This window comes from Streptomyces sp. NPDC107538, assembly GCF_055657445.1.
On the sequence record NZ_JBVKAY010000019.1, the window covers coordinates 109,921 to 152,612 of the forward strand.

44 protein-coding genes, 1 rRNA gene and 1 riboswitch (1 of these 46 running past the window's edge) are annotated in these 42,692 nt (G+C 70.9%); of the genes, 16 read left to right on the forward strand and 29 right to left on the reverse strand.

What is annotated here, in order from left to right; all coding sequences use genetic code 11:
* Window positions 1–500: the final stretch of a serine hydrolase domain-containing protein gene (locus ACZ7MG_RS39390; protein ID WP_471395524.1), read on the forward strand. The gene continues 754 nt to the left of window position 1, outside the view; only the last 500 of its 1,254 coding nucleotides appear in the window; its start codon lies beyond the left edge, outside the window; it ends in the stop codon at window positions 498–500.
* Window positions 501–540: 40 nt separating this feature from the next.
* On the opposite strand, the gene ACZ7MG_RS39395 is transcribed toward ACZ7MG_RS39390, so the two are convergent.
* Window positions 541–1,161 (reverse strand): DUF4291 domain-containing protein, encoded by a 621-nt coding sequence (locus tag ACZ7MG_RS39395; protein WP_471395525.1) that lies wholly within the window; start codon window positions 1,159–1,161, stop codon window positions 541–543.
* A gap of 122 nt (window positions 1,162–1,283) precedes the next feature.
* Here ACZ7MG_RS39395 and ACZ7MG_RS39400 point away from each other — a divergent pair, with 122 nt between their 5' ends.
* Complete coding sequence (locus ACZ7MG_RS39400) at window positions 1,284–1,748, forward strand: nuclear transport factor 2 family protein (protein WP_471395526.1); 465 nt, start codon at window positions 1,284–1,286, stop codon at window positions 1,746–1,748.
* Window positions 1,749–2,135: 387 nt separating this feature from the next.
* Complete coding sequence (gene lnt, locus ACZ7MG_RS39405) at window positions 2,136–3,704, forward strand: apolipoprotein N-acyltransferase (RefSeq protein WP_471395527.1); 1,569 nt, start codon at window positions 2,136–2,138, stop codon at window positions 3,702–3,704.
* Here lnt and ACZ7MG_RS39410 read toward each other — a convergent pair.
* A complete protein-coding gene (locus ACZ7MG_RS39410; RefSeq protein WP_471395569.1) occupies window positions 3,650–4,558 on the reverse strand; it encodes a Gfo/Idh/MocA family protein in 909 nt (302 codons plus the stop codon). The two genes, lnt and ACZ7MG_RS39410, sit on opposite strands and share 55 nt — an antisense overlap.
* Window positions 4,559–4,653: 95 nt before the next feature.
* Between ACZ7MG_RS39410 and ACZ7MG_RS39415 the strand changes: the two genes are divergently transcribed.
* Together ACZ7MG_RS39415 and ACZ7MG_RS39420 are read left to right on the forward strand one after the other, a co-directional pair.
* Window positions 4,654–5,178 carry a DinB family protein gene (locus tag ACZ7MG_RS39415; RefSeq protein WP_471395528.1) on the forward strand — a complete coding sequence of 175 codons (525 nt, stop codon included), beginning with the start codon at window positions 4,654–4,656 and terminating at the stop codon, window positions 5,176–5,178.
* 170 nt (window positions 5,179–5,348) lie between these two features.
* Entirely contained in the window at window positions 5,349–5,861 is a 513-nt protein-coding gene (locus ACZ7MG_RS39420) for a hypothetical protein (RefSeq protein ID WP_471395529.1), read from the forward strand.
* A gap of 129 nt (window positions 5,862–5,990) precedes the next feature.
* Here ACZ7MG_RS39420 and ACZ7MG_RS39425 read toward each other — a convergent pair whose 3' ends face one another.
* The 7 genes from ACZ7MG_RS39425 to ACZ7MG_RS39455 all read right to left on the reverse strand — a co-directional run bounded on the left by ACZ7MG_RS39425 (window position 5,991) and on the right by ACZ7MG_RS39455 (window position 12,387).
* Window positions 5,991–6,644, reverse strand: coding sequence for a hypothetical protein (locus ACZ7MG_RS39425; protein ID WP_471395530.1), 654 nt, complete (start codon window positions 6,642–6,644; stop codon window positions 5,991–5,993).
* A gap of 184 nt (window positions 6,645–6,828) precedes the next feature.
* Entirely contained in the window at window positions 6,829–7,512 is a 684-nt protein-coding gene (locus ACZ7MG_RS39430) for a uracil-DNA glycosylase (RefSeq protein ID WP_471395531.1), read from the reverse strand.
* Between the two features lie 176 nt (window positions 7,513–7,688).
* The gene (locus ACZ7MG_RS39435; protein ID WP_471395532.1) at window positions 7,689–9,269 is read right to left on the reverse strand and encodes an ABC transporter substrate-binding protein; all 1,581 of its coding nucleotides are present in this window, start codon (window positions 9,267–9,269) and stop codon (window positions 7,689–7,691) included.
* A gap of 188 nt (window positions 9,270–9,457) precedes the next feature.
* On the reverse strand, window positions 9,458–10,225 hold the full coding sequence (locus tag ACZ7MG_RS39440; RefSeq protein ID WP_471395533.1) for an SDR family oxidoreductase: 768 nt from the start codon (window positions 10,223–10,225) through the stop codon (window positions 9,458–9,460).
* 13 nt (window positions 10,226–10,238) lie between these two features.
* On the reverse strand, window positions 10,239–11,000 hold the full coding sequence (fabG, locus tag ACZ7MG_RS39445; protein ID WP_471395534.1) for a 3-oxoacyl-ACP reductase FabG: 762 nt from the start codon (window positions 10,998–11,000) through the stop codon (window positions 10,239–10,241).
* A 158-nt stretch (window positions 11,001–11,158) separates the two neighbouring features.
* Window positions 11,159–11,569: a DUF3037 domain-containing protein gene (locus tag ACZ7MG_RS39450; RefSeq protein ID WP_471395535.1), complete on the reverse strand. Its 411-nt coding sequence runs from the start codon at window positions 11,567–11,569 to the stop codon at window positions 11,159–11,161.
* Entirely contained in the window at window positions 11,566–12,387 is an 822-nt protein-coding gene (locus ACZ7MG_RS39455) for a HipA family kinase (RefSeq protein WP_471395536.1), read from the reverse strand. The genes ACZ7MG_RS39450 and ACZ7MG_RS39455 overlap by 4 nt, the downstream gene beginning before the upstream one ends.
* Before the next feature lie 201 nt (window positions 12,388–12,588).
* On the opposite strand from ACZ7MG_RS39455, the gene ACZ7MG_RS39460 reads away from it, so the two are divergent.
* The gene (locus ACZ7MG_RS39460; RefSeq protein WP_471395537.1) at window positions 12,589–13,086 is read left to right on the forward strand and encodes a Rieske (2Fe-2S) protein; all 498 of its coding nucleotides are present in this window, start codon (window positions 12,589–12,591) and stop codon (window positions 13,084–13,086) included.
* Here the strand turns inward: ACZ7MG_RS39460 and ACZ7MG_RS39465 are convergent.
* On the reverse strand, window positions 13,073–13,744 hold the full coding sequence (locus ACZ7MG_RS39465) for a cysteine hydrolase family protein (RefSeq protein WP_471395538.1): 672 nt from the start codon (window positions 13,742–13,744) through the stop codon (window positions 13,073–13,075). The two genes, ACZ7MG_RS39460 and ACZ7MG_RS39465, sit on opposite strands and share 14 nt — an antisense overlap.
* 108 nt (window positions 13,745–13,852) lie before the next feature.
* On the opposite strand from ACZ7MG_RS39465, the gene ACZ7MG_RS39470 reads away from it, so the two are divergent.
* On the forward strand, window positions 13,853–14,314 hold the full coding sequence (locus ACZ7MG_RS39470) for a pyridoxamine 5'-phosphate oxidase family protein (RefSeq protein WP_471395539.1): 462 nt from the start codon (window positions 13,853–13,855) through the stop codon (window positions 14,312–14,314).
* A 39-nt stretch (window positions 14,315–14,353) separates the two neighbouring features.
* Here the strand turns inward: ACZ7MG_RS39470 and ACZ7MG_RS39475 are convergent, their stop codons facing one another.
* The gene (locus ACZ7MG_RS39475; RefSeq protein ID WP_471395540.1) at window positions 14,354–15,262 is read right to left on the reverse strand and encodes a LysR family transcriptional regulator; all 909 of its coding nucleotides are present in this window, start codon (window positions 15,260–15,262) and stop codon (window positions 14,354–14,356) included.
* A 75-nt stretch (window positions 15,263–15,337) separates the two neighbouring features.
* Here ACZ7MG_RS39475 and ACZ7MG_RS39480 point away from each other — a divergent pair, with 75 nt between their 5' ends.
* Window positions 15,338–16,270: a DMT family transporter gene (locus ACZ7MG_RS39480; RefSeq protein WP_471395541.1), complete on the forward strand. Its 933-nt coding sequence runs from the start codon at window positions 15,338–15,340 to the stop codon at window positions 16,268–16,270.
* A gap of 15 nt (window positions 16,271–16,285) precedes the next feature.
* Here the strand turns inward: ACZ7MG_RS39480 and ACZ7MG_RS39485 are convergent, their stop codons facing one another.
* Entirely contained in the window at window positions 16,286–17,632 is a 1,347-nt protein-coding gene (locus tag ACZ7MG_RS39485) for an aminotransferase class I/II-fold pyridoxal phosphate-dependent enzyme (protein WP_471395542.1), read from the reverse strand.
* Window positions 17,633–17,667: 35 nt separating this feature from the next.
* Here ACZ7MG_RS39485 and ACZ7MG_RS39490 point away from each other — a divergent pair, with 35 nt between their 5' ends.
* Window positions 17,668–18,384, forward strand: a complete 717-nt coding sequence (locus ACZ7MG_RS39490; protein ID WP_471395543.1) for a pyridoxamine 5'-phosphate oxidase family protein — start codon at window positions 17,668–17,670, stop codon at window positions 18,382–18,384.
* 100 nt (window positions 18,385–18,484) lie between these two features.
* Here the strand turns inward: ACZ7MG_RS39490 and ACZ7MG_RS39495 are convergent, their stop codons facing one another.
* Both ACZ7MG_RS39495 and ACZ7MG_RS39500 read right to left on the reverse strand, forming a co-directional pair.
* Window positions 18,485–19,492 carry an EamA family transporter gene (locus tag ACZ7MG_RS39495; RefSeq protein WP_471395544.1) on the reverse strand — a complete coding sequence of 336 codons (1,008 nt, stop codon included), beginning with the start codon at window positions 19,490–19,492 and terminating at the stop codon, window positions 18,485–18,487.
* Between the two features lie 75 nt (window positions 19,493–19,567).
* Window positions 19,568–20,155 (reverse strand): peptidase, encoded by a 588-nt coding sequence (locus ACZ7MG_RS39500; RefSeq protein WP_471395545.1) that lies wholly within the window; start codon window positions 20,153–20,155, stop codon window positions 19,568–19,570.
* A gap of 248 nt (window positions 20,156–20,403) precedes the next feature.
* Between ACZ7MG_RS39500 and ACZ7MG_RS39505 the strand changes: the two genes are divergently transcribed.
* A complete protein-coding gene (locus tag ACZ7MG_RS39505) occupies window positions 20,404–20,832 on the forward strand; it encodes a type II toxin-antitoxin system Rv0910 family toxin (RefSeq protein WP_471395546.1) in 429 nt (142 codons plus the stop codon).
* A gap of 115 nt (window positions 20,833–20,947) precedes the next feature.
* Here ACZ7MG_RS39505 and ACZ7MG_RS39510 read toward each other — a convergent pair whose 3' ends face one another.
* Window positions 20,948–21,586, reverse strand: a complete 639-nt coding sequence (locus ACZ7MG_RS39510; protein WP_471395547.1) for a PadR family transcriptional regulator — start codon at window positions 21,584–21,586, stop codon at window positions 20,948–20,950.
* A gap of 121 nt (window positions 21,587–21,707) precedes the next feature.
* Between ACZ7MG_RS39510 and ACZ7MG_RS39515 the strand changes: the two genes are divergently transcribed.
* The 3 genes from ACZ7MG_RS39515 to ACZ7MG_RS39525 all read left to right on the forward strand — a co-directional run bounded on the left by ACZ7MG_RS39515 (window position 21,708) and on the right by ACZ7MG_RS39525 (window position 24,164).
* Window positions 21,708–22,454, forward strand: coding sequence for an HAD family hydrolase (locus ACZ7MG_RS39515; RefSeq protein ID WP_471395548.1), 747 nt, complete (start codon window positions 21,708–21,710; stop codon window positions 22,452–22,454).
* Window positions 22,451–23,230, forward strand: a complete 780-nt coding sequence (locus ACZ7MG_RS39520) for an SDR family NAD(P)-dependent oxidoreductase (RefSeq protein ID WP_471395549.1) — start codon at window positions 22,451–22,453, stop codon at window positions 23,228–23,230. Before ACZ7MG_RS39515 ends, ACZ7MG_RS39520 begins: the two co-directional genes overlap by 4 nt.
* A 124-nt stretch (window positions 23,231–23,354) precedes the next feature.
* Window positions 23,355–24,164, forward strand: coding sequence for a PhzF family phenazine biosynthesis protein (locus tag ACZ7MG_RS39525; RefSeq protein ID WP_471395550.1), 810 nt, complete (start codon window positions 23,355–23,357; stop codon window positions 24,162–24,164).
* A gap of 8 nt (window positions 24,165–24,172) precedes the next feature.
* Here the strand turns inward: ACZ7MG_RS39525 and ACZ7MG_RS39530 are convergent, their stop codons facing one another.
* Both ACZ7MG_RS39530 and ACZ7MG_RS39535 read right to left on the reverse strand, forming a co-directional pair.
* Entirely contained in the window at window positions 24,173–24,973 is an 801-nt protein-coding gene (locus tag ACZ7MG_RS39530; protein WP_471395551.1) for a CPBP family intramembrane glutamic endopeptidase, read from the reverse strand.
* Between the two features lie 88 nt (window positions 24,974–25,061).
* The gene (locus ACZ7MG_RS39535; RefSeq protein ID WP_471395552.1) at window positions 25,062–26,576 is read right to left on the reverse strand and encodes a glutamate-cysteine ligase family protein; all 1,515 of its coding nucleotides are present in this window, start codon (window positions 26,574–26,576) and stop codon (window positions 25,062–25,064) included.
* A 570-nt stretch (window positions 26,577–27,146) separates the two neighbouring features.
* Between ACZ7MG_RS39535 and ACZ7MG_RS39540 the strand changes: the two genes are divergently transcribed.
* Window positions 27,147–27,731 carry a hypothetical protein gene (locus tag ACZ7MG_RS39540; RefSeq protein ID WP_471395553.1) on the forward strand — a complete coding sequence of 195 codons (585 nt, stop codon included), beginning with the start codon at window positions 27,147–27,149 and terminating at the stop codon, window positions 27,729–27,731.
* 398 nt (window positions 27,732–28,129) lie between these two features.
* A complete protein-coding gene (locus ACZ7MG_RS39545) occupies window positions 28,130–28,327 on the forward strand; it encodes a DUF5999 family protein (RefSeq protein WP_471395554.1) in 198 nt (65 codons plus the stop codon).
* 116 nt (window positions 28,328–28,443) lie between these two features.
* Here the strand turns inward: ACZ7MG_RS39545 and gcvP are convergent, their stop codons facing one another.
* Window positions 28,444–31,329, reverse strand: coding sequence for an aminomethyl-transferring glycine dehydrogenase (gene gcvP / locus ACZ7MG_RS39550; protein WP_471395555.1), 2,886 nt, complete (start codon window positions 31,327–31,329; stop codon window positions 28,444–28,446).
* A 172-nt stretch (window positions 31,330–31,501) separates the two neighbouring features.
* Window positions 31,502–31,598, reverse strand: a riboswitch (glycine riboswitch).
* A 124-nt stretch (window positions 31,599–31,722) separates the two neighbouring features.
* Between gcvP and ACZ7MG_RS39555 the strand changes: the two genes are divergently transcribed.
* Window positions 31,723–32,091, forward strand: a complete 369-nt coding sequence (locus ACZ7MG_RS39555) for a PRC-barrel domain-containing protein (protein ID WP_471395556.1) — start codon at window positions 31,723–31,725, stop codon at window positions 32,089–32,091.
* Window positions 32,092–32,233: 142 nt separating this feature from the next.
* Here the strand turns inward: ACZ7MG_RS39555 and ACZ7MG_RS39560 are convergent, their stop codons facing one another.
* The 11 genes from ACZ7MG_RS39560 to rrf all read right to left on the reverse strand — a co-directional run.
* Window positions 32,234–33,571, reverse strand: a complete 1,338-nt coding sequence (locus tag ACZ7MG_RS39560) for a DNA polymerase IV (protein WP_471395557.1) — start codon at window positions 33,569–33,571, stop codon at window positions 32,234–32,236.
* A gap of 111 nt (window positions 33,572–33,682) precedes the next feature.
* Window positions 33,683–34,366: a MerR family transcriptional regulator gene (locus tag ACZ7MG_RS39565; RefSeq protein ID WP_471395558.1), complete on the reverse strand. Its 684-nt coding sequence runs from the start codon at window positions 34,364–34,366 to the stop codon at window positions 33,683–33,685.
* 295 nt (window positions 34,367–34,661) lie between these two features.
* A complete protein-coding gene (locus ACZ7MG_RS39570) occupies window positions 34,662–35,135 on the reverse strand; it encodes a bifunctional nuclease family protein (protein WP_005475662.1) in 474 nt (157 codons plus the stop codon).
* A gap of 84 nt (window positions 35,136–35,219) precedes the next feature.
* A complete protein-coding gene (gene ftsR / locus ACZ7MG_RS39575) occupies window positions 35,220–35,981 on the reverse strand; it encodes a transcriptional regulator FtsR (protein ID WP_471395559.1) in 762 nt (253 codons plus the stop codon).
* A 43-nt stretch (window positions 35,982–36,024) separates the two neighbouring features.
* Window positions 36,025–36,996: an FHA domain-containing protein gene (locus ACZ7MG_RS39580; protein WP_471395560.1), complete on the reverse strand. Its 972-nt coding sequence runs from the start codon at window positions 36,994–36,996 to the stop codon at window positions 36,025–36,027.
* Between the two features lie 61 nt (window positions 36,997–37,057).
* Window positions 37,058–37,933 (reverse strand): DUF881 domain-containing protein, encoded by an 876-nt coding sequence (locus ACZ7MG_RS39585; RefSeq protein ID WP_471395561.1) that lies wholly within the window; start codon window positions 37,931–37,933, stop codon window positions 37,058–37,060.
* 5 nt (window positions 37,934–37,938) lie between these two features.
* Window positions 37,939–38,271: a small basic family protein gene (locus tag ACZ7MG_RS39590; RefSeq protein ID WP_009343209.1), complete on the reverse strand. Its 333-nt coding sequence runs from the start codon at window positions 38,269–38,271 to the stop codon at window positions 37,939–37,941.
* The gene (locus tag ACZ7MG_RS39595; RefSeq protein WP_471395562.1) at window positions 38,268–39,170 is read right to left on the reverse strand and encodes a DUF881 domain-containing protein; all 903 of its coding nucleotides are present in this window, start codon (window positions 39,168–39,170) and stop codon (window positions 38,268–38,270) included. The genes ACZ7MG_RS39590 and ACZ7MG_RS39595 overlap by 4 nt, the downstream gene beginning before the upstream one ends.
* A gap of 98 nt (window positions 39,171–39,268) precedes the next feature.
* Complete coding sequence (locus tag ACZ7MG_RS39600; RefSeq protein ID WP_471395563.1) at window positions 39,269–41,764, reverse strand: sugar phosphate nucleotidyltransferase; 2,496 nt, start codon at window positions 41,762–41,764, stop codon at window positions 39,269–39,271.
* A gap of 115 nt (window positions 41,765–41,879) precedes the next feature.
* Entirely contained in the window at window positions 41,880–42,488 is a 609-nt protein-coding gene (locus ACZ7MG_RS39605) for a CDP-alcohol phosphatidyltransferase family protein (protein WP_471395564.1), read from the reverse strand.
* A 109-nt stretch (window positions 42,489–42,597) separates the two neighbouring features.
* A 5S ribosomal RNA gene (rrf, locus tag ACZ7MG_RS39610) occupies window positions 42,598–42,692 on the reverse strand; the annotation flags it as partial.

The following is a 42,692-nucleotide window of genomic DNA, read 5'->3' on the forward strand; positions in this document are numbered from 1 at the left end:
GCGACACCAGCCTCCCGCTGGGCTACGAGATGCCGGAGCCGTACATGCACGGGTACGCCGTCGAGCCGCCCGCGCCGCCGGAGGACGTCAGCGAGGCGCTCAGCGCGTCCGGGGTGTGGGCCTCGGGCGGGATCGTCTCCACGCCGCGTGACATGACGCGGTTCATCCGCGGCTACGCCTCCGGACAGCTCACGTCGAGAGCGGTGCTGCGTGAGCAGCGCCGCTGGATCGAGGGGGCGTCCGAACCGGCCGGCCCCGGCCGCAACACGGCGGGCCTCGCCATCTTCCGCTACGAGACCCGCTGCGGGGTGGTGCTGGGGCACACCGGGAACTTCCCCGGCTACACCCAGCTGATCGCCGCGACCCCCGACGGCCGGAAGTCCCTCACCTTCTCCCTCACCACCCAGGTGAACCGCACCCTCAACCCCGACCTGTTGGAGAGGCTCCGCGCGATCGAGGAGAACGCGGTCTGCACCCTGCTGGGCCGCCGGCCGGGCTGACAGGGAGCGCCGGCCCGGTGCTCAGGCGCCGGTCCGGTGCTCAGGCGCGCACATGCGCGGGCATGTCGTCCGCGACGGGGTACGGCCGCTCCTCGGGCAGCAGCGCGGTGGCCGCCGCCAGGTCACCCGCCCGTACGAGGCCGTGGATCTCCCTGGCCAGCGGTGTGACGTCCTCGATGCCGACGATCCACTCGTCCGCGTACCGGGCCGCCGCCTCACCCGCCAGCCCCAGCTGCAGCGAGCGGTACGGCAACGGGGTGAACCGCAGATCCCGCTCGGGGTCCCACTGCACCCGAGCGGGCGACCGCCGCAGCTCCCGCTTCCAGTCCGCCTGGCTCTCGTACAGCTCCGGCACATAGTGCGAGAGGCAGGAGTTGCGCAGCGCCCACTCGAAGCCGTCGCGACCGATCTCGACGGCCAGGACCGTCTCCTGGCCCTCCTTCAGGCCCCAGCCGCAGCGGTACATCATCCACAGGAAGGACGGCTTGATCCAGGTCATCCGGTCCCGCTTCCACGAGGCCGGAAAACAACCGTTGCGGGCGGCCGGGACGCCGATCTCCGGGCGGTACGCCTGGTAGACGGTGACCGTGTCGGCGGTCTGGCGGGCACGGACACGGAACCTGGGCTCGGTCGCCACCGAGGGACGCTCACTCTCACTCACCGGACCAGGTTCGATCACGGCGGCCCTTCCGAGCCACTGAATATCGATCGTCCGAATCTCGATCGTCGATATCGGGCGCACACCCCTTGGCTTCGCGCGTCCCCTGCCCCAACACTGAGCCGATGACGCAGCGCGTGGAGCTCGCGACCGTGATGGACCGACTCGCCGTCGACGGCCTGATCACCGAGTACGCGGTGGCGGTGGACGACGGCGACTGGACGGCGTACCGGGACCTGTTCGCACCGGAGGGCCGCGCGGACTACCGCTCGGCCGGCGGCATCGAGGGCGACGCCGCGCAGATCGCCGAGTGGCTGGCCCGCAGCATGGAACTCTTCCCGATGAGGCAGCACCTGATCGTCAACCGCCGGGTGCGCTTCGGACAGCTGGAGCAGGACACCGGCGACACCGCCCGCGTCCAGGCGGACTACATCAACCCGATGCGCCTCTCCGGCCCCGACACCGACCCCACCACCCCCGACTTCATCAGCGGCGGCCGCTACACCTTCACTCTCCTCCGCACCCCCGACGGCTGGCGCGTGAGCACGGTCATGATCCACGAAAAATGGCGCCACACCCCCAAGCCCTGACCCCACCAGACGGGCCACGGGCCCCACAACCACCCCAGCGCCCAAACGACCCGCCCCACGCCGAGAACCCGCCATCCCCCAGCCCCCGACCGACACGCACCCACGGGCCCGCACGCACCACGCCCCGCACGCAACCCACGGCCCGCGCCCACCCACGCCCCGCACGCACCCACGCCCCGCACGCACCACGCCCCGCGCCCACCCACGCCCCGCGGCCGCCGACGGCGAGGCACCCCCACGGGAGACCCGTACTTGTCAGCCCACCCGCACGGGCGGTGCGCGGGTGGGAGAACCCGTCAAAGGCCAGCGGCAGCGAACCCGCCCTCTGTCGGAGATCGTCCCCGACGCGCACACTGGAAGGACTCACACCGGGGAGGGAGCCGCCGTATGAGAACGCCGGACCACACCACCTCCCCGTGGCGCCACCGCACCGCCGTCGCCGCGTCCGGCGCCCTCCCCGTACTCGCCTTCCCGGCCCCCTCCCTGTGGTGGTTCGCCTACGCCGCACTGGTCCCATGGCTGCTGCTGATCCGCCGCGCCCCAACGGCCCGCCGCGCCCTGTACGACGGCTGGCTCGGCGGCTTCGCCTTCATGCTGGCCATGCACCACTGGCTCCTGCCGAACCTCCATGTCTTCACCTTCGTCATAGCCGCCCTCCTGGGCGCACTGTGGGCCCCCTGGGCCTGGCTGGTGCGCCACCTCCTGGCCGGAACACCCGCACCGGCCCGGACCGCCGCCGCCCTGCTGATCGTGCCGTCGGGCTGGCTGACGATCGAACTCGTCCGCTCCTGGCAGGGCCTCGGCGGCCCCTGGGGCCTGCTGGGCTCCAGCCAGTGGCAGGTGGAGCCCACCCTGCGGCTGGCCTCCGTCGGCGGGGTCTGGCTGCTCAGCTTCCTGGTCGTGGCCGTCAACGTCGCGATCACCGTACTGATCGCGGTACGCCGCTCCCGGGCACCGGCGCTGGCCGGTCTCGTCACCGCCGCCCTCGCGACCTCGGCGGTGTGGCTGTGGGCGCCGCGCCCCGACGTCAAGGGCGAGGTACGGGTCGCCGTCGTCCAGCCGGGCGTCACCGACGGCCCCGACAACCGGTTCGCCCGCGAGGAGGCGCTCACCCGGCGGCTGGCCGGGCAGGACCTGGACCTGATCGTGTGGGGCGAGAGCAGCGTCGGCTACGACCTCGCCGACCGCCCCGACCTCTCCGACCGGATCGCCGCGCTGGCCCGGGAGACGGACACGAACATCCTGGTGAACGTGGACGCCCGCCGCTCCGACCGCCCCGGCATCTACAAGAGTTCCGTCCTCGTCGGCCCGGACGGCCCGACCGGCGACCGCTACGACAAGATGCGCCTCGTCCCGTTCGGCGAGTACATCCCGATGCGCTCCCTGCTCGGCTGGGCCACCTCGGTCGGCGAGGCGGCCGGCGAGGACCGCAGACGCGGCACCGAGCAGGTGGTGCTCGACTCCGGGAAGGGTCTGCGGATCGGCCCGATGGTCTGCTTCGAGTCCGCGTTCCCGGACATGAGCCGCCATCTCGCCCGGGACGGCGCCGAGTTGCTGCTCGCGCAGTCGGCGACGTCGACGTTCCAGCAGAGCTGGGCGCCCGAGCAGCACGCCTCGCTGGCCGCGCTGCGGGCCGCCGAGACCGGCCGTCCGATGGTGCACGCGACGCTCACCGGTGTCTCGGCCGTGTACGGCCCGGACGGCGAACGCGTCGGCCCCCGGCTCGGCACGGACGAGAACACGACGGCGGTGTACGAGGTGCCGCTGGCGAGCGGGACGACGGCGTACGTCCGCTTCGGGGACTGGCCGGTGCACGCGGCGCTGCTGATGCTGCTGACGTGGGGTGCCTTCGAGGGCGTACGGGCCGTGCGACGGCGTACGGGCCCTCCCGCCGCGGACACTCAGGCGGCGGACCGTTCCTCCACCGCCCGGACCACCCGCTCGCACAGTTCGTGAGTCGCCAGCGCGTCCCGCGCGTCGGGCACCTTGCCCGCGCGCACGGCGTCGAGGAAGGCCAGGACGGCCTGTTCGATTCCGCGCTGCCGGGCCACCGGCACCCAGTCGCCGCGCCGCCTCAGGGACGGCTGCCCCTTGTGGTCGACGACCTCCGCGAGGTTCACGACCTGCCGCTTGGTGTCCTGCCCCGAGACCTCCAGGATCTCCTCGGCCGAGCCGCTGAGCCGGTTCATGACACCGAGCGCGGTGAACCCGTCGCCGGACAGCTGGAGCACGACGTGGTGCAGCAGCCCGTCCTCGGTCCGGGCGCGCACGGTGACGTCCTCGATCTCGCCCGGCACCAGGAACCGCAGGGTGTCGACGACATGGATGAAGTCGTCCAGGATCATCGTGCGCGGCAGTTCGGGCAGGCCGATGCGGTTCTTCTGCATGAGGATCAGCTCGCGCGGATGGTCGGCGCACTGCGCGTACCCGGGCGCGTACCGCCGGTTGAAGCCCACCGCGAGCCCCACGTTCCGCTCCTCCGCGAGCCGTACGAGCCGTTCCGAGTCGGCGAGTTCGTACGCGAGCGGCTTGTCGACGTACGTCGGTACGCCCGCCTCCAGCAGCCGCGCGACGATCTCGGGGTGGGCCCCGGTCGGCGCGTGCACGAAGGCCGCGTCGAGGTCCTCGGCGAGCAGCGCGTCGAGGTCGGCGTGCCGCTGCCCGGGCGGGAGGTGGAGGGCGTCGGCGACGCGGGCGAGGGTGGCGGGTGTCCGCGTCTGGAGATGGAGTTCGAGCCCCGGCCTGGTGGCGAGCACCGGCAGATACGCCTTCTGCGCGATGTCGCCGAGCCCGATGCAGCCGACCTTCACAGGGGTCTCCCGTCCACGGTGGTCCACGGTGTGCCGTCGTAGTGCCGTTCGAAATGCCTCGTCGGCAGCATACGGCGGCTGCGAGGATGGCCGGCATGACCACCGACGTGCCCGCCCGACGCACCGAACCCTCCGCCACCGCCGACGAACGCACCATGCTCGAAGGCTGGCTCGGCTACCACCGCGAGACGCTCGCGCTCAAGTGCGCGGGCCTGGACGACGCCCGGTTGCGGACGGCGTCGGTGCCGCCCTCGGAGCTGTCCCTGCTCGGGCTCGTCCGGCACATGGCCGAGGTGGAGCGCATCTGGTTCCGCAAGGTGCTGGCGGACGACGACCAGGGGCCGATCTACTTCAGCGAGGCGGACCCGGACGGGGAGTTCCACCTGAGCGAGGCGGACACCTGGGAGGAGGCGTACGGCACCTGGCAGACGGAGATCGCGGTGGCCCGGCGGAACGCCGAGGGGTTCGCCCTGGACGACGTCGCCAAGGCCGAGCACCGGGGGTCGGGCGAGACACCGAGCCTGCGGTGGATCTACACCCACATGATCGAGGAGTACGCGCGGCACAACGGCCACGCCGACCTGATCCGGGAGCGGATCGACGGGGCCACGGGGGACTGAACGGGTCGGACGGATCAGACGGGTCGGACGGGTCGGACGGGTCGGACGGGTACCGAGCGAGGGCGGAGCGGGGGCGCGCGGCGTCGCAGACGGTCCCGGGCGTCACCCGTGTGGGGGCATCTCCGCCCGCTCCCTCCCCAAAGCGGCCCGGACACAGCAGAGTTGCGCGGGTGCATCGACCGACCACCACCGCAACGCTCCTGGTCACCGTGGCCGTCTCGGCCCTCACCGGCTGCGTGACCGCGCAACACCCGCCCCCGCCGGAGGCGTCCCCCGTGCCGTCCCGGCCGTCCGAGCCCCGCCCGGACGGCACCACCCGGACCCAGATCGTGGAGGCCCCGGCCCGCGAGGCCCTAAGGCTGATCGGCCCGCCCCGGGGATCCGCCGCACGCGCGTCCGCGAAGCCGGGACCCGCCGCACCGACGACCTCCGCCGCCCCCGCGCCCACCCCCACACCCACCACGCCCCCACCACCGCCGCCCCGGAACGAGCGCCGGCAACCCCCCGAGCGACACGGCCCACCCCCCGTCTCCCGGCCCGACATCGAGATCCCGCCCCTCCCCAAGTCCGTCCCGCCGCCACCCCCGAAGAACGCCGACGTCTGCGCCCTCGGCCACCGCTACGGCGGCTGGGGCAAAGACACCCCACAGGCCGCCATCTGCAAGGACGTCTACGGCCGTTGAACCACCCGGCGCCCCGGCCGTGGGCGCCCGCTGCCGCCAGGTCGTGTCCGCAAAGTCCCGTCGTCCGCCCGGAGGGCGGGAGAGGACGTGCATGGCGTCGCCCGGCAGGCGGGACTCTGCGGACACGACCTAGGGCCGCTGCCGCGGCGGCCCCGGCGTCTCCCCTCCGGCGGGGCCCGTCTCGTCGAGCCGGGCCTCCAGGCGGGCCAGGGCCACGCGGACGCCGTCGCCGTGGACGTCGGCGCCCAGTGCGGCCAGCGCGCCCCGGGCCAGCCGCAGATGGCTGCGGGCCGCTTCGTGGCGGCCCAGCTTGGCGTAGTCGGCGGCGAGGTTGAGGTGGAGCGAGGGATAGAAGGCCCGCACCGCGAGTCCGTCGTCCTGGTCCGTGGGACGCGGAGCGGAGGGCCGGGTGGGCCGGTCCGCCTCCACCCAGCCCTCGGGCAGGTCCCCGGACCAGCGGTCGGACAGGTCTCCGGACCGGATGGGCTGGTCCGCCGCCCGGCCCTCCGACGGGTCCCCGGACCGGCGGTCGGACAACTCGTCGGCCGCCGACAACGCCCTGAGGTCCCAGGCCAGTTCGCTGTCCGGGTCGTCCTGGGTGTCGGCCAGATAGTGCGCCAGCGTGCAGCGATGGAGCGGGGCGCCGTCGTCACCGATCTCCGCCCACAGCTTCCGGAGCCGGTCCCGGGCCTCCTCGCGGTCACCGCCGTGGTGCAGCATGACCGCCTGCCCGATCCGGGTCATCACGGCGTCCGGTGCCACCTGCTCCTGTCGCTCCACCACCGCGTCCTCCGCACTCGTCGCCCCCTGTCCCGCCTGTCCCTCCCGACGCTAACGGCAGGCACCGGCAATCCCGGTCAGGCCGCTCCGTACGGCCCCCGGGGCGCTCCGGCGGCCGTACGACGGCCGGTGGCCACCATGCGGTGGCCGGAGGGGACGGCCGGCAGCGGGCGACGACGGACGCGGGTCAGCCGAGGTCGGGGATCGTCCAGTCGATCGCCTCGTGGCCCTGGCGGGCGACGGCCTCGTTGATCTGCGTGAACGGCCGCGAACCGAAGAACTTCTTGGCCGACAGCGGCGAGGGGTGCGCGCCCTTCACCACCACATGGCGCTCCTCGTCGATCAGCGGGAGCTTCTTCTGCGCGTAGTTGCCCCACAGCACGAAGACGGCCGGGTCGGGCCGGTCGGCGACCGCGCGGATCACGGCGTCGGTGAACTTCTCCCAGCCCTTGCCCTTGTGCGAGTTGGCCTCGCCGGAGCGGACCGTGAGCACCGCGTTGAGCAGCAGCACGCCCTGCTGGGCCCAGGGCAGCAGATAGCCGTTGTCCGGGATCGGGGTGCCCAGTTCGGCCTGCATCTCCTTGTAGATGTTCCGCAGGGAGGGCGGGGTCTTCACCCCGGGTTGCACGGAGAAGCACAGGCCGTGCCCCTGGCCCTCGCCGTGGTACGGGTCCTGGCCGAGGACGAGGACCTTGACGCTCTCGTACGGGGTGGCGTCCAGCGCGGCGAAGACCTGCTCACGGGGAGGGTAGACGGGACCCTTGGCACGCTCCTCCTCCACGAACTCGGTGAGTTCCTTGAAGTAGGGCTGCTGAAGCTCGTCCCCCAGGACCCCGCGCCAGGACTCGGGCAGCATGGCGATGTCGGTCACGTCAACTTCCTCCGGTGTGCGCTCACTTCACGACCGCGGAGCACGCGGCCATGGGCAGTCGCGCAGAGCGCGACCGCCTTCAGAGCACAGAACCTACAGCCGCCCACTGACAACGGGGCCGGGCCCCCGTGATTACCAGGCCCGGGGCCCCGGAACCACCAGCGCCGGACCCGGAACTACCAGCTGGTCTTCCAGGAGAGCTGCCACATGCTCATCATGGTCGCGGGGTCGATGACGTTCTCCAGGCCGGCGATCTCCTCGTTCGCGGCCGTGTACGCCTTGCCCTGCCACAGCGGGATCAGCCGGGCGTCGTCCACGAGGATCTGCTGGGCCTCCTCGAACTCCTCGGTCACCGCGCCGCGGTCGCTCTCGGCGCGCGACTCGGGGAGCAGCTTCTCCGTGATCTCGGGGCTCTTGTACGGCGTGCCGAGCGCGTTCTGCTCGCCCACGAACGGGGCGATGAAGTTGTCGGCGTCGTTGAAGTCGGGGTTCCAGCCACGCCCGAAGATCGGGTACTCGCCGTTCTGGTAGCCCTCGGAGTAGGTCTTCCAGGGGCGGCTCTTCAGCGTGACCTCGAACAGTCCCGACGCCTCCAGCTGGCGCTTCAGCTCCTCGAAGGCCGGCTTGGTCTGCGAGCCGTAGCGGTCCGAGGTGTACCAGAGCGTGAGAGGAACCGTTTCGGTGATGCCCGCCTCGGTGAGGATGGACTTCGCCTTGGTCGCGCTGGGGTTGCCGTAGTCGTCGAAGAAGCCCGTCGTGTGGCCGACCAGACCCCTGGGGATCATGGAGTACAGCGGCTCGACGGTGTCCTTGTAGATGTTGTGCGCGAGCGCCGGCCGGTCGAGGACCTGGGCGACCGCCTTGCGGACGGCGGGGTTCTTGGCCCAGGGGTCCTTGGGGTTGAACACCAGGTAGCTGATCTCGGTGGTGGGGTTCTCCACGATCTGGAGCCCCTCCTCGTCGTGGTTAGCCTGGATGTCCACGATGTCCGAGGCGCCGAGACCCCGGTAGATGACCGAGATGTCCTTGTCCTTGAGGGCCTTGACCATCTCGTCCGACTGCTGGAAGTACTGGATGGTGACGGCGGAGTTCTTGAGGTCCGCGATGCCCTGGTAGTTGTCGTTGCGGACCAGCTCGGCCTTCTTGCCGTCGTCGTAGGAGGCGAGGTTGTAGGGCCCGGAGCCGGCGATGTCCCCGCCCTCGCGGAGCTTGTCCGCCGGGTACTCCTCGGGGTCCACGATCGACATCGCGGGCGTGGTGAGCACCAGGGGGAAGGTCGCGTCGGGCTGGCTGAGGTGGAAGACGACCTCGCGGTCGCCCTTGATCTGCACCCGGGACAGGGTGGTGAGCAGACCCGCGGGGCCGCCGTTGACGTTGATCTTCTTGATCCGGTCGAACGAGTACTTGACGGCCTTCGCGTCCAGCGTGTGCCCGTTGGAGAACTTCAGGCCCTCGCGCAGGGTGCAGCTGTACACCGTGCTGGAGCTGTCCGTGAACTCGCAGCTCTCGGCGGCGTCCGGCTCGGGATCGGTCCCGCCGGGCGAGTACCCCAGCAGGGGCTGGAACACGTTGCGCATCAGCTCCCAGGAGCTGTCCCAGGCCGCGGCCGGGTCCAGGGTGCTGGGCGCACTGGTGGTCCCCACCACGATGGGGTCCGCGTCGTCGGAGGCGTCCGAGGAGAACACACCACATCCGGTCACCATGGATATGGACGCGATCACCGCGAGTGGCGGCAAGTATCGGTTCCGGTTGAACACGTGCATGCTCCTCGAAATGCCGTACCAAGAGTGGGCGAACGATACCGCAGGCCCCTGCGGCCGCAGGCGCCCGGCTGGAAGTGCCCTTGATCAGTCCGCTTGTGACGGCGTTGTCGAGTCCCGGTGAGGGATGCGGACGGGCGCCGGAGATGTCCGGTGAAGAGAACACCGGCGCCCGCCGTACTCTGTCAGCCCACCCCGGCGTTGAGGAAGATGCCGCCGTCGACCACGAGGGTCTGACCGGTGATCCAGTCGGACTGCTCGGAGGTGAGGAAGGCGGCGGCGCCCCCGATGTCGGAGGGCACACCGAGCCGGGCGAGCGGATACGCCGCCGCGGCCTCGGCCTCCCGGCCCTCGTACAGGGCCTTGGCGAACTGGGTCTTCACCACGGCGGGCGCGATCGTGTTGGCCCGCACCTTCGGCGCGTACTCGTGCGCCAGCTGCAGGGTCAGATTGATCATGGCGGCCTTGCTGATGCCGTACGCGCCGATGAACGGCGACGCGGAGACACCGGCGACGGAGGCGATGTTGACGATCGCGCCGCCGTTGTCCTTCTGCCAGGCGTGCCAGGTCTTCTGGGCGAAGCCGAGGGCCGAGATCACATTGGTCTCGAACACCTTGCGGGCCACGTTCAGGTCGAGGTCGGAGATCGGGCCGAACACCGGGTTGGTCCCGGCGTTGTTGACCAGGAAGTCGACGCGGCCGAAGGCCTCCATCGTGCGCTCGACGGCCTGGGCCTGGTGGGCCTCGTCGTGGGCCTTGCCCGCGACACCGATGACACGGTCGGCGCCGAGCTGCTCGACGGCCTCCTTGAGCGTGTCCTCGTTGCGGCCCGTGATGCACACCCGGTCGCCGCGCGCGACGAGGGCCGCGGCGATGCCGTGGCCGATGCCGCGGCTGGCGCCGGTGATGAGGGCGACCTTGCCCGAAAGCTCGGGGAGTTCCACCGAAGTCATGTTTCCCGATTCCCTAGTTGAGCGGTCCGCCGGCGACGTACAGCACCTGGCCGGAGACGAATCCGGCGTCCTCGCCGGTGAAGTACGCGATCGCCCCGGCGATGTCCTCGGGCCGGCCCACGCGCTGCACGGGGATCTGGGTGGCCGCGGCCGCCTGGAACTCCTCGAAGCCCATGCCGACGCGGGCGGCGGTGGCGGCCGTCATGTCGGTGACGATGAAGCCGGGCGCGACGGCGTTGGCGGTGACGCCGAACTTGCCGAGTTCGATGGCGAGGGTCTTGGTGAAGCCCTGCAGACCGGCCTTGGCGGCGGAGTAGTTGGCCTGGCCGCGGTTGCCCAGCGCGGACGACGAGGACAGGTTGACGATCCGGCCGAACTTCGCCTCGACCATGTACTTCTGGACGGCCTTGGCCATCAGGAAGGCGCCGCGCAGATGCACGTTCATGACCGTGTCCCAGTCGGAGGCGCCCATCTTGAACAGCAGGTTGTCGCGGAGCACGCCCGCGTTGTTCACCAGGATCGTCGGGGCGCCCAGTTCCTCGGCGATCCGGGTGACGGCGGCCTCGACCTGTGCCTCGTCGGAGACGTCGCAGCCGACCGCGAGCGCCCTGCCGCCGGCGGCGGTGATCTTCTCCACGGTGTCCTTGCACGCGGCCTCGTCGAGGTCGATCACCGCGACGGCCCGCCCCTCGGCGGCCAGGCGTACGGCGGTCGCGGCGCCGATGCCGCGCGCGCCACCCGTGACCACGGCAACACGCTGCTCAGTGGTGGACATTGCTGGTTCTCCTCGCCCTTGGATGCGGCTCCTGCGGCGCCACCCAGCTGGTGAGCGACCGCTTAGTACCTTCAGCACACGTGACGCTAGAAGTCCTGGCACCCGGTGTCAACGCTCCACCAGGTGCGATCCCCTGTGTGATCCCTTACGTCGGTGGCTCACTTCACCAGCAGGGCGAGCAGCCGCTCGGCCTCCGCCGCCGGATCCGCGGTGAGCCCAGTGTGCACGGGTCCCGCCTGGACGACCGTGGAACGGGGCGCGACAAGCCACCGGAACCGCCGTCCGGCGTCGTCCCGGGCGGCCTGCCCGGCGGCCTCTCCCCCGGCGCACACACCCTCCACGGCGCGCAGCGCGGCGCGTACGCCGTCCACGTCCGCCCCGGGGTCCAGCACGAGCAGCTTGGCCTCGTCGAGGTGGGTGCGGGCCGCCACGAGCGCCCGGGAGCGGCTGTAGACGAGCACGCCGGCGTTGAAGCACTCCCCGCGCTCGATCCGGGGCACGACCCGCAGCAGCGCGTACTCGTAGACGTCCTGTCCGGAGGCCCCGGTCCCCAGGAAACGGCCGCTCACTTGATCCCCTCGCTGTGATCGATCCCCTCGACGCGTTCGATCCCGACGCGTTCGATCCCGACGCGTTCGATCCCCTCGATGCGTTCGTGAATCCCGTGGGCCCGTGCGAGCAGCGGCTCCGCGTACGCCCGCCGCAGCGCGTCCGGTGTCGCGAAGCCGGGCTCGTCCGCCAGCCAGACGTCCGGGATCTCGGCGGTCACCTCGGCGAGCAGCTCCTCGGTGACCAGCGGGGCGAGATCGGCGGCGGCCGCGGCGACATCGGGGCGGAAGCGGGCGAGGGCGTGGTCGGCGGCGTCGTACGGCTTGGCGGCTGAGGCGCGGGCGCCGGGCCAGTGGTGGTGCCAGATCATGGTGGCGCCGTGGTCGATGAGCCACAGCTCGCCGTGCCACATCAACAGGTTGGGGTTGCGCCAGGAGCGGTCGACGTTGTTGATCAGCGCGTCGAACCAGACGATCCGGCCGGCCTCCTCGGGGCTCACCTCGAAGGCGAGCGGATCGAAGCCGAGGGCCCGGGTCAGGAAATCCATGCCCAGGTTGGTGCCGCCGCTGGACTTGATCAGCTCCTGCACCTGCTCGTCGGGTTCGCCCAGCCCGAGCACGGGGTCGAGGTCGACGGTGACGAGAGAGGGCACCCGCAGTCCGAGCCGCCGGGCCAGCTCCCCGCAGACGACCTCCGCGACAAGCGTCTTGCGGCCCTGCCCGGCGCCGCTGAACTTCAGGACGTACGTGCCGCGGTCGTCCGCCTCGACGAGACCGGGCAGCGAGCCACCTTCCCGCAACGGCGCGATGTACCGGGTCGCGCTGACTTCCTTGAGCATCGCCCCAGGTTACCGGCGTGCCGGACGCCCCCGGAGGCGCCCCGTCCGCGGGCGCCGCGAACCGACAGCTTTCAGACAGCTGCTTTTGACGCAGCCGTGATCCCGGACAGGCCAAGATGTGCACCCTGTCTGAACGTTCAAGCACAGGCCCGCCGTATCCATGGGCGAAAGTGCAAAGCCATCTCGGAAGGAACCGACAGCATGACCAGCGAAACGATCAAACCCTCCTCGATTCCGGGCCGTCGCACCGTCATGGCGGCGGCCGGCGTGGCGGGGCTCGCCGTCGCGCTGACCGCGTGCGGGTCGGACGACGACTCCTCGACCTCGGTCTCGTCCGGCGCCGGCGGTGACACGAGCGGCGACGCCACCGCCGAGGCGAGCAGCGGAACCACGGGCGGCGACAGCGCGGGCGGCACGGAGATCGCCAAGACCTCCGACATCCCCGAGGGCGGCGGCAAGATCTTCGAGAGCGAGGGCGTGGTCGTCACCCAGCCGGAGGCGGGCACCTTCAAGGCCTTCTCCTCCGCCTGCACCCACCAGGGCTGCGCGGTGAAGACGATCGCCGACGGTGTGATCAACTGCCCCTGTCACAACAGCAACTTCTCGATCGCCGACGGCAGCGTGAAGAGCGGCCCGGCGACGAAGGCCCTGCCGGCCAAGGAGGTCAGCGTGTCGGGCGAGTCGATCATGCTGGCCTGACGTCCGCCGGGTTCTCCCAGCATCCCGCCACCTCCTCCGTGGTCGCGACCGTGGCGACCAACGCGAGGGTGTGGCGGATCATCGCGGGGGTGTAGTCGGCAGGCACCCCCGCGATGGCGTCCCCGGGCACGACGACGGTGTAGCCGAGGTTCACCGCGTCGAACACCGCGTTCGGCACGGCCACATTGGCCGAGACACCGGTGACGACCAGCGTGCGGCACCCCAGATTGCGCAGCAGCGCGTCCACGTCGGTGCCCGCGAGCGGCGACAGCCCGTGCAGCCGCCGTACGACCAGATCCTCGTCGGCGACCTCAATGGGCGGCGCGACCCGTACGGCCGCGGTGCCGGTCAACTGCCGTACGGGCAGCCGTTCGGCGGCACGGAACAGCCGGGCGTTGTGATTGGCGCCCCGCCCGTCGGGCCGTCGTTCGGCGACGGCGTGCAGGACCTGCACCCCGCGCGCGTGGGCCGCCGCGACGAGCCGGGCCACGTTGTCGAGCACCCCCGACGACCGTGCCGCGTGGGCGAGTTCGGGCAGCGCGCTCTCCGGTCCGACGACACCGCGCTGGCACTCGACGGTGAGCAGGACGGTCGTGGCGGGATCGAGCAGCCCGCTCACCTCCCGGCGCCGCTTCGGCTCACTCGCGTCGGACGGCATGACGGTCCCCTTGTCGCAGGCGATCGGGCGGGCGAGCGTAACGCCCCTTGCACGGGGACGGAAGACAGCCGATGCTCATCTGACGCCACGTCAGCGAAGGGGATCGGGATGACCGTCACGCAGCGCCGGGGCCGGAGAATCATGATGGAGCCCGCCGAACTGGACGAGTTCCTCGGCACACAGCGCACCTGCAGGGTGGCGACGGTGTCGTCCGACGGAGCCCCGCACATCAGCCCGCTCTGGTTCCTCTGGGACGGCACCTCGCTCTGGCTCTACTCGATCACCCGCAGCCGACGCTGGTCCGCGCTGCGCCGCGATCCGCGGGTCGCCGTCGTGGTCGACGCGGGCGAGGAGTACGGCGAGCTGCGAGGCGTCGAGCTGTCCGGCGCCGTCGAGTTCGTCGGCGAGGCTCCGCGCACGGGCGAGCCGGTGCCCGAACTCGTCGCGGTGGAGCGGCTGTTCGCCCGCAAGAACTTCGGCATCGACGAGATGCCGCACGACGGCAGGCACGCCTGGCTGCGGCTCACCCCGGACGCCATCGCCTCCTGGGACTTCCGCAAGCTGGGCTAGCCACGCCCCGGCCCGCGAGGCCGCGAGGACCGTGAGGGCTCAACCCGCCCCGCACGCCTCGCCCGCCGCCCGCAGCGCCCCGACGGCCGCCCTGATCGACGGCCGCCGGTCGGCGTCCGCGCGCCAGACCGCGTAGACGCTGCGCTGGACCCGGTGGCGCACCGGCACGGTCCGTACCCCGGCCGGCATCGGGTCGCGGCCCAGCCGGGGCGCGATGCAGACGCCCAACCCGGCGGCGACAAGGGCGAGTTGGGTGTGGTGCTCACCGGCGCGGTGGGCGATCCGGGGTTCGATGCCATGGGCGCGCAGCGTGTAGAGCAGCCATTCGTGGCAGAACTCGCCCTCCAGCCAGGCGACCCATGATTCCTCCGCCAGCTCCCGCAGGTCGATCTCGTCCCGCCCGGCGAGCGGATGGTCCTCGGGCAGCGCCACCTCCACCGGGTCGTCGAGGATCGCGGCGCGGGCGAGCCCCTCGGGCACGGGCAGCGGCTTGTTGTACCAGTCGAGGACGACGGCCAGGTCGGTGTCGCCCCGGATCACCGCGTTGACGGCGAGTTCGGGTTCCAGTTCCCGTGAGCGGACGCGCAGCGCCGGGTGGTCGTCGCGCAGCGCGCGGAAGACGGCGGGAAACAGCCCCCGGACGGCCGTCGGGAACGCGGCCAGCCGCAGTTCGCCGACGACCTGCCCCCGCTGCGCCTCCAGATCCGACTGTGCCAGCTCGACCTGCGACAGGATGCGCCCGGCGTGGTCGGCGAGCAGCCGGCCCGCGTCGGTGAGGCGCACGCCCCGCCCGTTCTTGGCGAGGAGCCGCTGCCCCACCTCCCGCTCCAGCTTGGCCATCTGCTGTGAGACGGCCGAGGTGGTCACATGCAGCCCTTCGGCGGCCCCGCTGACCGAGCCGTGCCGGGCGAGGGCGTCGAGGGTGCGGAGGCGCTCCAGATTCAACATATAAGCGATGCTACGAGATTCAGATCATTAATTCTCGCTTGTGCTAAGAGATCCGTCGCGGCCATCGTGGTCGCCATGACCACCGCCGCGCCCACCCGAACATCTGCCGCCGTCTCCGGCCGCCCCCGCCGTGCCACCGTCGACTGGCGGCTGCGGTTCGGCTTCCTCTCCCTCGTCTGGGGGTTCAGCTTCCTCCTGATCAAGGTGGGCACGCAGGCGTACGCGCCCTTCCAGGTCACCTTCGGCCGGCTGCTGTTCGGCACGCTGGTCCTCGCGGCGGCGATGGCGGTGAAGCGGCAGCGCCTGCCGCGCGGCGCCCGCACCTGGGGTCATCTCACGGTGGCGGCCTTCCTCCTCAACGCGCTGCCGTTCTCCCTGTTCGCCTACGCGGAGCTGACCATCCCGTCCACGCTGGCGGGCATCTGCAACGCGACCTCGCCCCTGTGGGGCATGGCCCTCTCCCTGGTCGCGCTCTCGGAGGACCGTCCCACCCGGGTGCGGGTCGCCGGCCTCGGCCTCGGCTTCCTCGGTGTGCTGACGGTGCTCGGCGCCTGGCAGGGCTTCCACGGCCTGGACGCCACGGGCACCGCGCTGGCCCTGCTGGCCTCCCTCAGCTATCCGATCGGCTGGATATACGTCCGCCGCACCCTGGCCGGCACCCCGCACTCCCACCTCTCCCTCACCGGCGCCCAGCTCCTGCTGGCCACCGCCCAACTGGCCTTCGTCACCCCGCTGTTCACGACCCTGCCGAGCAGCTTCCCGGTCCTGCCCCTGCTGGCGGTGATCGCGCTGGGCACCCTCGGGACGGGTGTCGCGATGCTCCTGCAGTACGGCCTGGTCTCCGAGGTCGGCCCCACGACCGCCCAGATGGTCACCTACTTCATCCCTGTCATCGCGACGGCCGCCGGTGTCGCCCTCCTCGGCGAGCCCCTGGCCTGGACGACCCCGGTCGGCGCGGCGATCGTCCTGGCGGGCGCGGCCCTGACCCAGGCCAGGCCGCGCGCCTGAACCGTCGGGGCACGCTCAGACGTACCCGCCGCCCACCGACGCTCCGCCCGCCCCCGGTCCGACCGCCGAGGCCACCGCGTCCGCCACCCTCCCGATCTCCTCCTCGGTGAGGGTGGAGACCGTGATCCGGATCCCCTGCGGGGCGTTCATCCGGAAGCGCGCGCCGGGCGCGACGGCCCAGCCGGCGTGCAGCAGCCGCGCGACCGCGCCGGTCTCGTCGGGGACCCGGATCCACACGTTCATCCCGCTGACGCCGTGCGCCTCGACCCCGCGCCGGGCCAGCGCGCCGATCAGCGCCTCCCGCCGCCGCCCGTACGCCGCCGCCACGGCCGGCGCGTCCACCGCACCGCCGGTCCACAGCCGTACGACGGCCCGCTGCACCAGCCGGCTCACCCAGCCCGGCCCCAGCCGCTGCCGCCCCCGCACCCGGTCGACGGTGACGGCGTCCCCGGTGAGCACCGCGAGCCGCAGGTCGGGGCCGTAGGCCTTGGCGACCGACCGTACGAAGGCCCAGCTGTGGGTGGTCCCGGCCAGCGGATGCAGGGGCTGGTCGACGATGCGGTAGCCGTGGTCGTCCTCGACGAGCAGGGTCTCGGGGTGCTCCCTCAGCACCGACCGCAGGGCACGCGCGCGTGCGGCGCCCACGGCCGCGCCGGTCGGGTTCTGCGCCCGGTCGGTGACGATCAGGGCGCGCGCCCCGGCCGTCAGCGCCTTGCGTACGTCGTCGGGGAGCGGCCCCTCGTCGTCGACGCCGACCGGGACGACGCGCAGCCCGAGCGCCGGGGCGAGGTCGAGGACGCTCCCCCACCCGGGGTCCTCGACGGCGACGGCGTCCCCGGGTCTGAGGTGGACGGCCAGGACCCGTTCGATGGCGTCGAGCGATCCGGAGGTGACGGCGACCGGCCCGTCCGGCACCCCGTCGGCGTCCAGCTCGGCCCGCGCGATCCGCGCCAACTCGGGTTCCACGGCCCCCGATCCGTAGAGCACCGGCTCCCGGTCGGTCTGCTCGGCTGCGCCCGCGAACGCCTCCGCCACACGGGGCAGCAAGGCGGTGTCGGGATTGCCGTCGGCGAGGTCCCGAACTCCTTCCGGCACCTCGACCCGGATGTACTCGCGCCCGGTCGTCGCGGGCCTGGACCGCACGCGGCTCCCCCGCCGCCCGGCCGTCTCGATGACCCCGCGCTCGCGCAGTGTGCGATAGGCGGCCGCGACGGTGTTCGGATTCACTCCGAGACGCTCCGCCAACTCCCGCATGGGCGGCAGCAGTTGACCGGGCTCCAGCTCGCCCGCCCCTACCGCCTGCTCGACGCTCGCCGCGATCTCGGCTGCGCGCCGCCCAGTGATCATGTATTCTCCTAGCACAAACGAGATTATGCACTAGTGCAATGGAGAACGCAATGACGGGGCCCCAGCAGTCGACGACAGCGCGGCAGACGACACCACCGCACACGACACCACCGCCCGCCGCCTACACCCCCACCGACCGCACCGTCCCCACCCGGGGCGCGCAGAAGGCCTCGTACGACAGGGAACTGGTGCACGCGATACTCGACGAGGGATACGTCTGCCATCTCGGCTTCGTCCGCGACGGCGCCCCGGTGGTGCTGCCCACGCTGTACGGCCGGGTCGGCGAGACGCTCTATGTGCACGGCTCGACGGGCTCGCGCCCCCTGCGGATGACAGGCCAGGCCGACCCGGGTCTCCCGGTCTGCCTGACGGTCACGCACGTGGACGCGCTGATCCTGGCCCGCTCCGCCTTCCACCACTCGATCAACTACCGCTCGGTGGTGGTGCACGGCACGGCTTACGAGGTCACCGACCCGGAGGAGCGGCGGATCGCCCTGGACGCCCTGGTCGACCATGTCGTACCGGGCCGCTCACGGGACTCCCGGCCCGCCAACGGCAAGGAGTTCGCGGCCACCGCCGTGATCCGCCTCGACCTGGACGAGGTCTCCGCCAAGACCCGCACCGGCGGCGTCAACGACGAGCCCGACGACCTCACCCTCCCCCACTGGGCCGGCGTCGTCCCCCTCCGCAAGGGCTACGACACCCCCGTCCCGGACCCCGCCCTCGCCCCGAACACCGAACTCCCGGACTACCTAAGGACGCTGTAGGTCAAAGGGACCGAGGGCCCGCGCCCTGCAAGGGGCGCGGGGAACTGCGCGAGCAACCACACTCAACCCGCGGCCCGAAACGCACCCGACCCCGACGGCGTCACCGCCCCCGCCCCACCGACAGCTCGGGCTCGACCTCTTCCCCACCGGACGCCACCTTCCGAGACGCCCCTCCCCGCGGAGCGGACCGCTGCGCGACGAACGCCCCGCCCAGCACCACCACCCCACCCACGATCTGCGGCGCCGACAGATGCTCCCCCAGCAACGCCCACGCCAACATGATCGCGACAACCGCCTCCAAGCACCCCACGACCCCCGCCACCTGCGGAGACAACCGCCGCACAGCCACCACCCCGGTGACATACGCGAGCACCGTGGCGATCAGCACCACCCACCCCAGCAGCAACCAGGCAGGCACATCGGCCCCGCCCATCCGCGCGGTCCCCCCGAGTACCGCCCACTCCATCCCCCACGGCCGGGCCACCACCGTGAGCACCACCGCACCCACCAGCAGCCCGTAGGCGATGACCCCGAGCGGGTCCGGCGCGTCGTCGCCCGCGTCACTCCCCTGGTCGGACAGCACGAAGTACCCGGCCTGGCAGCAGGCGGCCCCGAGCGCGAGCAGCAGCCCCAGCGGGTCGAAGCTGAGCCCCGACCAGATCTCCACGACACAGGCGAGGCCGCCGACCGCGAGCACGACCCCGACGGCGGCGGCCGGCGTCACCGGCCGCCGCTGCACGAACCGCACCCAGCCGAGGACCAGCGCCGGCCCGAGGTACTCCACGAGGAGGGCGACGCCGACGGGGATGCGGGAGATCGACGCGAAGTAGAAGGCCTGCACACCGGCCACGGCGAACAGTCCGAACCCGACGAGCAGCGCGGGCCGCCGGACCACCAGATGCCGGTGGCGCACGGCGAGCGGCAGCATCACCAGCGCGGCGCCGACCACCCGCAGCCACACCACGTGCAGCGGGTCGAGCCCCGCCTCGATGAGTGGCTTGCCCGCGGTCCCCGATCCACCGAAGGCGACCGCGGACCCGAGCGCGAGCACCAGCCCGACACCGCGCCCGCGGTGCCCCTGACTCCCCTGAGACGTATGCACCGGCACATGATGACAGCCAACGACAGGAGCGTCACCCCCAATGACACCTGTCTCACCGGCTGGACTCCAGGTGGGCGCGGCTCAACGCCTCCCGTCCCCGCCCACAGCGCACCCCTCGACCCGCTCCGCTCCCGCCTCCTCCTCGTCCCGCCCCTCTCCGGTTTCCGCGATCCGCCGCGCCACCACCGCGGCATCGACACCCACGCCGCCCAGCACCTCCACGGCCCGCGAACCGCCGGCCGCGACCAGCACCGCGAGCAGATCGAGGCCGCGGGCCGCCCGCTCGCCCCGGCGCACGGCACGGTCGTACGCCTGTGTCATCGCCCGCGCCGCCACGGGCGACCAGCCGGGCGTGCCCGGTGCCCCCGGGACGACACCGGCGTCCTCGACACCGATCTGCCAGCGCAGCCCGTAGCCGATGCTGCGCTGCACCAGATAGCCGAGCAGCCGGGCGACCTGCGTCCCGTCGAAGACGGCGCGAACCTCGGGGTCGGACTCCATGAGCGAGTGCAGCAGATGGGCGGTGTCGATCTGCCGGTCCCCATCGCGCAGGGCCCGTCTGCGCGCACCGGCGACCACCGAGGCCAGCTCGTCCGTGAGCCTGCCCTCGATCTCCACGTGGTCCGGACCATGGTCTACGGCCGACTGCCGGGGAATTCGGGATCGCACCCCTTCACCCCATCAGTCCCACCGCCCCCGGGTCATCCACGACAGGAAGCATCTTCGCGTCCGACACAGGTTGCGTAGGGAGGACCTGCTCCTCCTCCCTACGGATGAGATCCGATCGCCCAGGCCCATTTCTGACACTTCATCAGTATTGAATGTTCAGGCCCTCACGACTACGTTCCGCGACACCACCGTCCACCGTCCACCGTCCACTGCCTACTGCCTACTGTCCGAGACGAAGGGGTTGTCGCATGGCCGATGTCAGCGCGGAGGCACGCATCGAGGCACCCGCCGAGCACGTCTGGGCCCGGCTCGTCGACTGGCCCGCGTACGGCGAGTGGAACACGACCCACACCGGCTTCCCCAAAGGCGGCCCGGAAACCCTCGCGGTGGGCGGCACCTTCCAGGAGAACCTGCGGCTCATGGGCTTCCCGGCGGAGGTCGAGTGGACCATCGCCGAACTGGAACCCGCCCGCACCCTCGCCATCCAGGGCAAGGGCCCGATGGCCGTGGACCTCGCCACCCGCTACACGCTCACCCCCGACGGCGACGCCACCCGGGTCCGTATCGACGGCCGGTTCACCGGCGCCGCCGTCTCCCTGATGGCGGGCAAGCTCAAGGACTCCGCGACGGCCGCACTCGCCGAGTCCCTGCGCAAACTGGGCACCCTCGTCACCTGACCCCACGCCCGCCCGCCCCGCACCACTCACGCGCCCGCGCACACGAAAGCGCCCCGCGGACACCTCCGCGGGGCGCTCCCTCATCGATCACCCACGTACTGCCTCAGCCGTCGCCTCAGTCCTCGTCGGCGAGGATCAGGTACAGCTTCTTGCGGGCCTCGTTGATCACCGTCAGCGCCTTGTCGCGCTGGTCCTTGTCGCCGGTCTTCCAGACCTGGCCGAACGCCTCCATCAGACCGAAGCCGGCCTGCCGGATCTCGCTCAGCGCCTCCCAGTCGACCCCGCGCGAGGCCTCTTCCCAAGGCGCCTCGGGGCCCTCGTCGGCCGCGGTGCGACCGGCGTCGGTGAGCGAGAACAGCTTCTTGCCGCCCTCGGTCGCACTGGCGATCAGCCCCTCGTCCTCCAGCAGTTGGAGGGTGGGGTACACCGAACCGGGGCTGGGCTTCCACGCCCCGCCACTGCGTTCGGCGATCTCCTGGATCATCTCGTAGCCGTGCATGGGCCTGTCCTTGAGGAGGGCCAGGATCGACGCGCGTACGTCGCCCCGCCGCGCCCTGCCCCTCGGTCCGCCTCGGCCGCGCCCACCCCAGGGGCCCCCGCCGAACGGTCCGAACGGCCCGGGACCACCATGGCCCGGCCCGAAGGGCCCGAAGGCGGCGCGCAGCGCCTCGGCGTCACCTCGGCCGTGGGGGTGGTCCCCACCACGGCGTCCATGTCCACGCTCGAATCCGAAGTCCTGTCCACGGGAACGCATCGCAATCACTCCATTCCATCGTTGATCTGTCGCGATGCCTCAACGATATATCGGAACCTGTCGTCCGACAACCCCCGAATACTTCCCCGCCACACATCGCCGCCGTGATCTACTGCCGCCCATGCCCCTGCTGCTGCTCGACCTCGACAACACCCTGGTCGACCGCGACGCGGCCTTCCGCGACGCCGCGGCCGCCTTCCTCGCCGCGCACGGCCTGCCCGACACCGACCTGGCGTGGGTCATGACCGTCGACGCCGGCGGTTACGCGACCCGCCCCGAGGTCGCCGCCGCTCTGACCGACCGCTACGCGCACTCGGTGCCGCCCACCGCCGTCCGCGCCCTGCTCGACACCGGCGCCGCCGACCGCGTGGTCCTCGCCCCCGCCACCCGTGAGGCACTGGGCCGAGCCCGGGCGGCCGACTGGACCTGTGTGATCGTCACCAACGGCCGCACCGCCCAGCAGGAGAAGAAGATCCGCGCCACCGGCCTCGACCGTCTGGTCCGGGGCTGGGTCGTCTCCGAGACCGTCGGCCACAAGAAGCCGGAGCCGGAGATCTTCCACGCCGCGGCCGCCGCCGTCGGCCTCCCCCTGCCCGGCGCCTGGGTCGTCGGCGACTCACCGCACGCCGACATCGCGGGCGCCGCCGCGCTCGGCCTGCACAGCGTGTGGGTGTCCCACGGCCGCACCTGGCCCGAGCACACCCCCCGGCCCACCCACATCACGGCCGACGTGACCTCCGCGATCGACCACGTCATCAGCACCCCGGGCCGACCGGGCCGGATCGGCACGCCCCCGCCGACCGGGCAGGAGTCCAGCACTCCCCCGCACACCCCACCCGTCGACCCGCCCTCTACAGTGCGGGAATGATCTCCGACAGCTACCTCTCCGCACTGTTCTCGCTGGACGGCCGGGTCGCCGTGGTGACGGGCGGCAGCTCCGGCATCGGCAAGGCCATCGCCGGAGCTCTGGCCCGCGCGGGCGCGCGCGTGGTGATCGTCGCGCGCAGGGAGGCGGAGCTGACGGCCACGGTCGACGAACTGACGGCGGACGGCTGCCGGTCGGCCGGGGTCAGCGCCGACCTGAGCACCAGGGCCGGTGTGCGCGCGGCGGCGGAGCAGGCGGCCGAGGCGTTCGGCGAGCCCGACATCCTCGTCAACAGCGCGGGCATCAACCTGCGTCCCCCGCTGAGCGAACTGGGCGAGGACGTCTGGGACACCACCATGGCCGTGAACCTGGACGCGCCCTTCCTGCTGGGCCAGCGCTTCGGCCCCGGCATGGCCGAGCGGGGCTACGGCCGCATCATCCACATCACCTCCCAGCAGGCACACCGGGCGTTCGTCCGCAGCGGCGCATACGGCGTCTCCAAGGGCGCGCTGGAGTCGCTGGCCCGCTCACAGGCCGAGGAGTGGTCGCCCCACGGCGTCACCTGCAACACCCTGGTCCCCGGCTTCGTCCCGACCCCGCTCAACACCCGGCTGTCGTCCGACCCGGAGAAGGTGGCCGCCCTCGCCGCACGCACCCTGGCCGGCCGCAACGGCCTGGCCGACGACTTCGCCGGGGCGGCCGTGTTCCTGGCGGGCCGCTCCGCCGGCTACATCACCGGGCAGTCGATCTGCGTGGACGGCGGCTTCTCCGTCCACTGACCCACCGGCCCGACGCCGTACGAGGTCCCGCCGCACGACCTCGACCGAATGGCCCCCGAAATCCGGTCCACCTTCCCGGAATTGGCCTTGGCCCGCGTCTCCACCGACCGCCTAGCGTCGTCCCATGCGCATTCGTATCGTGGACGCCTTCACCGACCGCCCCTTCTCCGGCAACCCCGCCGGAGTCCTCCTCCTCGACGCCTTCCCCGACGACGCCTGGCTGCAGAACGTGGCCAAGGAGGTCAACCACGCCGAGACCGCGTTCACCCACCCCCTCCCCGAGGGTGGCGAGGCCGACTGGGCGCTGCGCTGGTTCACACCGGTCGCCGAGGTGGCGATGTGCGGTCACGCCACCCTGGCCACCGCGCACGTCCTGGCCGACACGCACACCCACGAGGGCCCGGTCCGGTTCGCCACCCGCAGCGGTGTCCTCGTCGCCACGCCCCGGCCGGACGGCTCCCTCACCCTCGACTTCCCGACCGCGCCCCTCACCCCGGTCGCCGTCCCCGACGGCGTCGCCGAGGCCCTGGGCGCGGAGCCGCTCGGCGCCGTCGACACCGGCCCGAACGTCGGCGACCTGCTGGTGGAACTCGCCGACGAGAAGACGGTCCTGGGCCTCGCCCCCGACCTGCGCTCCCTCGGCCGCTACTCCGCGCGCGGCATCATCGCCACCGCCCGCGCCGCGGACCCCGCCGCCGGCCACGACTACGTCTCGCGCTGCTTCTTCCCGAACCTCGGCATCGACGAGGACCCGGTCACGGGCAGCGCCCACACCGCCCTCGCCCCGTACTGGTCCGAGCGCCTGGGCAGCCCGGACCTCACCGGCCTCCAGGCCTCCGCCCGCTCGGGCCGGGTCCGCACCGAACTCCGCGGCGACCGCACCCTGCTCTCCGGCCGCGCGGTCACGGTCATCGACGGCGAACTCCTCGCCTGACCCGCCCCTCAGGGCGTGGGCAGCCAGGGCACCTTCCCCGCCAGCAGCGCGTACCCCACGAACGCCCCGATGTCGAGCAGCGAGTGGGCCACCACGAGCGGGCCCACTCGCCCCCACCGCCGGTACAGATAGACGAAGACCACGCCCATCACCATGTTGCCGACGAAGCCGCCGATGCCCTGGTAGAGGTGGTAGGACCCGCGCAGCACCGAGCTGGCGGCGAGCGCGCTCCCCGGTGACCAGCCCAACTGCTGGAGCCGGCGCAGCAGATACCCGACCACGATGACCTCTTCGAGGACCGCGTTCTGGATCGCGGAGAGGATCAGCACGGGGTACTTCCACCACGCCTCGGGCAGCGCCTCCGGCACCACCGTGAGGTTGAAGCCGAGTTCGCGGGCCGCCAGATAGAAGGCGATGCCCGTGCTGCCGATCACCGCGGCGATCGCCGCGCCCCGCCCGAGGTCGGGCCACGGCTTCGTCCGGTCGAAGCCGAGGGTGCGCAGCCCGGCGCCCTCGCGCAGCAGGAAGTGCGCGACCAGGGCCACGGGCACCAGGGCGGTCGTGATCCCGAAAAGCTGCCACGCGAGGTCCAGCCAGGGCCGCCCGGGCGCGGCCGAGGCGTTCATGGTGGCCGCCTGGTCCTTCAGTCCGCCCGGTTTGGTGACCGAGCCGATGAAGCTGATCAGCGCGGACACCCCGCTCGCGCCGAGCGAGACCGCGAGGACGAGCAGTGTCTCGTCCCTCAGGATCCGCCGCCCCGGCCGCTCCCCCGGCAGCGCACCCTCCACCGACTCCGCCTGCCCCTGCACCCACGCCTCCAGTTGTCCGGCCCCGCCGAGGGTCCATCATCACCCGCGGCGGTCCCGGACATTCCGGCGGCTTACCTCACAGCGGCCCTCAGCCCAGTAGCACCGGCTCCGGCAGCCCGACCGGCCAACTGTGGACCGGCTCCCCGGAGTGCATCAGCTCGCCGTACCGCCGGGTGGTGGCGGCCAGCGCCGCATCCCTGCCGAGCCCCTTGGCAAGCGCCCGATGGAACGTTTCCACCTGCCAGGACGCCCCGTTGACCCGACGCCGGCAGCGCTCCTCGATCACCCCGAGATAGAAGTCCCGGTCGACCGGCTCGACCCCCCACGCGTCGAGCCCCACCGCCGCGAGCGGCAACAGCTCGTCCCGTACGAGGTTCACCGCGTCCACCGGTCCGACGCCGCCGTAGCGCCCGCGCGGCCACTGCAGTCGGGCGTCGATGCCGTGCCGGCACGCCTCGTCGAAGTTGGCGGCGGCGGCCTCGAACGGCAGCCGCGTCCACACGGGCCGCGACTCCTCGGCGAGGGCGCGGACGACCCCGTAGTAGAAGGCCGCGTTGGCGATGACGTCCGTGATGGTCGGCCCGGCGGGCAGGACCCGGTTCTCGACCCGCAGATGCGGGACCCCGTCGGCGATGCCGTAGACAGGCCGGTTCCAGCGGTAGATCGTGCCGTTGTGCAGGGTGAGTTCGGCGAGCGAGGGGACACCGCCCGCGTCGAGGACGTCCATCGGGTCCTCGTCGTCGCAGATGGGCAGCAGCGCCGGGAAGAAGCGCAGGTTCTCCTCGAAGAGATCGAACGCCGAGGAGATCCACCGCTCCCCGAACCAGGTCCGCGGCCGCACCCCCTGGGCCTGGAGCTCGGGCGGCCGGGTGTCGGTGGACTGCTGGAAGAGCGGCGGGCGCGACTCCCGCCACAGCTCGTGCCCGAACAGGAACGGCGAGTTGGCGCCGATGGCGATCTGCGCGGCGGTGACCGCCTGGGCGGCGTTCCACACATCGGCGAACCGGCCCGGGGTGACCTGGAGATGCAGCTGCACCGAGGTGCAGGCGGCCTCGGGCGCGATGGACTTCGAGGTGCAGACGAGCCGCTCCACCCCGTCGATGTCCAGGGTGAAATCCTCACCGCGGGCGGCGACGATCTGGTCGTTGAGCAGGGTGTAGCGGTCGCCCGCCGAGAGATTCGACGAGACCAGGTCGTCCCGGCCCAGCGTCGGCAGAATGCCGATCATCACGATTCCCGCGCCCACCTCGATCGCCTTGCGGTCGGCATAGGCGAGGGAGGTGCGCAGCTCCTCGGAAAGCTGGTCGAATACCCGGCCGCCCAGCCGGTGTGGAGCAATGTTGACTTCCAGATTGAACATGGCGAGTTCTGTTTGGAAATCTCGGCTCGCAATCCGCTCCAGTACTTGCGCATTCATCATTCTCGGCTGACCGTCGCCGTCGACGAGGTTCAGCTCGATCTCCACACCCATGAGGTTCTTGGGGCGGTCGAACCGCTTCTCCTCCAGCAGCCGCGCCAGCCCCGCCAGGCACTGCCGGAGCTTGTCGCGGTACTGCTGGCGATCAGAGAGGCCAAACGGCCCCGCCACGACCTTCTCCCCCATCGAAGTATCCCTCCTCGGATGGGCAGGCCGACGAACCGGCCACTGCTGTCCCAGGTCCACGGATGATGATGCCCAGGCAGAGCCACCGATAACGTCCTACGCGCGACCTGCACACGCTAGGCTGAGCGCGGTCACCTCCGACCTTATTCACTCGGCGTGCTTCTGGCACATTCAGCGGGCAAGAATGAGCACGCGCTTTCTACCCTGGATGCTTTCGTGAAAAGCGCCGACGAGAACCGGCCGTCCGCTACGCGAGGGTAATCCGAGGTCACCGACGCACCCCCCTGGAAAAGCGGGGTGACGTCCGTGTTCCGGAGACCGGATACCGCCTTGCTCTTCATATTCGGAACGGCTAGACGAAACCTCAGCTGAACACGTGTCGTATAAACTCCGCAAACGAGGCTGAGAGCCGGCACCCGCGGTCCTCGGTCCTGCCGTCAGGCCCAGGGCGGCGGACCCGACCCACGCACCGGACCCCGGGCATCCGTCTCTCCGATCCCCGAGAGCTGACAGCGCCGTCCGCCCCCGCCCTCGCGCCACCGTGCCTGTCGAATTGAGAGGCGACCCACCATGCCGCTGCATGTCCCCCCGGCTCCCGCGCCCGCCCTGCGCACCGTCCTCACGGCACTCGGTTCTCCCACCGCCGTCCACGAGGCGCGAACCCCCGCCCTGAAGAACGCCCAGGGTCCGGCCACACCCGAACTCCCGCTGCCCGTCCATGTGCTCGACCGGATCACCCCGGAGGGCACGGGCGCCACCCGGCTCACCGGATGGCGGTTCCTGATCCGCTGCGGCGACCGCGCCGTGGCCGCCGCCGAGACCCGGCTGACCCCGGACGGCTGGGCGTTCTCGCACTTCTTCGAGGGCCCGTACATCACCTCCACCGAGCGCGCCCTGCGCCAGGCCGAGGTCATGCAGCAGCCCTACCAACCACGCCTGCTGTCGGTGCCCGAGCTGTACATGCTCACGCTCTGGCTGCACGCCGACCCCACCGCCGACGGCGCCACCGGCCACCCGGCACCCACCGACCTGCTGGTCCCGCTGGCGCCCGCACCGCCCGGCATCGCCGCCCACCGCCCACACCCGGTCGCCGATCTCCTCCCGGTGCTGACCACCCGGCTGACACCCGCCCCACTCCTCGGATCGCCCGCCTGAAATCAGGGCCACTCCGCCCCACGTACCGCTCGTGCCCCGCCGCCGATATACCGGCGGCGGGGCCCTTGTTTTCCGTTACCGAGAATTCCCGCTCTTTCGGGCGCCAATACGCTCGTACGAGCTATTCGCTCGCCCTTCCCCCGCCGGACTAGCCCCATCCGACCACGGTGAACCACCCGAAGGGACAGTACGGTTGGGATGAACCGTCCGCGCGAGGGTTGCGTCATCAACCTGTGAAGAAGCCGTGCTGCGAAATGCCTGCGGATTGACGCCCGTGGGGCAACACTGGGACCGGACCGATTTATCAACGGGGGGCGGCCATGAACGGGGCATCAAGCCGCGGGACAGACAAACCAGCCATCTCAGACCACACGACAAACCGAAAGATCCCAACAACCATGTGCCAGCACCAGCCACTGTGCCCGACTGCCGAGTCCGCCGACCGGGAAGGCGCCCGACTCGTGGCGCACCACCCGGAGCAGGGATGGAGCCTGCTCTGCAACGGCGTTCTGCTCTTCGAGGACACCGGTGAGCTCCTGCCGGACGGCCAGATCATCGCACCGCACCGCCCGATGGGCGTGGTGACAGCCGCCTGAGCCGCACTCACGTGCGCACAGGGTGAGCGTCCCCGCACAGGACGTCCGCCCGGACAGAAGAGGGGCCGGCCGGAGAAGCACTCTCCGAACCGGCCCCGACGCGTATCCGCGTCCGACTACTCTTCGTAAGCGTCCAGCGGCGGGCAGGAGCAGACCAGGTTCCGGTCACCGTAGGCCTGGTCGATCCGGCGCACCGGCGGCCAGTACTTGTCGGCGGGCGAGACCCCGGCCGGGAAGACGGCCTCCGCGCGCGTGTAGGCGTGCTCCCAGTCGCCGCCGAGCGCGGCGGCGGTGTGCGGGGCGTTGCGCAGCGGGTTGTCGTCCGCCGGCCACTCGCCCGAGCCGACCTTCTCGATCTCCGCGCGGATCGCGATCATCGCGTCACAGAACCGGTCCAGCTCGCCGAGGTCCTCCGACTCGGTCGGCTCGATCATCAGCGTCCCGGCCACGGGGAACGACATCGTCGGCGCGTGGAAGCCGTAGTCGATCAGCCGCTTGGCGATGTCGTCGACGCTCACCCCGGTCGACTTGGCCAGCGGCCGCAGATCGACGATGCACTCGTGCGCCACGAGCCCGCCGGGGCCGGTGTACAGCACCGGGTAGTGCGGCTCCAGCCGCTTGGCGATGTAGTTGGCGCTGAGCACCGCCACCTGCGTGGCCCGCTTGAGCCCCTCACCGCCCATGAGCCGGACGTACGCCCAGGAGATCGGCAGGATGCCCGCCGACCCCCAGGGCGCCGCCGAGATCGGGCCCACGCCCGTCTCCGGACCGGCCGCGGGCTGCAGCGGGTGGTTGGGCAGGTACGGCGCCAGGTGCTCGCGCACCCCCACCGGACCGACGCCCGGCCCACCCCCGCCGTGCGGGATGCAGAACGTCTTGTGCAGGTTGAGGTGCGAGACGTCACCACCGAAGTGCCCCGGCTTGGCGAGCCCCACCAGCGCGTTGAGGTTGGCGCCGTCGACGTACACCTGACCGCCCGCGTCGTGCACCTGCGCGCAGATGTCGGCCACATGCTCCTCGAACACCCCGTGCGTGGACGGGTAGGTGATCATCAGCACGGACAACTCGTCGCGGTACTGCTCGATCTTCGCCCGCAGATCCTCGACGTCGATCTCACCGTCCTCGGCGGTCTTCACGACGACGACCTTCATGCCTGCCATTACGGCGCTCGCGGCGTTGGTGCCGTGCGCGGAGGACGGGATGAGGCACACGACCCGCTGCTCGTCCCCGTTGGCCCGGTGGTAACCACGTACGGCCAGCAGCCCGGCCAGCTCACCCTGCGAGCCCGCGTTCGGCTGCAACGACACCTTGTCGTACCCGGTGGCCTCCGCGAGCCGCTCCTCCAGCTCCCGGATGAGCGTCAGATACCCCTGCGCCTGCCCGGCGGGCGCGAACGGGTGCAGCTGCCCGAACTCCGGCCAGGTCACCGGCTCCATCTCGGTGGTCGCGTTGAGCTTCATCGTGCAGGAGCCCAGCGGGATCATGCCCCGGTCCAGCGCGTAGTCCCGGTCGGCGAGCCGGCGCAGATAGCGCAGCATCGCGGTCTCGGAGCGGTACTCGTGGAACACCGGGTGCGTGAGGTAGTCGTCCGACCTCAGCAGCCCCTCGGGCAGCGTGTCCTCGGCCGCGGCGTCGAGGGCCTCGACGTCCCCCTCCACCCCGAACGCGGTCCATACGGCGCCCAGCTGGGCCCGGGTGGTGGTCTCGTCGCAGGAGATCGACACCAGGTCGGCGTCCACCAGGTGCAGGTTCACGCCATGTTCGCGGGCGGCGGCCACGACCTCACCGGCCCGTCCCGGCACCCGCACGGTGAGCGTGTCGAAGTACGCCCCGTGTACGACCTCGATCCCACCGGCGGTGAGCCCCGCGGCGAGCACCGTGGCGTAGCGGTGCGTACGCCGGGCGATGGTCCGCAGCCCCTCGGGTCCGTGGTAGACGGCGTACATCCCGGCCATCACGGCGAGCAGCACCTGTGCCGTACAGATGTTGCTGGTCGCCTTCTCCCGGCGGATGTGCTGCTCCCGCGTCTGCAGGGCGAGCCGGTACGCCTTGTGCCCGTCCGCGTCCACGGAGACGCCCACGAGCCGCCCGGGCAGGCTGCGCGCGAACTTCTCCTGTACGGCCATGTAGCCCGCGTGCGGCCCGCCGAAGCCCATCGGCACACCGAACCGCTGCGTCGTCCCCACCGCGATGTCGGCCCCCAGCTCACCGGGCGAGACCAGCAGCGTCAGGGCCAGCAGATCGGCGGCGACGGTGACGAGCGCACCGAGCTCGTGCGCCTGCTCGACGACCGGCTTCAGATCACGTACGACACCGGAGGCGCCCGGGTACTGCAGCAGCACCCCGTTGATCTCACGGGAGGCGATCTCGGCCGGAATCCCCTGGCTGAGGTCGGCCACGACGACCTCGACGCCGGTCGGCTCGGCACGGGTCTCGATCACGGCGATCGTCTGCGGCAGCGCGTCCGCGTCGACGAGGAACAGCCCCTTCTTGTTCTTCCCCATGCGCCGGGACAACGCCATGGCCTCGGCGGCGGCGGTCCCCTCGTCCAGCAGCGAGGCCCCGGAGGTGGGCAGCCCGGTCAGCTCGGCGACGACGGTCTGGAAGTTGAGCAGCGCCTCCAGCCGTCCCTGGGAGATCTCGGGCTGGTACGGCGTGTAGGCGGTGTACCAGGCCGGGTTCTCCATCACGTTGCGCAGGATGACGGGCGGTGTGAACGTCCCGTAGTACCCGAGCCCGATCATGGAACCCAGCACCTGGTTGCGGTCCGCGAGCGAACGCAGCTCGGCGAGGACCTCGGCCTCGGTGCGCGCGCCCGGCAGATCCAGCGCCTCGGCGTTCTTGATCACATCCGGGACCGCGGCCGCCGTCAGCTCGTCGAGCGAGCCGTACCCGACATGCGCGAGCATCTTGGCCCGGGCCTCGACGTCGGGGCCGATGTGGCGCCGCTCGAAGGGGATTCCCTGTTCGAGTTCGGAGAGCGGAATGCGATGGGCGGTCATTACGGAGGCCTCCTGGTCTGACACGACCTTCGAGGGGCACCACGGCACAGGTGCCCGAACGGCCTCCCCCTCTGTCATCTCGACCTGAGAGCTTCACCGGTCCAGGTACGGACCGGCTTTCACCGTCGGTGAGAGCGGAAGCCGTGACACCCGCTCTGCTTTCCAGAGTGACCTCGTCCGTGCGGTACGTGAGCCTGAGAGATTCCGGGGAGGAGTTGCTCCTTCGGCGCCTCCGGATGGTGTCCGGAGGACTCTCCCGCACGGGGTCGACAGCCGCTGCCAGCGTATCAGCGCGGTCGACGCACGGGTCTTCGAGTGGCCGCCGCCCCCGATGTGGCTTTTCGTAGGGATGAGACACGATGCGCCACCCCTTTGCGACCACATGGAGGGCCCGTGCAGACCGACATCGATCCGCGCAATCTGATCGGCCGCAAGGCGTTCGACCGCAAAGGCAGCAAGATCGGCACCGTGGACGAGGTCTACCTCGACGACGCGACCGGCGTCCCCGAGTGGGCCGCGATACGCATGGGCCTCTTCGGCCGCGACGCCTTCGTCCCCCTGGAGCCCAGCGAACTCGTCGAAGGCACCCTCCACGTCCCCTTCGACCGCGCCCTCATCAAGGACGCCCCCGACTTCGGCGTGGGCCGCCACCTCTCCCCCGAACAAGAACTCCAGCTCTACCACCACTACGGCCTCGACATAGCCCCGCCCCCACCCGTGGACCACGACTTCGGCCACGTGGCAGGCCAGGACGACGCCTGACCCGAAAATCGAGGCTGGCCCCGACGCCTCCGGCCCGCAGGACCGTGTTTTTCAGGGGCGCGGGGAACTGCGCGAGAACCCCCACACACCCGCAGCCGACCACCCTCGTCACCCCCACCCCCACCCCCCGACCCCGGCGGCCTCAGCCCCGCACCAACGGCAACGGCTCCGCCGGCTCCAGCCCCGGGTCATCGGTCCGGAAGGTCCGTACACGCCCGGGCCCCAAGTCGTCCGGCCTCTCGAACCGCACGGTCACCCGCCCCAGCCCACTCCCCTGCACCCACCCGTGCCCGTACTCGACATGCCGCACGTCATGCCCGGCCCGCCACTGCCGCTCGGCCCCCGCGCTCATCTCCGCCACAGGCACCTCCGCGGCCACCGCCTCCTCCTCCACGAACTCCGGCTCCCCCGCCGCCTGCGCGAACAGGTCCTCCTGCGTGTAGTCGGCGAGCCCACTGACCCCCACCCCGAGCAACCGCACCCCACCCGTCGTGTCCACGGACTCCAGCAACCGCCCGGCGGCCTCCCGCACCACCGCGGGATCGTCCGTGGGCCCCCGCAGGGTCTCGGACCGGGTCAGCGTCGAGAAGTCGTAGCGCCGCACCTTCAGCACGATCGTCCGCCCCGACAGCCCGGCCTCCCGCAACCTGCGCACACACCGGTCCGCGAGCCGCTGCACCTCCATCCGCACCCGCACCCGGTCGTGGATGTCCACGTCGTACGTGTCCTCCACCGACACCGACTTCGTGTCCCGCTCGGCCACCACCGCCCGGTCGTCCCGCGCCAGCGCCATCGCGTACAGCCCGTGCCCATGGGCCTTCCCCAGCAGCCGTACGGCCTCGTCCTCCCCCGCCTCCACGATCTCCTCGACCGTGGTGATCCCCGCCCGCCGCAGATGATCGCCGGTCGCCGGCCCCACTCCCGGCAGGATCCGCACGGACATCGGCCCCAGCAGCTCCCGCTCGGTCCCCGGCTCGATCAGCACCAGCCCGTCCGGCTTGGCCTGCTCGGAGGCGATCTTCGCGAGCATCTTGGAGGCCGCGAGCCCCACGGACCCGGTCAGCGCGGTCACCGCCCGGATGTCCGCCCGCAACCGCACCCCCACCAGCCGCGCCGACGCCTCGTCCGAGGCCGCGCCCCCGGCCTCCAGGTCCACGAACGCCTCGTCCAGGCTCAGGGGCTCTACGAGCGGCGACAGATCACGCAACAGCCCCATGACCTGATCACTGATCGCCCGGTAGAACGAGAAGCGCGGCGTGAGATACGCGGCGTTGGGCGCGAGCCGGCGCGCCTGCGCCATCGGCATCGCCGAGTGCACCCCGAAGGCCCGCGCCTCGTACGAGGCGGTCGCGACCACCCCACGCGGCCCGAGCCCGCCCACCACAACGGCTTTCCCCCGCAGACTCGGCTTGGAGGCCTGCTCCGCCGAGGCGTAGAAGGCGTCCATGTCGAGATGCAGGATCGTGGGCGCGGTTCTCACATCTCCGATGCTGCCCTACACCACTGACAATGCCCCGTACCGCTCAGCCGCTGCGGGGAGGGGCGCTCCTCTCGGCGCGGTGGGGAGGGAGCTCGACCGCGGCCCGACCGCTCAGACCGCCCGGTTCCGCCGCCGCGCCAGCTCGTCCGACGGGTTGTGGCCCATGAGCGTCTCCCCCGTGTCGACCCGCTCCCCGTGCAGCTGGGAGAGAGCGCTTTCCACGTCACGCCAGACCACCCCGACGGCGATCCCGAAGACCCCCTGGCCGCCCTGAAGCAGGGCATGGACCTCGTCGGGCGAGGTGCACTCGTAGACCGTCGCCCCGTCGCTCATCAGCGTCATCCGCTCCAGATCACTGAAGCCCCGCTCCCGCAGGTGCTGGACGGCGGTGCGGATGTTCTGGAGCGAGACCCCGGTGTCGAGGAACCGTTTCACGATCTTCAGGACGACGACGTCCCGGAAGCTGTAGAGCCGCTGCGTCCCCGACCCCTGGGCGGACCGCACACTCGGCTCCACGAGACCGGTACGGGCCCAGTAGTCGAGCTGGCGGTAGGTGATCCCGGCGGCCGCGCACGCGGTGGGGCCGCGGTAGCCGACGTGCTCGTGCGGCTCGGGCGTCGCTTCCGCGCCGTCCTGCACGGCCGCGGGTCGCTGTGGAACGTGACCGGCCGCGCTGCCGTGATGGGGGTCCCCCCAGCCCGAGCGGAGCCGAGAGCCTGGGGGAGGGTACGGGCCGCCGTCCCCCAGCCTGCGTCCGGGGGCACCCCCAGCCGTACCGTCGCCGCTGCTTCTCACGCCGACCTCCGTCCTTGACCTGCCTTATCGACGGTAGGCAGCCACCAGGGGCGCGTCAACGACCACCGCACTCGCCACGCCGAGTGATAATCACCCTGAGAGTGGTTTCGCGTGCCCTCCCGTGGGGGAAGGCTAGCCGAATGCGCTTCGGCGCAGCTGCCCGACAGCGCACGGGCGCCTGGCATGTGCCGGGCCCCGATCGGGCACCCTGACCGGCCCGAGAGCCCGTCCGACCGCCGCGAACCACCACGGGCGGTGTCAGGGCCCTCGGCCCCGTACGACCGCCCGCCCGGCCTCACTGGCTGTTCGTACCGAAGTCCTCGGGCGAGATCTGGTCGAGGAACTCGCGGAACTTCTCCACCTCGTCCTCCTGCTCGTCCGGGATCGCGATGCCCGCGTCGTCGAGCACCCCGTCACTGCCGAAGATCGGCGTCCCGGTGCGCAGCGCCAGCGCTATGGCGTCGGAAGGCCGCGCACTCACCTCGACCCCACTGGCGAACACCAGCTCCGCGTAGAAGACGCCCTCACGCAGGTCCGTGATGCGCACTTCCGTGAGCTCCTGGCCGACGGCCTCCAGCACGTCCTTGAACAGGTCGTGGGTCAGCGGCCGCGCGGGGGCCATGCCCTGCTGGGCGAAAGCGATCGCCGTCGCCTCCCCCGGCCCGATCCAGATGGGGAGGTAACGGTCGCCTCCCACTTCGCGCAGGAGCACGATCGGTTGGTTGGAGGGCATTTCGACCCGGACACCTACGACATCGAGCTCGTTCACACAGCAACCCTAGGCCGTGCTCGGGATGTTTGGGTAGTCGGGCTCGGATCGGCCCACCGATCCGCCACGGGCGAACACCGCACCTCAGCGGAGCCGCACACCCAGCGCGCTCTGGACGAGCGCGGCGTGCAGCTTGACCGTGAGCCCGGCCAGCTCCCTCGTCCGGTCCTCCGCATGCGCTCTGGTCTGCGGATTACGGTGCAGCCGCAGGGGCGCCACGACCTGGTCGACGAGCCCCGCCTCCCGGTCCGCGGCGGCCCGCATCACCCGCAGATGCCGGGGCTCGATACCGAACCGCCCCAGTTCCACCACAAGCGTGGCGACCGTGAGGCACTCGGCGTCGTACGACCCGTCCGGCAGCGGGGCCACCAGCCCGTACGACTCCCACTCGGCCAGCTGCTCCTCGTCGATCCCGGCGCCGGCCACCAGCTCGCCGCGCCCGATCCGGGCCGCCGTGGGCTCCTCGGGCTCCCCGAAGCCGAAGAACTCGCTCAGGCGCTCTCCGTCACCGACGTCACGCTGACGCCCCACGGACGGCAGCCGTACGTCCTCACCGCGCTCCAGGGCCTCCAGATGCTCGCGGATGACCTTGAGCGGCAGATAGTGGTCCCGCTGCATCCTGAGGACGTGTCCGAGCCGTTCGACGTCCTCGGCGCTGAACTTGCGATACCCCGAGGGGGTCCGCTGCGGCTCGATGAGCCCCTCCGACTCCAGGAAACGGATCTTGGAGATGGTTACCTCGGGGAACTCCTCGCGCAGCGCGTTCAGCACCGTGCCGATGCTCATCAGGCCACTGTCCGCGGCGGCGGTGCCGTGGTCGGCACCACCGCTCGTTGTTCGAAGCATGGACCTTCCCTGGGGTCCCCCCGGACCGGGGTCCGGGGGAGGGTCAGTAGCCCCGCTGGCTCGCGTAGAAGACCAGCCGGTACTTGCCGATCTGCACCTCGTCGCCGTTGTTCAGGGCGACCTGGTCGATCCGCTCACGGTTGACGTACGTGCCGTTCAGGCTGCCCACGTCGGCGACCGTGAACGAACCGTCCTGCCCTCGGCGGAACTCCACGTGGCGACGCGACACCGTCACGTCGTCCAGGAAGATGTCGCTCTGGGGGTGACGGCCCGCCGTGGTCAGATCGCTGTCCAGCAGGAAGCGGCTGCCCGCGTTCGGACCGCGGCGCACCACCAGCAGCGCCGAGCCGAGCGGCAGCGCGTCGACGGCGGCCTGGGCCTCCGGGGAGAGCGCCGGCAGCTGGGTCTGGCCGGTGACCTCGGAGTCATAGGCCTCAAGGCCGGAGATGGAGATCGTCGAGGTCGTCTCGGAGGGACGCTCGGGGGTCGCGCCGGCCCGCAGCGGAGCCCCGCAGTTCGAGCAGAAGCGGCTGTTCTCCGCGTTGCGGTTACCGCACCTCGTACACACCAGGGCCGACATCGACGGATCCTCCTGCCGCGGCTGCCCCGCCGGGGCATGGGACGCATACGGGTCTGAAGTAAACCCTCCACCCGTACCTGAGGTTGACGGTTCCCCGAAACCTATGCGGCCCGACTGGGCAGGGTCAACAGACGGCGCGCCCTGACCTCCGGAAATGTCACCTCCCGGACCAGCGACCTGGTCACGGAACATGGGGCGCTCACCGCCCTGGCCCTCCGCTTCCGAAGGCTGCGCGCGATGGCGGGAGGTCGCGTTGTCGCTGCCCTCTCGCGCGCTCTTGCCGAACAACTTCGCAAACAACTTCACGGGCGATTCCCCTTGACCGAAACAGACCCGCCCGTGGGGCAGGACGAACCCTGACTGAACACACCGGCCGAGCCGGACAACCTCACAACGTCCGTATCCACCAGACAGTTTCCACCACGCACCACCCATTCGGTGCGCCGACCCCCCGCAACCTCATGCCCTCGCCGGACGGGCCCTATGCACCTGCGGTTCACTGGGAGGACGACCGAGCGTAGTCAGGCTGCTTCACCGCTCGCAAGGCGTCCACAACGATCTTGTCCGACCGCCGCACGGTCACAGTGGCCTGCTCCTTCTCCAGTGTCTGCACCACGCCTCCGGGGATGTTCAGTGCGGGTTCGAGGTCCTGCGGGTTGCCGATGACCTTGAAACGAAACGGCTGGGTGATCTTGTTCCCGTCGACACTGATTCCCTCACCGGAATCGGTCAGATAGGTACTCGCCACGACCCGTACGCCGTTCACCTGGATCGCCTCCGCGCCGGCCGCGCGCAGCTCCTGGATCGCGTCGAGCAGCATGTCCGCCTCGACCGTCCCCTTCGTGTCGTCGATCGTCAGTGTGATGCCGGGTCCCTGCGCCGCCACCGTGCCCGCCAGAATGCCGAGTTGCCGTTCCTTCTCGACCGTCTGCTTGCGTGCCTCCTCGGCCTGGTCCGAGCTGTTCTCCAACTCGGTGCGCTGATCCTCGAGACCCTGCTTCTCCTCCTCCAGACGCTGCGTACGGTCATCCAGTTCATCGAGGATGCGTACGAGGTCTTCCTGACGTGCTCCGCGCAGGGCGCTGTCGTCGTTGTTGGACGCCACCTGGATGGCCAGTCCGAATCCGAGGCCGAACAGCAGGAGCGCCACGATGAGTTGGGCCCGGGTGAAGCGCGGCGGCCACAGCCCCTGGGCCAGCCGCTGCCGCCCGGTCGCCTTGTTCTGCTCGTCCCGGGGCGCCTCACCGGGCTCCTCGGCGGCCGTGGAGGGCATTTCCTGGGGAAGTTCCCGGCGCAGCTGCGTGGTCGGGGAGTCGTCGTCTCCCCCGCCCTTGCCCGGGGTCGGCTTCGGCGTCTCGTCCCGCTCGTTCATCGGCCTCACGCCCGGAAGACGTGCCGGCGGATCGCCGCGGCGTTGGAGAAGATACGGATACCGAGGACGACCACGACGCCCGTGGACAGCTGGGCGCCGACGCCCAACTTGTCGCCGAGGAAGACGATCAGGGCGGCCACGACCACGTTCGACAGGAACGACACCACGAAGACCTTGTCGTCGAAGATGCCGTCCAGCATCGCGCGCAGACCGCCGAAGACGGCGTCGAGCGCCGCGACCACGGCGATGGGGAGATACGGCTCGACCACCGCCGGTACCTCGGGCCGGACCAACAGTCCGGCCACGACTCCGAGGACGAGGCCCAGTACGGCGATCACGATGTGCCCTTCTCTGTGCTGGGTTCTGCTGTTCGTACGATCACGCTCGGCGCGGCCGGCACCTTGATGTCGTCCTCCGCGGAGATGCTCGTGCGGATGCCGAAGTTCTCCTGGAGGGCGTGCAGATACAGCCCGTCGGGGCTGTTCTGGAACCGGGTGCTCAGCCGCTGCCCGTCCCCCACCGCGAGGACCGTGTAGGGCGGCGCCAGTGGCTTGTTGTCGACCAGTATCGCGTCACCGGCGGCCCTGATCGCCGACAGCGCGGTGAGCCGCTGCCCGTTGATCGAGATGGCCTCGGCGCCCGACGACCACAGCCCGTTGACGACCCGCTGCATGTCCCGGTCGCGCACCCGGCCGGTGTCCGAGAACCCGGACGTCTCCCGTGGGTCGCCGTCACCGCCCTGGGCGGCGCCCTTGGAGTCGTTGACGACGAGCCGGACGCCGGGGCCGTGCACTTCGACGGCGCCCGACAGGATGCTCACCAGGTCGTTGCCGTCGCCGCCGTCGTCCTTGAGCGCCTTGCGCTGCCGTGCGCCGACGTCGTCACGGAGTCCGTCCACGGAGTCCTCGAGCTTGTCCGCGGCGGCGGTCTCCCGCTGGATGCGGTCGATGAGCTCCTCGCGCTCCTTGGCGACCACGGGAGCGCTGATCCTCGCCTGCGCCGCGCCCACCGTCACCACCAGGGCGGCGAGCACCAGACCGACCGCGAGCCCCAGCTTGGCCCGCACCGTTTTCGGCAGACCCTCGGTGCCCGCGGCCTTCCTGCGGGCGGCGGCCTCGGCGTATCCGTCGTCGAGGCTGTGATCCATGACGTTGGTGAGCAGCGACATGGAGGCATCCGGGCGCGACGGGCGCGCGGGTGTGCTCCGAACGGGGGGCTGCTGCGGCATGCCGCACATCGTCGCACGTCGCGGCCCCTACCTCCGAATGGCCCCACGCACGTGCCGGACAGGCCCCGTTGGGGGCACTTGTCCGGCACGCGCGCGTGCGAGACGGTTCAGCGGCCGGCGCTGTCCACGACCGCCGACCACTCGTCGAGCAGGGCCTGCGCGGAGGCGTCGTCGGGCCCCTCGGCCCACAGATGCGTGACGGCCTCGGCCGGGTCCGGCAGCACCATCACCCACCGCCCGTCGGTCTCCACGACCCGCACACCGTCGGTGGTGTCGACGAACCGGTCCCCGGCCGCCTCCACGACCCGGCGCATCACCAGGCCCTTGACGGCCCACGGGGTGGCGAGGTCGCGCTTCAGGACGTGCGCCCGCGGGATCCGCGCGTCGATCTGGCTGAGCGTGAGCTGCGTCCGCGCCACCAGACCGATGAGCCGTACGAAGGCGGCCGTCCCGTCGAAGACGCTGCTGAACTCGGGCACGATGAACCCGCCGCGCCCGTCACCGCCGAAGATCGTCGTCTCGTCCCCGCCGACGCGGGTGAGGTCGTCCGGCGAGGTGGTCGTCCACTCGACCTGCGTCCCGTGGTACGCCGCGACCTGCTCACCGATCCTCGTCGTGGTCACCGGCAGCGCCACCCGCCCGCTGCGCCGCTCGGCGGCCACCAGGTCGAGCATGACCAGCAGGGCCCGGTCGTCCTCGACGATCCGCCCCTTCTCGTCGACGAGCGACAGCCGTTCGCCGACGGGGTCGAACCGCACACCGAACGCGGCCCGCGACGACGCCACGATCTCGCCGAGGCGCACCAGCCCCGACCGCCGCATGTCGCCGGTCTCCGTCGGCCTGGACTCGTCGAGACCGGGGTTGATCGTCAACGAGTCGACGCCCAGCTTGCCGAGCAGACTCGGCAGTACGAGACCGGCACTGCCGTTGGACGCGTCCACGACGACCTTGAGCCCGGACTCGGCGATCCCGGTCGTGTCGACGTTCCGCAGCAACGAGCCGGTGTACGAGTCGAACACGCTGGCCGGAAAATGCAGATCCCCGATCTCACCGGGGAACGCGCGCCGATACTCCTGCCGTGCGAACACCCGGTCCAGCTTCCGCTGACTGGCCTGCGACAGGTCGGCACCCTGCCCGTCGAAGAACATGATGTCGACGGAGTCCGGAACCCCCGGCGTCGTCCTGATCATGATCCCGCCGGCACTGCCCCGCGCGGTCTGCTGCCGCGCCACCGGCAGCGGTACGTTCTCCAGGTCCCGTACGTCGATGGCGCTGGCCTGCAGTGCCGAGATGACCGCCCGCTTCAGCGCACGGGCGCCTCGGGAGTGGTCTCGGGCGGTGGTGACCGTGGAGCCCTTCTTGAGGGTCGTCGCGTACGCTCCCGCGAGTCGCACGGCCAGTTCGGGGGTGATCTCGACATTCAGAATGCCGGAGACGCCACGGGCGCCGAACAGATGCGCCTGCCCCCGGGATTCCCAGATGACCGAGGTGTTGACGAAGGCGCCGGCCTCGATCGTCTTGAAGGGATAGACCCGCACATTCCCTTGGATGATCGATTCTTCACCGACGAGACACTCATCGCCGATCACGGCGCCGTCCTCGATCCGTGCGGCCCGCATGATGTCGGTGTTCTTGCCGACCACGCATCCGCGCAGATTGCTGTGCTGCCCGATGTAGACGTTGTCGTGGACCACGGCCTTGTGCAGGAAGGCCCCGCTCTTCACGACGACGTTCGAGCCGACGACGGTGTGTTCACGGATTTCCGCGCCGGCCTCGACCTTGGCGTAGTCCCCGACATAAAGGGGTCCGCGGAGAACAGCGTCGGGGTGCACCTCGGCCCCCTCGGCGATCCACACTCCGGGCGAGAGCTCAAACCCGTCGATCTCGACGTCGACCTTGCCCTCCAGGACGTCGGCCTGAGCCTTCACATAGCTCTCGTGCGTACCGACGTCCTCCCAGTAGCCCTCGGCGACATAGCCGTAGACCGGCTTGCCCTCCTTCATCAGCTGCGGGAAGACATCACCGGACCAGTCGACGGGAACATCGGCCTCGACATAGTCGAAGACTTCGGGCTCCATCACATAGATGCCCGTGTTCACGGTGTCCGAGAAGACCTGACCCCAGGTCGGCTTCTCCAGGAACCGCTCGACCTTCCCTTCCTCGTCCACGATCGTGATACCGAATTCCAGAGGATTCGGTACCCGGGTCAGACAGACGGTGACCAGCGCACCCTTTTCCTTGTGGAAATTGATGAGTTCGGTGAGGTCGAAGTCCGTGAGGGCATCGCCGGAGATGACGAGGAACGCATCGTCCTTCAGCGCCTCTTCGGCGTTCTTGACGCTCCCGGCGGTACCGAGTGGCTTCTCCTCATTGGCATAGGTGAGCTCCATCCCGAGCTCCTCGCCATCACCGAAGTAGTTCTTGACGAGTGACGCCAGGAACTGGACAGTAACGACGGTCTCGTTGAGCCCATGCCTTTTGAGCAGCCTCAGCACGTGCTCCATGATCGGGCGGTTCGCCACGGGCAGGAGCGGCTTGGGCATACTCGAGGTCATGGGGCGAAGGCGTGTGCCTTCGCCTCCGGCCATCACGACGGCCTTCATGTCGGAAGCGTCCTCCTTGAAGAGACGAAGGTCTAGCCGACTTCACCCGTCCAGATTGTCCCGCACTTTTCCTACGCGGGCCATCGAGCCACTACGGCCGCCCGATAGGGCGGGCTCAATCGGCCATGGCGTCCGCACTGACGAGTCGGCGGACCTGAACCACGTAGAGGATCCCTGCCCACCAGTACAGCGTTGTACCCCATCCTGCGAACGCCCATCCGAAAATAGCAGCGAGTGACGAGATCCATCCACTTCCGTCACTGAGCAGCAGCAACGGGAAGGCGGCCATCAGGTTGAAGGTAGCCGCCTTCCCAAGGAAGTTCACCTGCGGCGGCGGATAGCCGTGCCGTCTGAGGATGCCCACCATCACCAGCAGAACCAGCTCACGCAAGAGCAGTGCAGCGGTCAACCACATGGGCAGAATCTCGCGCCAGGTGAGTCCCACGAGAGTCGACAGAATGTACAGCCTGTCAGCCGCGGGATCGAGGAGCCGGCCAAGGCTGCTGATCTGGTTCCAGCGGCGCGCCAGCATGCCGTCCAGATAGTCACTGACGCCGCTGAGAGCGATCACCAGGAACGCCCAGCCGTCGACCTTGGGGCCGCCGAACTCGGGCCAGAGAACCAACCACAGGAAGACGGGCACACCAACGAGCCGCGCCATGCTGAGAATGTTCGGGATGGTGAGGACCCGGTCCGTCTGGACCCGGGTCTCCTGTACCTCCACCCGGGGGCCTCCTGTGGGAAATGAGCCAACGATGCTCCCTGACCCTACCTCAACGCAAAAAAGCTCTGGCTCCTGGGCGTGATGCCCAAGAGCCAGAGCTATAAAAGGAGTTCGGCGGCGTCCTACTCTCCCACAGGGTCCCCCCTGCAGTACCATCGGCGCTGTAAGGCTTAGCTTCCGGGTTCGGAATGTAACCGGGCGTTT

Excerpts from the sequence above, each read along its gene's own strand:
- ACZ7MG_RS39580 (WP_471395560.1), bottom strand. The coding sequence starts at position 36,996 with ATGGGTGGTGCGTGGTGGAAACTGTCTGGTGGATACGGACGTTGTGAG.
- ACZ7MG_RS39540 (WP_471395553.1), top strand. The coding sequence starts at position 27,147 with ATGCCGCTGCATGTCCCCCCGGCTCCCGCGCCCGCCCTGCGCACCGTC.
- ACZ7MG_RS39480 (WP_471395541.1), top strand. The coding sequence starts at position 15,338 with ATGACCACCGCCGCGCCCACCCGAACATCTGCCGCCGTCTCCGGCCGC.
- ACZ7MG_RS39535 (WP_471395552.1), bottom strand. The coding sequence starts at position 26,576 with ATGGGGGAGAAGGTCGTGGCGGGGCCGTTTGGCCTCTCTGATCGCCAG.
- lnt (WP_471395527.1), top strand. The coding sequence starts at position 2,136 with ATGAGAACGCCGGACCACACCACCTCCCCGTGGCGCCACCGCACCGCC.
- ACZ7MG_RS39600 (WP_471395563.1), bottom strand. The coding sequence starts at position 41,764 with ATGAAGGCCGTCGTGATGGCCGGAGGCGAAGGCACACGCCTTCGCCCC.
- ACZ7MG_RS39490 (WP_471395543.1), top strand. The coding sequence starts at position 17,668 with ATGACGGGGCCCCAGCAGTCGACGACAGCGCGGCAGACGACACCACCG.
- ACZ7MG_RS39475 (WP_471395540.1), bottom strand. The coding sequence starts at position 15,262 with ATGTTGAATCTGGAGCGCCTCCGCACCCTCGACGCCCTCGCCCGGCAC.
- ACZ7MG_RS39440 (WP_471395533.1), bottom strand. The coding sequence starts at position 10,225 with ATGACTTCGGTGGAACTCCCCGAGCTTTCGGGCAAGGTCGCCCTCATC.
- ACZ7MG_RS39595 (WP_471395562.1), bottom strand. The coding sequence starts at position 39,170 with ATGTGCGGCATGCCGCAGCAGCCCCCCGTTCGGAGCACACCCGCGCGC.
- ACZ7MG_RS39545 (WP_471395554.1), top strand. The coding sequence starts at position 28,130 with ATGTGCCAGCACCAGCCACTGTGCCCGACTGCCGAGTCCGCCGACCGG.
- ACZ7MG_RS39455 (WP_471395536.1), bottom strand. The coding sequence starts at position 12,387 with ATGCTCAAGGAAGTCAGCGCGACCCGGTACATCGCGCCGTTGCGGGAA.
- fabG (WP_471395534.1), bottom strand. The coding sequence starts at position 11,000 with ATGTCCACCACTGAGCAGCGTGTTGCCGTGGTCACGGGTGGCGCGCGC.
- ACZ7MG_RS39505 (WP_471395546.1), top strand. The coding sequence starts at position 20,404 with ATGGCCGATGTCAGCGCGGAGGCACGCATCGAGGCACCCGCCGAGCAC.
- ACZ7MG_RS39585 (WP_471395561.1), bottom strand. The coding sequence starts at position 37,933 with ATGAACGAGCGGGACGAGACGCCGAAGCCGACCCCGGGCAAGGGCGGG.
- ACZ7MG_RS39465 (WP_471395538.1), bottom strand. The coding sequence starts at position 13,744 with ATGCCGTCCGACGCGAGTGAGCCGAAGCGGCGCCGGGAGGTGAGCGGG.
- gcvP (WP_471395555.1), bottom strand. The coding sequence starts at position 31,329 with ATGACCGCCCATCGCATTCCGCTCTCCGAACTCGAACAGGGAATCCCC.
- ACZ7MG_RS39415 (WP_471395528.1), top strand. The coding sequence starts at position 4,654 with ATGACCACCGACGTGCCCGCCCGACGCACCGAACCCTCCGCCACCGCC.
- ACZ7MG_RS39470 (WP_471395539.1), top strand. The coding sequence starts at position 13,853 with ATGACCGTCACGCAGCGCCGGGGCCGGAGAATCATGATGGAGCCCGCC.
- ACZ7MG_RS39515 (WP_471395548.1), top strand. The coding sequence starts at position 21,708 with ATGCCCCTGCTGCTGCTCGACCTCGACAACACCCTGGTCGACCGCGAC.
- ACZ7MG_RS39510 (WP_471395547.1), bottom strand. The coding sequence starts at position 21,586 with ATGCGTTCCCGTGGACAGGACTTCGGATTCGAGCGTGGACATGGACGC.
- ACZ7MG_RS39520 (WP_471395549.1), top strand. The coding sequence starts at position 22,451 with ATGATCTCCGACAGCTACCTCTCCGCACTGTTCTCGCTGGACGGCCGG.
- ACZ7MG_RS39525 (WP_471395550.1), top strand. The coding sequence starts at position 23,355 with ATGCGCATTCGTATCGTGGACGCCTTCACCGACCGCCCCTTCTCCGGC.
- ACZ7MG_RS39460 (WP_471395537.1), top strand. The coding sequence starts at position 12,589 with ATGACCAGCGAAACGATCAAACCCTCCTCGATTCCGGGCCGTCGCACC.
- ftsR (WP_471395559.1), bottom strand. The coding sequence starts at position 35,981 with ATGCTTCGAACAACGAGCGGTGGTGCCGACCACGGCACCGCCGCCGCG.
- ACZ7MG_RS39400 (WP_471395526.1), top strand. The coding sequence starts at position 1,284 with ATGACGCAGCGCGTGGAGCTCGCGACCGTGATGGACCGACTCGCCGTC.